Annotated in this window: 50 protein-coding genes (2 of these 50 running past the window's edge); 19 read left to right on the top strand and 31 right to left on the bottom strand. The window is 61.8% G+C overall.

Features of this window, described 5'->3' with window-relative positions; genetic code table 11:
• A protein-coding gene (locus tag ACJ8PE_RS21465; protein WP_033636386.1) for a 23S rRNA (adenine(2030)-N(6))-methyltransferase RlmJ crosses the window boundary here: on the bottom strand, nt 1-596 show its 5' portion. The gene continues 247 nt to the left of window position 1, outside the view; only the first 596 of its 843 coding nucleotides appear in the window; the start codon lies at nt 594-596; its stop codon lies off the left edge, out of view.
• Nucleotides 597-731: 135 nt separating this feature from the next.
• Between ACJ8PE_RS21465 and ACJ8PE_RS21460 the strand changes: the two genes are divergently transcribed.
• The 4 genes from ACJ8PE_RS21460 (at nt 732) to rsmJ (ending at nt 4530) form a co-directional block, all read left to right on the top strand.
• Nucleotides 732-1136, top strand: a complete 405-nt coding sequence (locus ACJ8PE_RS21460; RefSeq protein WP_025304616.1) for an ASCH domain-containing protein — start codon at nt 732-734, stop codon at nt 1134-1136.
• A 16-nt stretch (nt 1137-1152) separates the two neighbouring features.
• Nucleotides 1153-1614 (top strand): HIT family protein, encoded by a 462-nt coding sequence (locus ACJ8PE_RS21455; RefSeq protein WP_033651785.1) that lies wholly within the window; start codon nt 1153-1155, stop codon nt 1612-1614.
• 118 nt (nt 1615-1732) lie between these two features.
• Complete coding sequence (prlC, locus tag ACJ8PE_RS21450; RefSeq protein ID WP_197793235.1) at nt 1733-3775, top strand: oligopeptidase A; 2043 nt, start codon at nt 1733-1735, stop codon at nt 3773-3775.
• 8 nt (nt 3776-3783) lie between these two features.
• The gene (rsmJ, locus tag ACJ8PE_RS21445) at nt 3784-4530 is read left to right on the top strand and encodes a 16S rRNA (guanine(1516)-N(2))-methyltransferase RsmJ (RefSeq protein ID WP_033645355.1); all 747 of its coding nucleotides are present in this window, start codon (nt 3784-3786) and stop codon (nt 4528-4530) included.
• Nucleotides 4531-4558: 28 nt separating this feature from the next.
• Here the strand turns inward: rsmJ and ACJ8PE_RS21440 are convergent, their stop codons facing one another.
• The 10 genes from ACJ8PE_RS21440 to ACJ8PE_RS21395 all read right to left on the bottom strand — a co-directional run bounded on the left by ACJ8PE_RS21440 (nt 4559) and on the right by ACJ8PE_RS21395 (nt 15699).
• The gene (locus ACJ8PE_RS21440) at nt 4559-5158 is read right to left on the bottom strand and encodes a KpsF/GutQ family sugar-phosphate isomerase (protein ID WP_099784602.1); all 600 of its coding nucleotides are present in this window, start codon (nt 5156-5158) and stop codon (nt 4559-4561) included.
• On the bottom strand, nt 5158-6795 hold the full coding sequence (locus ACJ8PE_RS21435; RefSeq protein ID WP_042785537.1) for an FGGY-family carbohydrate kinase: 1638 nt from the start codon (nt 6793-6795) through the stop codon (nt 5158-5160). The genes ACJ8PE_RS21440 and ACJ8PE_RS21435 overlap by 1 nt, the downstream gene beginning before the upstream one ends.
• Before the next feature lie 10 nt (nt 6796-6805).
• On the bottom strand, nt 6806-7759 hold the full coding sequence (locus tag ACJ8PE_RS21430; protein WP_016930441.1) for an ABC transporter permease: 954 nt from the start codon (nt 7757-7759) through the stop codon (nt 6806-6808).
• A gap of 1 nt (nt 7760) precedes the next feature.
• Nucleotides 7761-8750, bottom strand: coding sequence for an ABC transporter permease (locus ACJ8PE_RS21425; protein WP_015379367.1), 990 nt, complete (start codon nt 8748-8750; stop codon nt 7761-7763).
• Nucleotides 8743-10242 (bottom strand): sugar ABC transporter ATP-binding protein, encoded by a 1500-nt coding sequence (locus tag ACJ8PE_RS21420; protein ID WP_028128101.1) that lies wholly within the window; start codon nt 10240-10242, stop codon nt 8743-8745. Before ACJ8PE_RS21420 ends, ACJ8PE_RS21425 begins: the two co-directional genes overlap by 8 nt.
• Nucleotides 10243-10347: 105 nt before the next feature.
• Nucleotides 10348-11334 (bottom strand): autoinducer 2 ABC transporter substrate-binding protein, encoded by a 987-nt coding sequence (locus ACJ8PE_RS21415; protein WP_033636379.1) that lies wholly within the window; start codon nt 11332-11334, stop codon nt 10348-10350.
• Nucleotides 11335-11663: 329 nt separating this feature from the next.
• On the bottom strand, nt 11664-13007 hold the full coding sequence (gdhA, locus tag ACJ8PE_RS21410; protein WP_016930438.1) for an NADP-specific glutamate dehydrogenase: 1344 nt from the start codon (nt 13005-13007) through the stop codon (nt 11664-11666).
• A 200-nt stretch (nt 13008-13207) separates the two neighbouring features.
• A complete protein-coding gene (gene uspA, locus ACJ8PE_RS21405) occupies nt 13208-13645 on the bottom strand; it encodes a universal stress protein UspA (protein ID WP_004930988.1) in 438 nt (145 codons plus the stop codon).
• Nucleotides 13646-13912: 267 nt separating this feature from the next.
• Complete coding sequence (locus tag ACJ8PE_RS21400; protein ID WP_197793237.1) at nt 13913-14821, bottom strand: LysR family transcriptional regulator; 909 nt, start codon at nt 14819-14821, stop codon at nt 13913-13915.
• 104 nt (nt 14822-14925) lie between these two features.
• Nucleotides 14926-15699, bottom strand: coding sequence for an SDR family oxidoreductase (locus tag ACJ8PE_RS21395; protein WP_033651782.1), 774 nt, complete (start codon nt 15697-15699; stop codon nt 14926-14928).
• A gap of 434 nt (nt 15700-16133) precedes the next feature.
• On the opposite strand from ACJ8PE_RS21395, the gene uspB reads away from it, so the two are divergent.
• Nucleotides 16134-16469 (top strand): universal stress protein UspB, encoded by a 336-nt coding sequence (uspB, locus tag ACJ8PE_RS21390; RefSeq protein WP_004930978.1) that lies wholly within the window; start codon nt 16134-16136, stop codon nt 16467-16469.
• Between the two features lie 73 nt (nt 16470-16542).
• On the opposite strand, the gene pitA is transcribed toward uspB, so the two are convergent.
• Entirely contained in the window at nt 16543-18045 is a 1503-nt protein-coding gene (pitA, locus tag ACJ8PE_RS21385) for an inorganic phosphate transporter PitA (RefSeq protein ID WP_033645348.1), read from the bottom strand.
• A gap of 300 nt (nt 18046-18345) precedes the next feature.
• On the opposite strand from pitA, the gene ACJ8PE_RS21380 reads away from it, so the two are divergent.
• Nucleotides 18346-19545: an NAD(P)/FAD-dependent oxidoreductase gene (locus tag ACJ8PE_RS21380; RefSeq protein WP_197793238.1), complete on the top strand. Its 1200-nt coding sequence runs from the start codon at nt 18346-18348 to the stop codon at nt 19543-19545.
• Between the two features lie 28 nt (nt 19546-19573).
• On the opposite strand, the gene add is transcribed toward ACJ8PE_RS21380, so the two are convergent.
• Together add and ACJ8PE_RS21370 are read right to left on the bottom strand one after the other, a co-directional pair.
• Nucleotides 19574-20566, bottom strand: a complete 993-nt coding sequence (add, locus tag ACJ8PE_RS21375; protein WP_197760692.1) for an adenosine deaminase — start codon at nt 20564-20566, stop codon at nt 19574-19576.
• A 9-nt stretch (nt 20567-20575) separates the two neighbouring features.
• Nucleotides 20576-21517, bottom strand: a complete 942-nt coding sequence (locus tag ACJ8PE_RS21370) for a nucleoside hydrolase (protein ID WP_197793239.1) — start codon at nt 21515-21517, stop codon at nt 20576-20578.
• 158 nt (nt 21518-21675) lie between these two features.
• Between ACJ8PE_RS21370 and ACJ8PE_RS21365 the strand changes: the two genes are divergently transcribed.
• Nucleotides 21676-22359 carry a Crp/Fnr family transcriptional regulator gene (locus ACJ8PE_RS21365; protein ID WP_047573382.1) on the top strand — a complete coding sequence of 228 codons (684 nt, stop codon included), beginning with the start codon at nt 21676-21678 and terminating at the stop codon, nt 22357-22359.
• On the opposite strand, the gene ACJ8PE_RS21360 is transcribed toward ACJ8PE_RS21365, so the two are convergent.
• From ACJ8PE_RS21360 to ACJ8PE_RS21345, 4 genes are all read right to left on the bottom strand, one after another.
• A complete protein-coding gene (locus ACJ8PE_RS21360; RefSeq protein ID WP_197793240.1) occupies nt 22356-22769 on the bottom strand; it encodes a VOC family protein in 414 nt (137 codons plus the stop codon). The two genes, ACJ8PE_RS21365 and ACJ8PE_RS21360, sit on opposite strands and share 4 nt — an antisense overlap.
• A gap of 94 nt (nt 22770-22863) precedes the next feature.
• The gene (locus ACJ8PE_RS21355) at nt 22864-25044 is read right to left on the bottom strand and encodes a virulence factor SrfC family protein (protein WP_404769139.1); all 2181 of its coding nucleotides are present in this window, start codon (nt 25042-25044) and stop codon (nt 22864-22866) included.
• Nucleotides 25041-27986, bottom strand: coding sequence for a virulence factor SrfB (locus ACJ8PE_RS21350; RefSeq protein ID WP_404769140.1), 2946 nt, complete (start codon nt 27984-27986; stop codon nt 25041-25043). The genes ACJ8PE_RS21355 and ACJ8PE_RS21350 overlap by 4 nt, the downstream gene beginning before the upstream one ends.
• Nucleotides 27986-29224 carry an SrfA family protein gene (locus tag ACJ8PE_RS21345; RefSeq protein WP_197793243.1) on the bottom strand — a complete coding sequence of 413 codons (1239 nt, stop codon included), beginning with the start codon at nt 29222-29224 and terminating at the stop codon, nt 27986-27988. Before ACJ8PE_RS21345 ends, ACJ8PE_RS21350 begins: the two co-directional genes overlap by 1 nt.
• A gap of 298 nt (nt 29225-29522) precedes the next feature.
• Here ACJ8PE_RS21345 and ACJ8PE_RS21340 point away from each other — a divergent pair, with 298 nt between their 5' ends.
• Nucleotides 29523-30437, top strand: a complete 915-nt coding sequence (locus ACJ8PE_RS21340) for a DMT family transporter (RefSeq protein ID WP_033645389.1) — start codon at nt 29523-29525, stop codon at nt 30435-30437.
• On the opposite strand, the gene pdxR is transcribed toward ACJ8PE_RS21340, so the two are convergent.
• The 9 genes from pdxR to ACJ8PE_RS21295 all read right to left on the bottom strand — a co-directional run bounded on the left by pdxR (nt 30434) and on the right by ACJ8PE_RS21295 (nt 39457).
• Entirely contained in the window at nt 30434-31927 is a 1494-nt protein-coding gene (gene pdxR / locus ACJ8PE_RS21335) for a MocR-like pyridoxine biosynthesis transcription factor PdxR (protein WP_197793244.1), read from the bottom strand. The two genes, ACJ8PE_RS21340 and pdxR, sit on opposite strands and share 4 nt — an antisense overlap.
• A 79-nt stretch (nt 31928-32006) precedes the next feature.
• Nucleotides 32007-32630 carry a LuxR C-terminal-related transcriptional regulator gene (locus ACJ8PE_RS21330; RefSeq protein ID WP_033645336.1) on the bottom strand — a complete coding sequence of 208 codons (624 nt, stop codon included), beginning with the start codon at nt 32628-32630 and terminating at the stop codon, nt 32007-32009.
• Nucleotides 32631-32739: 109 nt separating this feature from the next.
• Nucleotides 32740-33279, bottom strand: coding sequence for a fimbrial protein (locus tag ACJ8PE_RS21325; protein ID WP_033645335.1), 540 nt, complete (start codon nt 33277-33279; stop codon nt 32740-32742).
• Between the two features lie 18 nt (nt 33280-33297).
• On the bottom strand, nt 33298-34302 hold the full coding sequence (locus ACJ8PE_RS21320; RefSeq protein ID WP_033645334.1) for a fimbrial protein: 1005 nt from the start codon (nt 34300-34302) through the stop codon (nt 33298-33300).
• Between the two features lie 14 nt (nt 34303-34316).
• Entirely contained in the window at nt 34317-34928 is a 612-nt protein-coding gene (locus tag ACJ8PE_RS21315) for a fimbrial protein (RefSeq protein WP_197793245.1), read from the bottom strand.
• Between the two features lie 11 nt (nt 34929-34939).
• Complete coding sequence (locus tag ACJ8PE_RS21310; RefSeq protein ID WP_197793246.1) at nt 34940-35686, bottom strand: fimbrial biogenesis chaperone; 747 nt, start codon at nt 35684-35686, stop codon at nt 34940-34942.
• A gap of 24 nt (nt 35687-35710) precedes the next feature.
• Complete coding sequence (locus ACJ8PE_RS21305) at nt 35711-38212, bottom strand: fimbria/pilus outer membrane usher protein (protein WP_033645331.1); 2502 nt, start codon at nt 38210-38212, stop codon at nt 35711-35713.
• Nucleotides 38213-38283: 71 nt separating this feature from the next.
• Nucleotides 38284-38835 (bottom strand): fimbrial protein, encoded by a 552-nt coding sequence (locus tag ACJ8PE_RS21300; RefSeq protein ID WP_033651771.1) that lies wholly within the window; start codon nt 38833-38835, stop codon nt 38284-38286.
• Between the two features lie 91 nt (nt 38836-38926).
• Nucleotides 38927-39457, bottom strand: a complete 531-nt coding sequence (locus tag ACJ8PE_RS21295; RefSeq protein ID WP_019455211.1) for a fimbrial protein — start codon at nt 39455-39457, stop codon at nt 38927-38929.
• Nucleotides 39458-40214: 757 nt separating this feature from the next.
• Here ACJ8PE_RS21295 and ACJ8PE_RS21290 point away from each other — a divergent pair.
• The 5 genes from ACJ8PE_RS21290 (at nt 40215) to fetB (ending at nt 43719) form a co-directional block, all read left to right on the top strand.
• The gene (locus tag ACJ8PE_RS21290; protein WP_033651770.1) at nt 40215-40628 is read left to right on the top strand and encodes a hypothetical protein; all 414 of its coding nucleotides are present in this window, start codon (nt 40215-40217) and stop codon (nt 40626-40628) included.
• A 29-nt stretch (nt 40629-40657) separates the two neighbouring features.
• A complete protein-coding gene (locus ACJ8PE_RS21285; RefSeq protein WP_442536864.1) occupies nt 40658-41767 on the top strand; it encodes an FKBP-type peptidyl-prolyl cis-trans isomerase N-terminal domain-containing protein in 1110 nt (369 codons plus the stop codon).
• 37 nt (nt 41768-41804) lie between these two features.
• Nucleotides 41805-42092, top strand: a complete 288-nt coding sequence (locus ACJ8PE_RS21280; RefSeq protein WP_033645326.1) for a FaeA/PapI family transcriptional regulator — start codon at nt 41805-41807, stop codon at nt 42090-42092.
• Nucleotides 42093-42281: 189 nt separating this feature from the next.
• Nucleotides 42282-42959, top strand: coding sequence for an iron efflux ABC transporter ATP-binding subunit FetA (fetA, locus tag ACJ8PE_RS21275; protein WP_442536863.1), 678 nt, complete (start codon nt 42282-42284; stop codon nt 42957-42959).
• The gene (gene fetB / locus ACJ8PE_RS21270) at nt 42946-43719 is read left to right on the top strand and encodes an iron efflux ABC transporter permease subunit FetB (RefSeq protein ID WP_033645324.1); all 774 of its coding nucleotides are present in this window, start codon (nt 42946-42948) and stop codon (nt 43717-43719) included. The genes fetA and fetB overlap by 14 nt, the downstream gene beginning before the upstream one ends.
• Before the next feature lie 36 nt (nt 43720-43755).
• Here fetB and ACJ8PE_RS21265 read toward each other — a convergent pair whose 3' ends face one another.
• A complete protein-coding gene (locus tag ACJ8PE_RS21265) occupies nt 43756-44592 on the bottom strand; it encodes a TIM barrel protein (RefSeq protein WP_197760670.1) in 837 nt (278 codons plus the stop codon).
• A gap of 31 nt (nt 44593-44623) precedes the next feature.
• On the bottom strand, nt 44624-46066 hold the full coding sequence (locus ACJ8PE_RS21260; RefSeq protein WP_099784933.1) for a sugar porter family MFS transporter: 1443 nt from the start codon (nt 46064-46066) through the stop codon (nt 44624-44626).
• 556 nt (nt 46067-46622) lie between these two features.
• On the opposite strand from ACJ8PE_RS21260, the gene ACJ8PE_RS21255 reads away from it, so the two are divergent.
• Together ACJ8PE_RS21255 and iolB are read left to right on the top strand one after the other, a co-directional pair.
• A complete protein-coding gene (locus ACJ8PE_RS21255) occupies nt 46623-48128 on the top strand; it encodes a CoA-acylating methylmalonate-semialdehyde dehydrogenase (RefSeq protein ID WP_197795603.1) in 1506 nt (501 codons plus the stop codon).
• Nucleotides 48129-48205: 77 nt separating this feature from the next.
• The gene (iolB, locus tag ACJ8PE_RS21250; protein ID WP_033645320.1) at nt 48206-49027 is read left to right on the top strand and encodes a 5-deoxy-glucuronate isomerase; all 822 of its coding nucleotides are present in this window, start codon (nt 48206-48208) and stop codon (nt 49025-49027) included.
• Nucleotides 49028-49065: 38 nt separating this feature from the next.
• On the opposite strand, the gene ACJ8PE_RS21245 is transcribed toward iolB, so the two are convergent.
• Both ACJ8PE_RS21245 and ACJ8PE_RS21240 read right to left on the bottom strand, forming a co-directional pair.
• Nucleotides 49066-49902, bottom strand: a complete 837-nt coding sequence (locus tag ACJ8PE_RS21245) for a MurR/RpiR family transcriptional regulator (RefSeq protein WP_089192444.1) — start codon at nt 49900-49902, stop codon at nt 49066-49068.
• A gap of 203 nt (nt 49903-50105) precedes the next feature.
• Nucleotides 50106-52037, bottom strand: coding sequence for a bifunctional 5-dehydro-2-deoxygluconokinase/5-dehydro-2-deoxyphosphogluconate aldolase (locus tag ACJ8PE_RS21240; RefSeq protein WP_197760668.1), 1932 nt, complete (start codon nt 52035-52037; stop codon nt 50106-50108).
• A gap of 546 nt (nt 52038-52583) precedes the next feature.
• Here ACJ8PE_RS21240 and iolD point away from each other — a divergent pair.
• The 4 genes in view from iolD to iolE are tightly spaced (at most 59 nt apart) and all read left to right on the top strand, a layout consistent with a single transcriptional unit that may run on beyond the window.
• Nucleotides 52584-54524 (top strand): 3D-(3,5/4)-trihydroxycyclohexane-1,2-dione acylhydrolase (decyclizing), encoded by a 1941-nt coding sequence (gene iolD, locus ACJ8PE_RS21235; protein WP_197760665.1) that lies wholly within the window; start codon nt 52584-52586, stop codon nt 54522-54524.
• A 41-nt stretch (nt 54525-54565) separates the two neighbouring features.
• Nucleotides 54566-55588: a Gfo/Idh/MocA family protein gene (locus ACJ8PE_RS21230; RefSeq protein WP_042785519.1), complete on the top strand. Its 1023-nt coding sequence runs from the start codon at nt 54566-54568 to the stop codon at nt 55586-55588.
• A gap of 31 nt (nt 55589-55619) precedes the next feature.
• Nucleotides 55620-56504 carry a sugar phosphate isomerase/epimerase family protein gene (locus ACJ8PE_RS21225; protein ID WP_033645316.1) on the top strand — a complete coding sequence of 295 codons (885 nt, stop codon included), beginning with the start codon at nt 55620-55622 and terminating at the stop codon, nt 56502-56504.
• Between the two features lie 59 nt (nt 56505-56563).
• Nucleotides 56564-57006, top strand: the 5' end (the start) of a protein-coding gene (gene iolE / locus ACJ8PE_RS21220; protein WP_033645315.1) for a myo-inosose-2 dehydratase. It continues 454 nt past the right edge of the window; the window shows 443 of its 897 coding nt (coding positions 1-443); it begins with the start codon at nt 56564-56566; its stop codon lies beyond the right edge, outside the window.

Below are 57006 nucleotides of genomic sequence, written 5' to 3'. Positions count from 1 at the left end.
ACCACCGGGTACCACAGTGCGTAGGTGCCGGTGGCGAAACGCTTGTAGCCTTCCTGAATGCCTTTGACCACGTCCTGGTAATCGGTCTTCATTTCATACGGCGGGTCCATCAGGATCAGGCCGCGGCGCGACGGTGGCGGCAGCTGGGATTTCAGCTGCTGATAGCCGTCGGCGCGCTGCACTTTGGCGCGCTCGTCTTTCTGGAACTCGCTGCGCAGCAGCGGGTAATCGCTCGGGTGCAGCTCGGTCAGGTGAATTTTATCCTGAGGGCGCAGCAGCTGGCGGGCGATCAGCGGCGAACCGGGGTAGTAGCGCAGCGTGCCGGAACGGTTGAAGTTGTGCACCACGCTCATGTAGGCCGCCAGCTCCTCGGGCAGATCGTCGCGTTGCCACAGCAAGCCGATGCCTTCCAGGTATTCGCCGGTGCGCTCGGCGTGTTCGCCGCTGAGCTGATAACGGCCCGCGCCCGAGTGGGTATCCAGATACAGGAACGGCTTCTCTTTTTCCTTCAGCGACTCGATGATCAGGCTCTGAACGGTGTGTTTGAGCACGTCGGCGTGGTTGCCGGCGTGGAAACTGTGGCGATAACTTAACATGACGGGTGGCGGTTCCTTGTGCTCCGCAGACGGAGCATTCAATGCAATAAGGCTTATAATCTGCACAGTATAAACTGTCTGGCCGGGAAAAACCGGACTCCGTTGCCGCAGACGTTAACAGAAAGGGACAGGACGATGAGCAAACAGGCGATTTTGGCGAATTACCCCGACGCGGCGCGCTGGGCGTTCGGCGACGGCCCCGCGTTAGCCGACGAACTGCTGGGGTTGGTGCTGAGCGGGGATAAAACCGCCACCTGCAGTTCCTATGCGAGCTATCGTCGGGAACAAACCCCGAGGATCGGCGATTACAGCATCGTTCTCGATGGCCGCGGCGAACCGGCCTGCGTGATCAGGACCCTGGCGCTGCGCCTGGTGCGCTACGACCAGGTGACCGCCGAGATGGCGGCCAAAGAGGGCGAAGGCGACAAAAGCCTGGCATTTTGGCGCGAGGGGCATCAGGCATTCTTTACCCGCGAGGGGAGCTTTGCGCCGGACATGTGGCTGGTGTTCGAAGAATTCGAACGGGTTGAAACGCTGTGAATCACAAGGAGAAAGGATGAGCTGCATTTTTTGCGACATCGTGGCGGGCAAGGCGCCGTGCCATAAAATCTGGGAAGACGACGACCATCTGGCGTTCCTGTCCATCTTTCCCAACACCGACGGTTTCAGCGTGGTGATCCCCAAGGCGCACCACCCGAGCTACGCGTTTGACCTGCCGGACGAGGTGCTGAGTGCGTTGATGCTGGCGACCAAGCGGGTAGCAAAGCAGCTGGATCGCGCGTTCGACGACGTCGGCCGCTGCGGCATGGTGTTCGAGGGCTACGGCGTCGACCATGTGCATGCCAAACTGATCCCGCTGCACGGCACCGCGTCGCTGGAGCAGTGGCGGCCGATCGAATCGACCTCGCCGAAGTTTTTCACGCGTTACGAAGGCTACATTTCCTCCCACGATGCGGCGCGCGCCGACGACGAACAGCTGGCGGCGCTGGCCGCCCGCATTCGCCAATGCGCCGTTTAAGGCACGAACGATCAACGCCGGGCATTGATTTTCCTGTTGCCCGGCTCCATGTTAGAGATTCATACGCATTTTAAGGCTCGCCCTCGCGGCGGGCCCCAACGCTAATCAGGACTGCCCTATGACAAATCCGTTGCTGACCCCGTTTTCCCTGCCGCCGTTCTCGGCGATCCGCCCTGAAGATATCGTGCCTGCGGTGCAATCCGCGCTGGCGGACTGCCGCGCCGCGGTAGAGCGCGTGGTCGCGCAGCCGGGGCCGTTCACCTGGGACAATCTGTGTCAGCCGTTGGCGGAGTCGGACGATCGCCTGTCGCGCATCTGGTCGCCGATCGGGCACCTGAACGCGGTGAAAAACAGCCCGGAGCTGCGCGCCGCCTATGAGCAGGCGCTGCCGCTGCTGTCCGAGTACGGCACCTGGGTCGGCCAGCACGAAGGGCTGTACCAGGCCTACCGCAGCCTGAAAGAGGGCGCGGCGTTCGAGACGCTGAGCGTGCCGCAGCGCAAGGCGGTGGACAACGCGCTGCGCGATTTCGAACTCTCGGGCATCGGCCTGTCGGCGGACAAACAGCAGCGCTACGGCGAGATCGTCGCGCGCCTGTCCGAACTGGGCTCTACCTACAGTAACAACGTGCTCGACGCCACCATGGGCTGGAGCAAACTGATTACCGACGAAGCCGAGCTGAGCGGCCTGCCGGAGAGCGCTCTGGCGCAGGCACAGGCGATGGCGCAGGCTAAAGAGCAGGACGGCTGGCTGCTGACGCTGGACATGCCGAGCTACCTGCCGGTGCTGACCTACGCCGACAACCGCGCGCTGCGCGAAGAGATGTACCGCGCCTTCGCCACCCGCGCCTCCGATCAGGGGCCGAACGCCGGCAAATGGGATAACAGCGAAGTGATGGCGGAAACGCTGGCGCTGCGCCATGAGCTGGCTCAGCTGCTGGGCTTTGACACCTACGCCGACAAGTCGCTGGCGACCAAGATGGCGGAAAGCCCGGAGCAGGTGATCGGCTTCCTGAGCGATCTGGCCAAACGCGCCCGCCCGCAGGCCGAGCAAGAGCTGGCGCAGCTGCGCGCCTTCGCCAAACAGCACTATGGCGTGGACGAGCTCGACGCCTGGGACATCACCTATTACGGCGAAAAACAGAAGCAGCACCTGTTCTCCATCAGCGACGAGCAGCTGCGCCCGTACTTCCCGGAACAGCGTGTGGTGGAAGGGCTGTTCGAAGTGGTGAAACGCATCTACGGCATCACCGCCAAAGAGCGTAAAGACGTGGATACCTGGCATCCGGACGTGCGCTTCTTCGATCTGTTCGACGCCGACGGCGAGCTGCGCGGCAGCTTCTACCTCGATCTGTACGCCCGCGAAAACAAACGCGGCGGCGCCTGGATGGACGACTGCGTCGGCAGCCTGCGCAAGGCCGACGGCACGCTGCAAAAACCGGTCGCTTACCTGACCTGCAACTTCAACCGCCCGCTGGGCGACCAGCCGGCGCTGTTCACCCATAACGAAGTGACCACGCTGTTCCACGAGTTCGGCCACGGTCTGCACCACATGCTGACGCAGATCGATACCGCCGGCGTCTCCGGCATCAACGGGGTGCCGTGGGATGCGGTCGAGCTGCCGAGCCAGTTTATGGAAAACTGGTGCTGGGAGCCGGAAGCGCTGGCGTTTATCTCCGGCCACTACCAGAGCGGCGAGCCGCTGCCGAAGGCCATGCTCGACAAGCTGCTGGCGGCCAAGAATTACCAGGCGGCGCTGTTCATTCTGCGCCAGCTGGAGTTCGGTCTGTTCGATTTCCGCATGCACTTCGAATACAGCCCGGAGAAAGGGGCGCAGATCCTGCCGACGCTGGCGGAAGTGAAGAAAATGGTGGCGGTGGTGCCTTCGCCGAGCTGGGGCCGCTTCCCGCACGCCTTCAGCCACATCTTCGCCGGCGGCTACGCGGCGGGTTACTACAGCTACCTGTGGGCGGAAGTGCTGTCGGCCGACGCCTACTCGCGCTTCGAAGAAGAGGGGATTTTCAACGCCGAGACCGGCAAATCCTTCCTCGACAACATCCTGTCGCGCGGCGGTTCGGAAGAGCCGATGGCGCTGTTCAAACGCTTCCGTGGCCGCGAGCCGCAGCTGGATGCTATGCTGCGCCATTACGGCATTAAAGGATAACCCGACACGTGAGCGTGTGTTTATTGTGTGAAGCAGGCGCCGATCCCGGCGCCTTGTCTGTTTTGGCGCAGCGCTGGCGGCTGACGTCCGACGACGACGCGCCGATGGCGCTGGTACTGACCCCGCAGCGGCTGGAGCTGCGCAAGCGCGACGAGCCGAAGCTTGGCGGGATCTACGTCGATTTCGTCTCCGGCGCCATGGCGCACCGGCGCCGTTTCGGCGGCGGCCGCGGCGAGGCGGTGGCCAAGGCGGTCGGCATCAAGGGCAGCTACCTGCCGGACGTGGTGGACGCCACCGCTGGGCTGGGGCGCGACGCCTTCGTGCTGGCGGCGCTGGGCTGCCGGGTGCGGATGCTGGAGCGCAATCCGGTGGTGGCGGCGTTGCTGGACGACGGCCTGCAGCGCGGCTATCAGGATGCGGAAATCGGCCCGTGGCTGCGCGATCGTCTGACGCTGCTGCACGCCTCCAGCCTGACGGCGCTGGCGGATCTCAGCCCGCGCCCGGAGGTGGTGTATCTCGATCCGATGTTCCCGCACAAGCAGAAAAGCGCGCTGGTGAAGAAAGAGATGCGGGTGTTCCAATCGCTGGTGGGCAGCGACGATGACGCCGACGGCCTGCTGGAACCGGCGCGCCGTTTGGCGACCAAGCGCGTGGTGGTGAAACGCCCGGACTACGCGCCGCCGCTGGCCGACGTGCCGGCGCACGCCGCCACGCTGACCAAAAGCCACCGTTTCGACATCTACATGCCGCTGTAATGTCTGCCGGGCCCGCGGTGTCGGGCCCTCAGTTTTCCTCCCGCAAACTTTTCCCCACGCCGCCGCCCGGATGCACCGCCAGCAAGGTGTCCTTATCGTAACCGCTGCGCGTCATCAGGCAGGCGCAGGCGGCGTCGAAGATCGCCAACACCAGCACAATTGAGGTGGTGGCCAGCATGTTCAGCGGATCTATCTCCTTTTGCACCCCGGTGGCGATCGTCAGCTGCGCCGCCTGCGCGATGGCGGAATGCGGGTTTTCCGTCACCGCGATCAGCGTCACCCCCTTGGCCTGCAGCGTCGGCAGCAGGCGGGTCAGCTCGTCGGAATTGCCGCCGCGCGAGATCAGGATTAGCAGATCGTCGGCGCGCAGAAAACCCAGATCGCCGTGCGCCGCGCCGGTGGCGTCGAGGTAGACCGCCGGCCGCTCCACGCAGGCCAGCATATGGGCTATCTTGCGCGCCGCAATCCCCGAGGTGCCGACGCCGGTGACGGCGATTTTACCGCGGCAGTCGGCCAGCAGCGCCAGCAGCCGTTGCCAGGTGCGCGCGTCGAGGCGCTCGCTCAGCTGCGCCAACTCCTGGCTGTAGGTTTGCCAGCCCTGCACGGCCTGCCGCCACTCTTGCTGCATCACGCCTCCTCCTGCATCAACCGGCGGTATTTCATGTGGTCGTTGTACAGCTCGTGGAACACCCGGTATTTGCGATCGTAGTAGCTTTTTATCTGGTTGGTCTGCGGCGTCACCGTCTTGCCGATGCGGCTCATGGCGCTCATCGCCTCCGGCAAGGTGTCGAACACGCCGGCCGCCACGGTGCCCATCATCGCGCCGCCCAGCAGCATCGCTTCGCTCTCCTCCGGCAGCAGCATGGCGCAACCGGTGGCGTTGGCGTGCTCCTGCACGAAGATCGGGTTCTTGGTGCCGCCGCCGCTGGCCATGATAGTGTCGATACTGTAGCCGCTGTGGTTCATGGTTTCGATGATGTGGCGGGTGCCGAGCGCGATGGCCTGAATGGTGGCCAGGTAGTGCAGCGCCATGTCCTCCGGCGTGCGCGACAGCTTCAGCCCGGTCAGGATGCCGGTCAGCGTCGGGTTGGCGCGCGGCGAGCGGTTGCCGTGGAAGTACGGCAACATGTGAATGTCCTGCGTCAGGAAGGCGATGTTCTCCGGCTCGCCGGCCATGCGGCGCAGAATGGCGTTCAGCACCTCATAGATGGTCTGGCCCTGAGTTTTCGCCTGCGCCAGCAGATCCTGATAGCACGGGTGCGACTGGATGACGTGGTCGATCAGCGCGCCGGTGGCGGACTGGCCGCCTTCGTTCAACCAGTATTCCGGCAGGATCGCCGAGTAATACGGCCCCCAGACGCCGCCGATAAAGCGCGCGGTGCGCGACATCGCCATATGGCCGGTGGAGGTGCCGCCGATCAGCGCGACGCGGCGGTTGAAGTCGGCCACCTCGCCGGAGACGCCGGTGGCGCCCAGCGTGCCGAGGGTGCCGGCGTGGGCGTCGATGATTGACACGCTCACCGCCGTGCCGGCGATCAGCCCCATCTCGCTGGCGGCGCGCTGAGTCAGGCCGTGGCCCAGCGGCTCGCCCATCATTTTAACGTCGCTGCCGATCTTGGCGGCGTCGTGTTCCAGCACGTCTTCCAGCCCGATCTGCTGGAAGTAGCTCTTGTCCCAACGCTGCTCATGGCCGAGATAGGTCCATTTGCACACCGTCGAGCACAGCGAGCGGGTGGCGTCCTGGGTGGCGCGCCAGGTGAGGAAGTCCGGCAGATCGAACAGGTAACCGGCGTTGGCCCAGGTGGTGGGCATGTGTTGCTTCAGCCACAGCAGTTTCGGCGTCTGCATCTCCGGCGAAATGATGCCGCCAACGAAGTCCAGCACCCGGTGTTTGGTGGCGTTGATGCGCTCGGCCTGGGCGATCGCCCGGTGATCCATCCACACGATGATGTTCTGCTCGGTGCGGCCGGAGGGGCTGACGGTCAGCGGTTTGCCTTCTTTATCCAGCACCACCAGCGAACAGGTGGCGTCGAAGCCCAGCCCTTTGACCTGGATCGGGTTGATGTCGGCCTGGTTGACCGCGTCGCGCACCGCATTGCACACCGCCTGCCAGATGTTATCCGACGACTGCTCGACGAAATCCGCCTTCGGCCGGTACAGATCGATGGCCCGGCTGGCCTGGCCGACCATGCGGCCATTGAGATCGAATACGCCTGCGCGCGCGCTTCCGGTGCCCACATCTACGCCAATAAAATAGCTCGCCATTATTTTCTCCTCAGGCTTTTCGATTCTGTAACGCGATAAACAGGATCAGCACGCCGCCCCACAGGGCCATGGTCAGGTAGCTGCTGACCCCCAGCAAATTGAGGCCGCTTTCCAACATTTGCAGCACGATCAGCGCCAGCACCAGCCCCAGAATGCGGCCGAAGCCGCCGTCCGGGTTAATGCCGCCCAGCACCGAGGCCAGAATGGTCACCAGCAGATAAGATTCGCCGTAGCCGGCCTTGGCCGAGTTGAACTTGGCCATCATCAGCAGCGCGGCGCCCCAGCCGAGCAGCGCCGACAGGATATACACTGCGATCTGCACCCGCGCGGTGTTCACGCCGCTGAAGCGGGTGGCCTGCTCGTTGGAGCCGATCAGGTACAGGCTGCGCCCCAGCGTGGTGTGCTCCAGCAGCAGCCACAGACCCACCGCCACCAGCAGGAACAGGATCAGCGCCACCGGCACGCCGAGCACGGCGCCGTTGCCGAGAAATTGAATCGCCGCCGGGAAGCCGGAGATCACTGCGCCGTTGGACAGCAGAATATTCAGGCCGGTGATCAGGGTCATGGTGCCGAGCGAGGCGAGGATGGGCGAGACGCCTATCCAGGCTACCAGCGCGCCGTTGAGCGCGCCGATCGCCACCGCCACCAGCAGGCCGGCCAACAGCGCCAGCGCCAGGAACAGCGGCTGGTCGGGATGGCTGACGATGATCGCCGCCATCACCAGAGAACAGGCGTTGGCGCCGGCGATGATCGACAGGTTGATGCCGCCGGTTAGCATGGTGATGCCCATGCCGAGCGCCAGCAGGCCGAGGATCGGCAGCTGCGAGGCGATCGACTGGAAGTTGCCGAGGCTGAAGAAGCGCGATCCGAGCAGCCCGGCGAACAGCAGCGCCACCGCGATGATGATCGCGCCCTGCAGGCGAATGATCCGATCGTTTGGGATCAACCGAGTTAACTGCGTCATGTCAGATCTCCTTGAGCAGCTTGCGTTTTTCGTTCCAGGCGGTGGTGCTGATGCTGATCAAAATGATCGCGCCGCTGAACACCTGGTGCCAATAGGCCGAGACGCTGAGCAGCGTCAGCCCGTTTTGCAGGAAGGCCAGCAGCACCACGCCGAGCAGGGTGCCGGTCAACGATCCGCGGCCGCCGCTCATGCTGGTGCCGCCCAGCACCACCGCCGCCAATACCGTCAGCTCGAAGCCGAGCAGCGAGTTGGGCGCCACCGACTGGGTGATCTGCGCCTGCACCACCGCCGCGACGCCGGCCAGAATGCCCATATAGCCGTAGACGCAGAAGTGCAGCCGCAGCAGGTTCAACCCCAGGCGCGACGCCGCGTCGCGGTTGCCGCCCATGGCGTAGATCTGGCGCCCCAGCCGGGTGCGGTTCATCAGCACGCCGGTGACGACGATGGTCGCCAGCAGGCACAGCAGCGGCAGCGTCAGGCCGTAGTCGTAACCGTCGGCGCCCTGGAACGAGAACCAGTTGATGCCGTTCATGAACCAGTCCGGGAAGCCGTACAGCCAGGTGCCGTTGGTGGCGTACACCAGCAGGCCGTAGAACAGGTTAAGGGTGGCGATGGTGATGATGATCGCCGGCACCTTCAGCCAGTACACCAGGAAACCGTTCACCAGCCCGAGCAGCAGGCCGACGCCAATCGCCAGGGCGAACGCCAGCGGGAAGCTGCCGCCGTGCTGGATCACCCAGCTGGCCATCACATACTGCGCGATGGCGGTGACCGCCGGGAACGATATGTCGATGCCGCCGGCGATCAGCACCACGAACAGCCCGCAGGCCAGGATGCCGAGAATGGCGTAGCTGGTGGCGACGTCGGTCAGGTTGCCGAGCGTCAGAAACTCATCGGTGCCGGCGCTCAGGCCGATCGCCAGCAGCAGCACCAGCAGGCCGAGATAAAACTCGTGCCGCCCGGCCAGGCGGGCCAATAATGACTTATCCATTCACCACCTCGGCGATCTGTTGTTCGGTACTCTGGTGCGGCGCGAACTCGGCGATCAGCTCGCCTTTGCGCATCACCATCACCCGATGGCTGTTGTAATAGGCTTCCGGGATCTCGTCGCAGATCATCAGCACCGCCATGCCCAGCTGCGCCAGATCGCGGGCGATCTGATAGATCCCCTCTTTGTTGGCGATGTCCACGCCGACGGTGGGCGAGTCGAGGATCAGGATCTTCGGCTGGGTCGCGACCCATTTGGCGATGGCGATGCGCTGGGCGTTGCCGCCGGACAGGGTTTTCACCGGCAATGCGCTGTCGGACACCTTGATGTTCAAATCGCGGATCAGCCGGTTAACCAGCTCGGTCGCCTTGGCGTGATCCAGCAGCCCGAGCGAGGTATGCAGCCGATCGAAGACGGTGACGATGGTGTTGTCGTAGATCGATTGCTCCATGATCAATCCCTGCGTCAGACGATCCTCCGACACATAGCCGATGCCGTGGCGCACCGCTTCGCGGTTGTTGTGCAGCTGCACCGCCCGGCCCTCGATGCGGATCTCGCCGCTGTCCGGCCGCGTCATGCCGAACAGGCTGAGGCACAGTTCGGTGCGGCCGGCGCCGAGCAGGCCGACGATCGAGACGATCTCGCCGCCGCGCAGCGCCAGATTGACGTTGCGGTATTTTTCGCCGCGGCTGAGGTTGCGCACCTCGAGCAGCGGCGCCTGTTCGGCCGGCGGCAGCGGGGGCAGCGGGCTGTAATGGAAGCGTTGGCCGGTCATCAGGAACGCCAGTTCATGGCTGTCCAGTTCGCTGGCCGGCCAGGTGCCCACCAGCTTGCCGTCGCGCATCACGCTGATGCGATCGGCGACTTCCATCACTTCATCCAATCGGTGGCTGACGAACACCACGCAGATGCCGGCCGCCTTCAGCTCGTTGACCACCCGCAGCAGGCCGTCGACTTCCTGGCGGGTCAGCGAGGCGGTCGGTTCGTCCATGATAACCAACCGCGCTTCGGCGGCGATGGCGCGGCAAATCGCCACCAGCTGCCGATCGGCGATCGACAGTTTTTCCACTTTTTTATCGGGATCGATGTGTACGCCGACCCGCGCCATGGCGTCCAGCGCCGTCTGGCGCATCACACGCTTGCGCACCCAGAAGTGGCCGCCGGGCAGGTAACGGTGGATGGCGATGTTTTCCGCCACCGTCAGGTTAGGGAACAGCGACAGGTCCTGGTAGATCACCTGTATGCCGTAATAACCGGACAGCTGCGGCGTCAGGGCGTGGAAGAGTTTGCCTTCCAGCGAAATATTGGCGCCTTTTTCCGGCTGATAGACGCCGGAGATGATTTTAATGATGGTGCTTTTGCCGCAGCCGTTTTGTCCGGCCAGGCAGTGCACTTCGCCTTTATTCAGCGTCAGGTTGATCTGGTCTAATGCCAGCACGCCTGGGAATCGCTTGCTGATATTCTCCAGGGTGATAAATGCGGGGGAGGCTGTCATAACGTTAACCTGTGCTTGCGTAGCGGCCGAAGCCCTGGGCGCAGCAACGCTGCGCCCCTACGAGGGTTTAACTACTTTCCCGGTGTGGCGAAATTACGCGAAAAATCAGAATCCGAGCGATTGGGCGTTGTCTTTGGTCACTTCCAAAATCTTATTAAACCGAATCACTTTGTGTTCCATATCGACGTCGGCTTTGCCGAGGCCCTCGATCGACAGGTCCTTATTCACTTCTTTGCCCTGCAGCAGCTGGTCGGCCACCGTCACCAGCGCATAACCGGCGTCTTTCGGATCCCACAGCAGCGCTTTCTTGATGTCGCCGCGCATCAGGTAAGGAGCGGCCTGCGCCGGCATGGCGATGCCCACCACCGCGATTTTGTCCTTGGCGCGTTTCTTGGCCACCGCCTGGCCGGCGCCGATTGGGCCGAGCGAACCGAAGCCGATGATGCCCTTCATCTGCGGATAGGTTTTCATCAGATCCAGCGTGGTGGCGTAGGATTTGTCGATGCTTTCCGCCACCGGCAAGCGCGAGGTGACTTCAAACATGTCCGGGTATTTTTCTTTCTGGTATTTGATGGCGGAATCGGCCCAGGCGTTGTGCAGCGGCACAGTCAGCGAGCCGACGTAGATCGCGTAGCCGCCTTTGCCGCCCATGTCTTTCGCCAGCTCATCGACGTTGGCCTGCGCGTATTTCTCGCTGTCGATGGTTTCGATGTCCCACTGGCCGATCTGCTGGTCCGGGGATTCATGGGTCAGCACCACGATGCCTTTGTCGCGCGCTTTTTTCAGCACCGGCTCCAGCACCTTGGCGTCGTTCGGCACCACGATGATGGCGTTGACGTTCTTGGCGATCAGATCCTCAATCACCTTGACCTGCGCGGCCGGGTCCGGCGTAGAAGGGCCGGTCTGGTAAGCGTTGACGTCGAGTTTTTTCGCCGCTTCGTTGACGCCCACTTCCATGCGGTTGAACCACGGAATGCCGGTCACTTTGGCGACCACGGCAATCTCATATTTATCAGCGGCGAACACAGGTGTTGTCGATAACATGCACGCAGAAACCACACATGCATTTAATAATGCGAGGTTAAATTTCATTAGCTGTACCTTTTTTTATCTGTAGGGGTGGCGGTTTTTCCACCGCTGCAGATTACAAAGGAATGGAAGAGGGAGCGTAGCCGAAGTTAATGAAATGTGATCTGCGCACATTTAAGTAAAATACTGGCGTATTTAGTGTTAAATAAATGTTTAATTATTTGGCGGTGGTAAATTTACTACCAATTAAACAGCCATAAATAACTTTTTATTAACTTTTAATTAACGTTTTTGCATCATTTTGATGACTTGGACGCGGAAAAAAATGCCGGCGCAGAGGCCGGCATTGAAGCATTTAATCGATGTGTGAACAAGATCACCTTTGCGCCCGATTACAGCACGCCCTGGGCCAGCATCGCCTCCGCAACCTTAACGAAACCGGCGATATTCGCGCCGTGTACATAGTGGGTTTGCTTGCCCTCGCCGCCGTATTCCACGCAGGCATGATGAATATCCGCCATGATATGTTGTAAACGTACATCCACTTTTTCCGCCCGCCAGCCGATGCGCGCGGCGTTTTGCGCCATCTCCAGCCCCGAGGTGGCCACGCCGCCGGCGTTGGCCGCCTTGCCGGGCGCGAACAGCACCCCGGCGTCGAGGAAGGCGTCGGTGGCCTGGATGGTGGTCGGCATGTTGGCGCCTTCTGCCACCGCTTTCACCCCGTTGCGGATCAACGTCTGCGCCGCCTCGAGATCCAGTTCGTTCTGGGTGGCGCACGGCAGGGCGATATCCACCGGCACGCTCCACGGCTGCTGGCCCGCCAGGTAGGTCAGGCCACGTTCGCGGGCGTAGTCCGCCACCCGGCCGTAGCGCTGGTTTTTGATCTCCGCCAGGTGCGCCAGCTTCTCGGTGGTGAAGCCGTCTTCGTCCACCAGAGTGCCGCCGGAATCCGACACGGTGATCACGCGCGCGTCCAGCTCCAACGCTTTCTCGATGGTGTACTGCGCCACGTTGCCGGAGCCGGACACCGCCACCCGCATGCCCTCAAAGCCCAGGCCGTGGCGCTGCAGCATGGCGTCGGTAAAGTACACCAGGCCGTAGCCGGTCGCCTCGGGGCGGATCAGGCTGCCGCCGAAGGAGAGCCCTTTGCCGGTAAACACGCAGGCGGTGTTGTTGGACAGTTTCTTCATCATGCCAGCCATAAAGCCGACTTCACGGCCGCCGACGCCGATGTCGCCGGCCGGCACGTCGGTGTCCGGGCCCAAGTGGCGATACAGTTCGGTCATCAGCGCCTGGCAGAAACGCATGATCTCGCCCTGGCTTTTGCCCTTCGGATCGAAATCGGAGCCGCCTTTGCCGCCGCCCATCGGCAGGGTGGTCAGCGCATTCTTGAAGGTCTGCTCAAAGCCGAGGAACTTCAGGATCGACAGGTTCACCGACGGGTGGAAGCGCATGCCGCCCTTGTAGGGGCCGATGGCCGAGTTGAACTGGACGCGAAAGGCGCGATTGACCTGCACCTGGCCGCGATCGTCCACCCAGCTGACGCGGAACTGAATGATGCGCTCGGGCTCCACCAGGCGCTCCAGCAGCGCCTGTTCGCGATAGCGCGGGTTGCGCTCGATAAATGGCCACAGCGAGGTGAACACTTCGCGCACGGCCTGCAGATATTCCGGCTGGTGGGGGTTATGGCGTTGTAACGAGGACAGGAAAGACTCTACCGATACGGCATATTCCATGGATAACTCCTTTTAGCATTAAATTTTCCCCCGCTATTTCTTATAGATTTGGGTATAGGTGATGCTCGGGGGAGGATGTTGTGTCTTTAGCGACTATATCATCGGAGGGCGGTTGATTATCAAGCGATTAATCGGCGTGGCGGCATGAAAAACGCCCGCAGGGCGCGGGCGTTGGGCAGTTAAGTTAGCAAGCGCTTACTTTATTCGTCTTCTTCGTCGCGCAGCGGCACGATCAGCATATCGATGTGCACGGTATTGATCAGCTGGCGAGCGGAAGACATCAGTTTGCTCCAGAAATCCTGGTGGTGGCCGCACAGCACCAGGTCCATGTCGTATTTCTTGATGGCGTCCACCAGCACCTGCGCCAGATCGCCGCTGCCGCTCAGGGTCTCGGTGATCGGGTAGCCGGCGTTTTGCGACAGCTCGGTCAGCGCCTGGTGGGTTTCTTCAGAGATGCGCTTTTGCATGTCGCCGAGATTGACGTCGATAAGGCCAGTATAGAGATCGGAATAGTTGACATCGACGTGGATCAGAGAAACTTTGGCGTTATACGGCCGCGCCATAGAGACGGCTTTTTCTACCAGGATCTTGCTTTCCGGGGATAGGTCTACCGCGATCAATATGTGTTTGTAAGCCATAAGAATACTCCTTCCATAAACATGCCGATTAAAAAGGGTTAGCAGGCGTTCCGTGTACCCGCCTGGCGCTTTTGGTTCCATAGTATCATTCGGATAACGCAATGATATGTTGGGGCGATCACACTGCGCCGCATCGAAAATCTCTGCGCACGATACCTTTCGTTGTACACCCGCGCGGCGAAAAAGCCTAAGGGTTATGCGGGTTTTAACGGTCTGACCGCTTGAATTATAAGCGTTATTAAACAAAGTATAGCGCTAAATGTGCAATCAGCGCTCCAGATGCGGTTGCAGCAGGCTTTCAAACCACTCATGAAACACCGCCAAACGGCGGGAACGCTGGCGGCGATGGGGGTAGATCAGGGCGATCGGCATGGAGGCGGCGCGGTAACCGGGCAGGACTTCCACCAGTTCACCGGCGTCGAGTAGGTGTTGCACGTCGTAGCGCGGGATTTGCATCAATCCCAGCCCGGCGCGGCAGCAGGCGATATAGCTTTCGGCGTTGTTGACCACCACCCGGCTGGGCAAGTCGAGCCGCTGGGTGTGGCCGTCGCCGGTCAGGTATTCCCAGGGGGATTCGCGGCCGGTTTTGGGTGAGGCGTAGCCGATGCTCCAGTGCCCCTCGGCGAGATCGGCGGGATGAAGAGGATGGCCGAATTCGCTCAGGTAGGCGGGGCTGGCGCAGTTGATCAGCGCGATATGGCCGAGTGGGCGCATCACCAGGCTGCTGTCGTGCAGATCGCCGACGCGCACCGCGCAGTCGACCCCTTCCTGCACCAGATCGATGGCGCGATCGGCGGAGCTGAGCACCAGCTGCAGATGAGGGTGGCGCCGCAGCAGGCTGGGCAGCGCCGGCGCGATCAGCCGACGGGCGATGCGGCTCGGCACATCGACGCTGAGCCGCCCGGAGGCCTGCCGTTGGCTGGCCTGAAACGACTGATCGATATCTTCCACCTCGGCCAGCAGCGGGCGCAGCCGTTCGAGCAGCTGTTCGCCGTCGGCGGTCAGCCGCACTTGCCGTGTGGTGCGGTGCAGCAGGCGCACGCCCAACTGCGTTTCCAGTTGCTGAACGGCGGCGGACACCGAGGCGCGCGGCACCTCCAGCGCATGGGCCGCCCGGATAAAGCTGCCCATCTCCGCCACCTGCACGAATACGCGGTATTGATTGAATCTGTCCATCTCGTTGACCTGCTGTTCCTTGGCGCCGTTTCTGATAGAGAGTGTAGCCGCATGGCGCGGTTGCGCGCGAGCAGGTGCGGGGGCGATAGGTGCCCCCGCCGGGTTTATTTGGTGGTGTAGCCGCCGTTGATCAGGATGGTTTGGCCGGTTACCCACCAGCCGTCGCTGACCAGATGACGGATGAACGGCACCACGTCTTCGATATCGGTCAGGCCGGTTTGGCTGAATGGCGACAGCGCCGCCGCCGTCTTGTGGTAGGCCACGGCGTCCGCGCCTTCCGCCGGGTAGAAGAACGGGGTATCCATCGGGCCGGGGCCGACCGCCGTCACGGAGATGCCGCGCTCGCCGAACTCCTTGGCGGCGGCGCGGGTGAAATGCTCCACCGGCGCTTTGGTGCCGGCGTAAGCGGCGTAGAACGGCGTGAAGGCGCCGAGTAGCGAGGTGACCAGCGTGCAGATTTTGCCGTTGTCGTTAAGGTGCTTACCCGCTTCTTTCAGGAAGAAGAACGCGGTTTTGGCGTTGACCGCGGTCATCTCGTCGTACTCGGCTTCGCTGATGTCGATCAGCGGCTTTTTCAGCACCTTGCCGACGGTATTGATGGCGATATCCGGCTTGCCGACGGCGGCGACAGCATCGGCGAACAGCTTCTCGACCGCGCCTGCGGTGGTCAGATCGGCCTGCAGCGCGACGCCTTGCGCCCCGGCGGCCTGAATGGCGGCGACGGTTTTCTCCGCCTCGGTTTTGGAGGCGGCGCTGTTGTAGTGGATCACCACCGCTTTGGCGCCTTGCTCAGCCAAATCGCGCGCGATCAGCCCGCCGAGGTTCTTGGCGCCGCCGGCGATCAGGACGGTTTTTCCCTTGATTGAATGGTTTGCCATAACAGTTTCCTTGGATAAGCGTAACGGAAACCTGAGTCTAGCCAGCGTGGGGGGAAAGATCAGCGGCGTGGCGCGGGATAGACTATCCATAAAAACAGCCTAATCGAAAACGGGCGGTTATCACTTATAACGCCTCGGCAGGTGACTTTTCGGCACAGGGCGGTAAATTTTATCCACTGCTCAGGCCAGTTTGCGTTTCATTAACCTACAATGATGGATATGGGCCTCATCATTTCTCCTCTGAGTAGAACCATGCCGTGCAAATCTCATCGTGCGGTGCGGCAACGTCTTCGGAGGCGGTGGGTTATGGGCGTGGCCCGTGCAGGCAAAAAAAGGGGATGAGAGCGGTAAGCTCCAGCAGAGTATCGGGTAATGAGGTAGGGCGGTTGGACCCGGCGGATGGCCGCGGATAACAACGCCTTGAGGGGGCAATCATGATCAGTACCGTCGCGCTGTTTTGGGCCTTGTGTGTGGTGTGTGTGGTTAACATGGTGCGGTATTACTCTTCTCTGCGCGCGCTGCTGGTGGTATTGCGCGGCTGTGACCCGCTGCTGTACCAATATGTCGACGGCGGCGGCTTCTTTACCGCCCACGGCCAACCCAGCAAGCAGCTGAGGCTGGTACGTTATATTTTCGCGCAGCGCTATGTCGAGCACCACGATCCGGAGTTTATTCGCCGCTGCGAGCGGGTGCGCGGGCAGTTTATGCTGACTTCGGCCCTGTGCGGCCTGGTGGTCATCTGCCTGATAGCGATGATGATTTGGTATTAATGCCTTTCTGTTTCCCTTGATGCAGGCAAAAAAAAGGCGGCCATGCGGCCGCCTTCCTCATGATGCTTGTCGCTTAGATCAGCTTCAACGCGACCCAATACAGCGCACCGGAGAGCAGAATCGAGATTGGCAGGGTGAGCACCCAGGCCAACAGGATGTTCTTCACGGTTTTGCTCTGCACGCCGCCGCCGTCCACGATCATCGTCCCGGCAACCGCCGAAGAGAGAACGTGGGTGGTGGAGACCGGCATGCCGGTATAACTCGCCACGCCGATCGACAGCGCCGCGGTCATCTGGGCCGATACGCCCTGGGCGTAGGTCATGCCTTTCTTGCCGATCTTCTCGCCGATGGTGGTGGCTACGCGTTTCCAGCCCACCATGGTGCCGAGCGACAGCGCCAGCGCGACGGCGACGATGATCCACATCGGCGCGTACTCGACGGTCTGCAGCAGATCCTGACGCAGGTTCTTCAGGAAGCGCTGGTCGGCGGATGAGGTTTCCGGCAGCTTGGCGACTTTATCCGCCGTGTCGGTCACGCACATCAGCAGGCGGCGCAAATGGCTGCGCTGCTCAACCGTCAACTGATCGTAGCTTTGCAGGTTGGTCAGCATGCCCTGAGCCAGCTCGATCGCCGGCATGGCGCGCGAACTGTCGCAGTGGAACTCGGCCGGTTTGCCAGGCGTGGCTTCGTCATCCGGGCTTGGCACCAGCGGCGTCAACGACACCGCATGCGACAGCGCGTCGCCGTGCTGCTGGTAATATTGCTGCAGGTGGGTCACGGCGTCACGCGTACGGGTGATGTCATAACCGGTTGCATTCATATTGACCACGAAGCCGGCCGGGGCAACGCCGATCAGCACCAGCATGATAAGGCCGATGCCTTTCTGACCGTCGTTGGCGCCGTGCGAGAAGCTGACGCCAATCGCCGACAGGATCAGCGCGATACGGGTCCAGAACGGCGGCTTGCGTTTGCCGTCGACCTTTTCACGTTCCGCTGGGGTCATGTGGATACGCTGGCGTTTCTTGGTGCCACTCCAATAGCGGCGCAAGGCGAACACCATCACTCCCGCCACCATCATGCCGACCAGCGGCGAGAACAGCAGAGAAAGGAAAATGCCAATCATTTTCGGGACGTTAAGCGCATCCACGACCGAAGTGTGGGTCATCAGGGCGTTGGTTAAACCGACACCGATGATTGCGCCTATCAGCGTATGGGAACTGGACGCCGGCAGACCAAAATACCAGGTGCCGAGGTTCCAGATGATTGCCGCCAACAGCATGGAGAAGACCATGGCTAATCCGTGTGCTGAACTGACGTTCAACAACAGATCGGTAGGCAACAAGTGGACGATGGCGTAAGCAACACTCAAACCGCCGAGCATTACGCCAAGAAAGTTGAACAAACCTGCCATCACGACCGCAAGTTGCGAGCGCATGGCGCGGGTATAAATAACTGTAGCGACCGCATTGGCCGTATCATGAAAACCGTTGATGGCTTCATAAAACAACACGAACAACAATGCGAGAATTAACATCAGGCCGGTATGGAAATCCAGGCCAGCGAACAAATGCAGCATAAGCGTTACGCCAGTTTGTGGACATGAACGCCGCGCATTATCAGTGACAACCGGTGCCGGGGAAAAGGAAAATATGACGTTTTTTTGATTTGGACATGACGAAATGGTGGCGTGTCTATAACAAAAATATGGAATATCAACGCGTTAATCTGCTCTGACCTCTGTAATATTTTCTTACTATGGCGTTGGCGGCGCGGGGGCTTTACAATCTGCCGCCGTGAATTTGGCGGTGACCGGCGGCGAAACGGCGTAATATGGCGCTCTTTTGTCGCGATTGTGGTTTTGATAAGTGAGGCTCAGGTGGAACAGTTTGATGTCGTAGTGATTGGGGCGGGCGCCGCCGGCATGTTTTGCGCCGCGCAGGCGGGGCAACTCGGTTGCCGCGTGTTGCTGCTCGACAACGGCAAAAAACCGGGCCGCAAGATCCTGATGTCCGGCGGCGGGCGCTGCAACTTCACCAACATGTACGCCGAACCGGCGGCCTATCTGTCGAACAACCCGCATTTTTGCAAGTCGGCGCTGGCGCGCTACACCCAGTGGGACTTCATCGATCTGATCAACCGTTACGGCATCGCCTACCATGAAAAAACGCTGGGGCAGCTGTTCTGCGACGATTCGGCGCAGCAGGTGGTGGATCTGCTGGTCAAAGAGTGCGAGCTGGGCCAGGTGACGATGCGCCTGCGCAGCGAAGTGCTGGGCGTGGAGAAAACTGAGAACGGCTACGCGCTGGCGCTGAATGGCGAAAAAGTAAGTGCTCGCTCACTTGTGGTGGCCAGCGGCGGATTATCCATGCCGGGGCTGGGCGCCTCGCCGTTCGGTTACAAGCTGGCGGAGCAGTTCGGCCTCAGGGTGCTGCCGACGCGCGCCGGGCTGGTGCCGTTTACCCTGCATAAGCCGCTGCTGGAGCATGTGCAAACGCTGTCCGGCGTGTCGGTGCCGGCGGTGATCACCGCCGAGAACGGCGTCAGCTTCCGTGAAAGCATCCTGTTCACCCATCGCGGCCTGTCCGGCCCGGCGGTATTGCAGCTGTCCAGCTACTGGCAACCGGGTGAGTATGTGAGCATTAACTTACTTCCTGAGATGGATCTGGCGGGCTTCCTTGATGAACAGCGCCTGCAGCACCCTAACCAAAGCCTGAAAAACACCCTGGCGCTGCACTTGCCGAAGCGGCTGGTAGAATGCTTGCAGACCCTGGGACAACTGCCGGAGGCGACGCTGAAGCAGCTGAATGCGCCGCAGCAGGCGGCGCTGGTGGATCTGTTGCAGAACTGGCGCGTGCAGCCGAACGGCACCGAGGGTTATCGCACGGCGGAGGTGACGCTCGGCGGCGTCGACACCAACGAACTTTCTTCCAAGACGATGGAAGCCCACAAGGCGCCGGGGCTCTATTTTATCGGCGAAGTGGTGGACGTGACCGGGTGGTTGGGCGGCTACAACTTCCAGTGGGCCTGGAGCTCGGCCTGGGCCTGCGCCCAGGCGCTGGCGGCGCAGGGGCGTTAAAACCCGCTCAGCCTTGAAACGTACCGGGTCACATTGGCCCGGCCTTGAGCTGATTCATTAATTTAATTTTAGTATCGTCGTCGAGAAAACTCGCTTCCAACGCCTGTCGGTTGCTGCGGTTAAAATCTTCATCCTGCCAGCCGAAGGCGTTATGCAACAGCCGGTACTCCTTGTTCAGCGTGGTATCGGCGACGGTGCGCGCATCGGTATTCACGTTCAGCCGCACTCCCATCCTTTTCAGCCGGTCTATCGGGTGACTGTCGATGCTGTCGAACAGATTGCAGACGAGATTGCAGCTGGGGCAGATCTCGAGCAGGACGCCGGTGGCTACCAAGCGCTCGATAAGCGCAGCATCCTCGATGCTCCTGACGCCGTGGCCGATGCGCGACACCTGCAGCCTATCCAGCGTTTCCCGTACGCTGTCGGCGCCCTTCGCCTCGCCGGCGTGGGCGATGACGTTGCCGCCGGCTTCGCGCACCGCCCGAAAGGCCGCTATGTGATTGGCCAGCGGGTAACGCGCTTCGTCGGCGGCCAAATCCAGCGCCACCACGCCGCTTCCCTGATAATCGATAACCAGCTTCGCCGTTTGCAGGCTGGCGGCCGCGTCGAAATGCCGCAGCGTGCATAGGATAAGCCCGGCGGCGATGCCGTAAGCCCGCGAGGCGTTATGCATGGCCGCCAGCACCGTCTCGACCACCGCTTTGCCGGTTAACCCCAGCCGGGTATGCAGCAGCGGCGCGAAGCGCAGCTCGGCATAGATGACATTATCCGCCGCCAACTGCGCGAATAAGTCCTCGACGGCCAGCGCTATCGCCTGGCTTGTCTGCAATAGATCTATTTGCGGCGCTATCTTGCTTAGAAAGTCCCCCAGATCGGCGCATCGTTTCGGCGCGACAAATTGCCGATTAAATGCCGTTCTGGTTATTTGCGGGTCGACCTTTTTTAAATAGTGGTAGCTTAAACAGGTATCCAAATGGACGTGTAATTCCACTTTCTTCAATTTTCTTGGATCGAATTTCATGCGGGTCACTTATTTCATTAACGGCTGAGATAACAACGAGAACAGTTTTTCTTTAAACAGGCCGGGCTTAATGCGGGTAATCACGCGCGCATTGGCCGGTTCGCCGGTAAGCTGAGTGGAATCGATGACGTAATGGCCGTAAGACCTCTCACTTTTATATTCTACCCATGAATACGCCTCCAGACTGGTCTCGACGATATCCGGATAGAGCGCCACCGCCATGGTGGTCGGATCGGGCAAATCAAACCCTTTGCGTTCGTTGCGCCGTGCGTTGAACGCCATCAGCGTGCGATTGCAGCGCACGGCAAAGCGTCCCAGTTCGCCGAGGTTATTCAATCGTTCTATATCGCGTTCGTCGATAAATGCTTCCCCCATGCCGATCTCCCAGCCGACGAGAGTGAGCGGCAGCCCGGCAGTGAGCACCAGATGCGCAGCTTCGGCGTCGGCGTAAAAATTAAATTCGGCCAGCGGGGTGATATTGCCGGGCGTCAGTCCGGAACCGCCCATGACATACACGCGCTTCACTTTTTCGGCCAGCGCGGGCGCTTTCAGCACCGCCATCGCGAGATTGGTCAGCGGCCCCAGGGTGACGATTTCCAGCTCGCCCTTGAGCCGTGCGGCGCAGTCGATGATGGCGTCCACGGCATGAACGGGTTCTACGGCCAAGCGTGGGGTCGGCAAGGCCATGTCGCCCATGCCGTCTTCACCGTGAATATGGTGCGAGTGATAGCGCGTGCGAAACAGTGGTTTCGCCATGCCGGCGTAAACCGGAGGGGCATAGGTTCCCGCTTTTTCCACGCAAATGAGCGCATTTTTGACGCAGTGTTCTAGCGGGCAGTTTCCGGCGACCGCGGTGATCGCTTCCACTTTCACGCCAGGTTCGCGCAACGCCATCAGCAGCGCAACGGCATCGTCGGAAGCGGTATCGGTGTCTATCAGAATGTGTCGCATGGCAATCTCCTCGTAGGGGGTACGGAGAAAATACCCAGGCGGCCCAAGGCAAAAAAGGTCAGATGTCCTTTTTCGTTCTGAAGCGCGTCGGCTATGCTGAACGCAGTCGAAAGCGAGGAGGCAAGACGTTTAAGGATGAGCCTTGGGAGTGAATCGCCTTGAAAACGGTCGGTGACAGCAAGCTAAAAGAAGCGTTCATTGAGGTTCACGATCTGCAAACGGCGCTTTCGCCCACGCTGCTCGCCGCACTGCGCCTGGTGAGCGTCGAAGCCGGCGAATACCTGGTGACGCAAAGCGATCGTTTGACCCACCTGTTTTTTCTCGTGCAGGGAAAATTGCAGGTTGAGAATTTTGATGTGAATGGCGCGCACATTGTCTTTTCCTTCGAAACGGATTTCTCGGTAATTGGCGATCTGGAGCTGTTCTCCCAGGCGCAGCGCACGCTGTTCAGCACCGTGCAGGCGGTGACCGACGCGCTGCTCCTCGCGGCACCGATAGAGGTCATCAACAATCACGCCCTGAGCGACCCGGCGTTTCTCACCTTTATCTGCCGGCAATTGAGCAATAAGCTGCTGAATTCCTCCTTGCTGCATGCGAACGGCGTTTTGACGGCGGAATATAAACTGCGAAAATTTTTATTATTCAAGATAAAGAGCGAAGGGGAGTTGATTGAGCTGGAAAACCGGGAGGCGCTGGCGGCGAGATTGGGCATCTCCGTCAGACAGCTAAGCCGCGCGTTGGCGCAGCTCGCGGCGGAAGGCATCATTCAGTTTAAAAACAAATCACTGCGGGTGACGGATCGCCAACGGCTGTCTGCTATCGAAGGTAACCAAAGCGGTTAATCGAGCGCCGGCCCTTTCAATTCCACGCGATTGCCGTCCGGATCGCTGAAATAGATGGACGGCCCGTCGCCTTCCGCGCCGTAGCGCGATTCGGCGGGATCAGCGTCGATCCCCTGCGATCGCAGATAGGTCAACAGCTCATCTTCATTGAAAGGATCGATGCGCAGGCAGAGGTGATCGACATTTTGCCGGTGAGGATCGGGCGCGTCGCCGCCTTTTTTTCCAAGCTGACCGTTAACGTCGACCAGATCAATCATGGCCGCTCCGGCGCGCAGGTGCACCAGCCCCAAATCCGGCCGCTGTTTGGCGATATCACAGCCGACGATCTGGGTATAAAAATGCAGGCTTTTCTGCATATCGCGCACGCGCAGAACCACATGGTCGATAGTCTTCAGGCTGAAAGGGGGCATGATTTTCTCCCAGAATCGCGGCGTTACTCATCAGCATAATCGGCAATGCCCGATTTATCCTGTTTTCTCCCCCTATTGCTGCCAGAGCCGCCGCTTATCGCAGAGTCGCCACGATCTCCTCCAGCTCAGCACGCTGTGCCTCACCAAGTGCGCTGTCCATCGCGGCATTCTCCGCCAGCAGGGTTTGCAGGCCGATCAGCCAATCATAAATATAAAACGCGGTACTTTTGGTCGGCGTCGGCGCCAGCCGGGTGAGCCGCTGCTGGCCGCTCCAGTCCACCGCCGGCTGCGGCGGCGGGGTAAAGATCGGTTGGCCGGGATTGACGCGGCTCTCGGGGCGCGTGGCCGCGTCGCGCCGCTGGAAGCCGAGCCAGGCGACGAAGTCGCCCAGTAGCGCCAGCGCCTGGCTGATCTGCCGATCTTCACCCTGTTCCGGCAAGCTCCCGGCGCACAGCGCGCGCTCCAGTTCGTCGTCGAGCCGCAGGCGGCAGGCGGCGCCGATCAGCGCATCGATCAGCAGTTCGAGGTGCGGCCTGTCGACGCCGAGCAGATCCAGCAATCGGCGGCTGTCAGGCAGCGCGCGCAGATGGTTGACCCAGTCGGCGAAGATCCGCGCGGCGAAAGGCGATGCGGGCTGTTCGCCGGACGCCGCAGGGTCTTGCGCACCGAACAGATCGATATCCAGCCCAAACGGCGAAGGCGGCGTCGTCTGGGACGGCGTCGTATGCTGCTGTTGCTGATAAAGCTGGCGCAGCGTATCGCGCTGCGGCAGCAACCGTTCCAGCAGTTCGCCGTGGCGGCCGGCCTGCGCCTGCAACGCGCGCAGCAGCTGCTGGGCGCGTTGCTGCGCCGCGTGTGGATCGGCGACGGAGAGCCAGTTGCCGAGCAGGCTTTCCGTCAGTTCTCGCTGCAACTCTTCGCGCTGTTCGAGCAGGCGCGCTTGCTTCTGGGCCGGGCGCGCCTGGGCGGTCAGGTAGCTCACCATGCGGCGGCAGTCCTGTTCATCCAGCGCCAGCAGCGTGGCCCAGCTGTCGCCGGGCTCGCCGACCTGACGCTGGACGGCATCGTCGGGCCGCGCTTTGCCTTCCTGACGCAGGTCGAACGGTGTGATCGCCCAGATTAAACCGGGCTTGCGGCGCTGGCGCAGCGCCGGGGTTTCCCCCTGGGTGTGGTTGACCCAATCGGCGAGCGCCTGGCCGACGCGCGCGGCGTCCTGCGGCGTGGCGGCAGCATCGGTCACCAGCAGCAGGCTGGCGTGCAGGCCGTCGGCGCAACGGGCCAGTAAATGGGCGCGCTTCGCCTGCTGCAGACGCTGCGCCGGCTCCGCCTGCGGACAGATGCGGCTGCCGGGCAGGTCGATCAGCGCCACGTCGGCGGGCAGGCCTGCCTGCGTCGTCTGCGGCAGTAGGGTGGTCACTTCTGCGGTCAGCCAGGCCAGATCGCTCAGTGCGATCTCCCGTTCATTGCCGTTTTCGGTCATGACGGCGATCGTGGCGTTTTCCGGTGCGGCGCTTGCGGTCAGCAGCGCCAACGCGCGGCGCGGGGCATTAACCCGTCTGCTGCCGTCGAGCGCCTGCAACGCGTGCGCCAGCTGGCGGTAACGCGCCGTCAGCGTCGCTTCCTCTCCCCACAGCGGCGCAAACAGGCGCGCGCGGTCATCGATGCTCAACAGCGGCGCCAGCGTCACCGCCTGCGGCCAGAAGTGCCTGTCGAGCGTGGATTGCTCTTTGTCGCCGTGGCGGCGCAGGCTGTCCCACAGCGCCAGTACGGCATTGCCGTCGAGGCCATCGATGGCGACCGCCTGTCGGTGGCGCGTCAGCGCTTGCAGGTGCTCGGCGATGGCGCGGGCGTCCCAGTCCGGGCGGAAGCCGCTCATCGCGGCGGCGTCAATCGTCATGGCCAACCACTGCGCTTCATCGAGCAAGGCGAGGACGATCGGATAATCGGCGGGCCCCGCCTCGGCCGCCGTGCAGTAGCGCACTGCGAGCGAAAGGTCCGCGTCGAAGCGTTTTGCGCCGGGCGCCAGCGCCGCCAACAGATGGGCTTTGGCGGCGGCGTTGTGGCCATATAAACCGATGGCGACCTGCGCAGGCCGTGTGTTTTCCAACAGTGCGGCGCGGTTATGGCAACGCCGCAAACGCTGTATCAGCCGATCGGCTTCCCGCTCCAGGCGGGCGGAGTGACGGCGTGCGGCGTCCACCCAGTCGATCGCCTGCAGAATGCCGGCGCTGAGCGCGTTATTCGGAGCCGCTGGGGCGAGGGTTTGCGTGTTCATCGTGGGTAAATGCTCCCGCTGTCTATCCAGTAGTGGGTCGCACCGGAGGCGCTGGCAGCCAGGGTATTGAGTTTCAGTTGCAGGTGGTGCGCCGGGACGGGGCTGCCGTCGGCCAGCAGCGCCTGGGCGATCTTGACGCTCTCGGCGCCCTGCTCGGCGCTGGCGGTGATGGCCAGCCGCAGGCCGATCACCGCGTCGCCGGCCAGCTTGCGCGCCAGCTGGGCGTCATTGATGGTCAGCGTATAGAGCGGCGAGGCCGGCCAGCGTTCGTTGTCCAGCTGGCGGAAGCCCAGACGCAGTGGGCCGCGCAGCTGGAAGCTGCCGGCGGGATCGAGCGCGAAATCGGCGCGATCCAGATCGATGTCGCGGTAATAGACGTTATCGTCCGCCAGCATGTTGTTGCCGTCCAGCATGCCCAGATAGCGAATAGTGGAGTAGGGCTGGAAATCGCCGACGTTGAAGTAAAAGCTCTCCAGCCGCAGATCGATCGCCAGCAGGCACAGCATGGCGCCCACGGCAGCGGTGGATTTCGGGTTATCGATGCGGCCGCGTTTGTTGAACGGGTACCAGCTGCGAGTGTGGTAGCCCTCGAGCGGCAGAATGCGGCTGGCGGGCAGCGGCTGCAGGTGGCGCAGCAGCGCCTGCACGCCGGGGAAGCGTGCCGGGCGGCCGGTCAGCAGCAACACGTCGCAGGTGTACAGCGCCACCACTTCGGCCAGCAGACGCAGGCAGCGGCCGATGCCGATGCGATCGGACAAGAAAGCGGCGTGCAGGTCGGCCAAACGGATCACCAGCGGGGTATGCAGGATATCGAAGGCATCGCTGTCGGCTTCGCGCTGCACTTCGCCGTTGATAAACGCCAGCACCTGCGGCGTCGGCCGCTGCGGCAGCAGATCGCCGAGGCCGGCGGCGATTTCCGCGCGGCTGTCCAGCGGATCGTACTGCTCATAGGCGGCGAGCAGCGCGCGTCCGGCGGGCATGAAGATCTGCAGCGCGGCCTGTTGACGCAGGGTGGAAAGCCCGTCCATGCGCCCTTCGTTGCCGAACAGTTTGTCCATCAGCGCCGCAGCGGCGCTCACGCCGGCGGCCTCGAACGCCTGTTGCACGGCGGGCAGGACAAACTGCTGGATGATGTCCAGCAAGATATCGTCGCCGGCGACCTTAAAGCCCTCGCGGAACAGCAGGCGCGGGTTGATTTTGATGTTGTTGCCTACGCCGTCATCGAGCGAGTAGTGCGTGATCGCCAGATCGGTGGTGCCGCCGCCGATGTCGATGGAGGCGATGCGCAGCGTCTTGCCGGGCTGTTCACCCGGCGCCAGCGGCCGATCGGGCCGAGCCATGGCGGCGAAGAAGGCGTCGGTGCGGCCGGCGAAGTTCACCTGGGTTTCGTTGTACAGATAGACCATCTGGCCGCAGGTGGCTTCGTCCCACTCGATCTGCACCTGCGGCGCCGGGAAGCGAGTGCGCGCGCCGTCGAACGGCGCATCCTGCGGGTGCCAGCCGAGGGCTTTCCACACCAGCCCGATCGCTTCCTGCATGCGGCGGCGGAAGATCTCGCGCTCCGGCTTCGGCATCGCCGACGGCAGCGTCAGGATGATGGCGCGTAAACGGCGCGGGGCGGCGGCGTTCGGCATGCGGCTGCGCTGGGCGATGCTGTTGATCTGCATCAGCGCCTGCGCCAACAGCTCGCTCAGCATCAGGCTCATCACCGCGCTGCGGCTGTAATGGGCGGCGAACACCGGCAGCCGTTCGGCCGTCGGCAGGGCGGACAGCGGCACGCCCTCGTCGTTGATCAAGGTGGTCAACGGCGCGGCGGCGGCCATCGGCTCGTGCCGCTCGTTGAAGCGCCAGCCGGGCGCATAGCGCTCTTCGTCCCACAGATAGCGGCGCGGGCTGGAGATGCCGGTGGTGCCTTCATGCCCTTCGCGTCGCTGCGCCAATTGCGCGGCTTCACGGCCGACGCGGGTGATGGACGGCCATTGGAAGGCGTCGTCGCGTCCGCTCTGGAAGGACAGATGCGGCTTGCCGAACGCGGCCCGAGAAAACTCCACCCGGCTCTCGAACAGTTCGTTGTAGACGTGATGCGGTTCGGACAGCGAACGCAGCTGCAGCTCATAGGTTTGCTTCAGGCCGTTGCTCTCTTCCGGATGGTCTTCGACCACCACGCCGCAGGTGTGAGAATTGCCGACGTCCAGCACCAGATCGACGTCGATCGCCGGCTGTTGCAGCGTCGCCGCCGCCATTTTTATCTGCGGCACCGTCAGCTGATGGCCGAGCATGTGCAACAGGTTGAGGTAGTGCGCCTGATACTCGAAGGTTTTCAGCCCGGCGTTGATCTCCGCCTCGGCGCGCTGTTCCCGCTCGGCGGCGCGCTGGCTGAACGCCTCGCGCAGCCAGCCATCCACCCAGGTCAGATCGAGGAACTCGCCCAGCTCGTGGTTACGGTGCGCCAGCGCGAAGCTCAGATCGGCGCCGAGATCGCTCTCGCCCGGCGCCAGCGCTTCCTGGCCGGGCGCGGCGGCGCGGGTATCGAAGGCCAGCACCACCCGCAGCAGGTTGCCGTCCTGATCCGGTTCATCCAACTGCACCACCTGCAGGCGAGCCCAGTTATCCGGGCCCGACAAAAACAGGCCCGCCGGGGTGTGGCGCAAGAAGGGCAGCGGCAGCCAGAGCTTATCCAGCAGGCGCAGCGACTGCTGCAGCGGGTAGCTGAACTCCGGCCGCACCACTTCGGCGGCTTGCCCGCCCTCGGCCGGCAACTGATATTTGCCGCTCTCGGCCTCCCATTGCAGGCGCAGCAGCGGGCCGCTGGCGGTCTTGCGCACGAATTTGCCGGGAAACTCGGCGTCCAGCCGCGGGGTCAGGGCAAAGTCCATAAACTGAATGCCGCTGTCCTGAATCAGCGTAATGCCGTGTTTGTAGTCCGTAAGGGGTGCCAGCATCATTTACTCTCGCGCTTGAACGTCATGGGATAGGTGGTGTCCGCATCGTAGCGGCCGGTGCATTCCGCGGCCCCGGTCTCGCCCTGGCGGCAGACGATTTCCGGGATCTGGTAGCGGCTGCCGTCGCTGCAGCGCGCTTTGGTGCGGCTGTTGATCACCAGATTGCCGGACTGCATCAGCCCGGCCTCGACCGCCACCCGGCAGGTGACGCCGTCGCCGTAGGCGATGACGGCGCTGCCTTTGCCCGCGTTCAGGCGGTATTGCAGGCTGGGGCGCTTGCCGGTGATCGGATCTTTCAGCGCCACCGTGGCGCGCCATTTGCCGTTAAGGAAACGGGTGGAGCCGGCCTTCACCGCCTCGGGCGGCAGCACCAGCGCATTTTTGTCCGCCGGCTGCGGGATGACCGGCGCCGGGGGCGGCGGCATCAGCGTGGCGTGCGCCAGCGGCAAGCGCAGCTTAGGCAACGGCGCGGCGGTTTTTTCCGCCGCTGCCGGATGGCGCACCTCAGCCGGCATCGCCGGTTGCGGCGGCGGTGAGCGGTGCAGCCAGGCGGCCAACGCCGCGCTGCCTAGCAGCAGTACCGGCAACAACCACAGCGCGTGGCGTCGACGCGGGCGGACAACGGCGGGGGATTCGGCGGGCGCCGTCGGGGCGGGCACCGGTTCAGGCTCGGCGGCCGGGGCCGGTTTTACCGGTTCGACAACGGCCGGTTTGCGCGGCGCGGCGGCGATCGGCGCCGGTTTTTCCACTTCCGATTCGAGTGGGCGCAGGCAGGCTAACGGATCGTCCGGGCTCTGCGCCTGCGGTTTGATAAAGCCCCAAAAGGTCAGCACCGGCCGATCGTCCACCAGGTAGACGTGGTTGGGGTCGGGAATGTGCATCGCTTTGGCCAGCAGCGCGCCGAACAGGCGGTGGCTGGGGTGATCGGTCGCCCGGGTCTGTTCGGTCAGGCTGCGGAAGGTCGCCAGACAGTGTTCCAGGTGGCGCACCGCCTGCGCGCGCTGGGCATCGCTTGCCGCCAGCCAGGAGGTCACCTTGCCCGGAAAGGGCGCATACCAGTCGATGCGCGTGCCGCTTTCGTTCGGCTGGGGGATCGCCAGACAGTCGGCGGCCTGCTGCTGTCGGCGAAGACGCAGGGTTTCCCGCAGCTGCTGCGCGCAGGCGTAGATCGGTTGCCCGTTTTCGCCTAAAGCCAGCACATCATCCAAACTGCCACTGCGTAAGAAGGGTTTCACCACGGCGCCGCACCTTGTCCTGTTCTGCAAAAACGCATAAAAGTCCATGGTACCCCGCCGGCGATGCCGCCAAACGGCCAAGGACAGCCCGAAAAACGCCCTTCTTTGGCGTTAGCGGCGCACTTTGGCAACCGGCACAGTGAAAATCTCGCTATCTGGACCTGTCTGTGAACCGCTTTATCTGAAAAATAGAACGCAGCCCCGGCAAGCGACGCCGGGGGAACGATGTTCTCTTTCACTATGACCTCGCCTCGCGGGTTGCCGATTTCGGTATGCCTCAGGCGTGCGGAGCATTCGCATGATGGACAGTCAGTCTGAAAAAACGCTTGTTGTTACCCCTGCTCATCCCGCCGTCGGGCATTCGGCTCAGGGCTGGATGAACGGTTTCCTCGGCATGATTATCTTCAGCGGCTCGTTGCCCGCCACCCGGGTGGCGGTGCTGGAGCTCGATCCGCTGTTTCTGACGGCGATCAGGGCGGCGATCGCCGCTTTGCTGGCCCTGTGCGCGCTGCGGATCACTCGCCAGGCGCGGCCGACGCGGGCCGATTTGCCGCCGCTGCTGTTTGTGGCGCTCGGCGTGGTCATCGGTTTTCCGCTGCTGACGGCGCTGGCGCTGCAGCACACCACCTCGGCGCATTCGCTGGTGTATATCGGCCTGCTGCCGCTGGCGACCGCCGGTTTTGGCGTCTTGCGCGGCGGTGAGCGCCCCAAGCCCGCTTTTTGGGCTTTTTCGGGCATTGGCGCCGCGCTGGTGGGGGCGTTCGCGCTGAGCCAGGGGAGCGGCGGCGCCTGGCAGGGAGATGCGCTGATGGTCGGCGCGGTGCTGCTGTGCGGTTTGGGTTATGCCGAAGGCGCGGTGCTGTCGCGCCGGATCGGCGGCTGGCAGGTGATCTCCTGGGCGCTGGTGGCGGCGTTGCCGTTGACGCTGGCGGCCGCATGGTGGGCGGCGCCGGCCGCTTGGCCCGTCGTCAGCGGCGCCGCCTGGCTGTCGCTGGCTTACGTCTCGGTGTTCAGCATGTGGATCGGCTTTATCTTCTGGTATCGCGGCCTGGCGCAGGGCGGCATCGCCGCCGTCGGGCAATTGCAGCTGCTGCAGCCGTTCTTCGGCCTGGCGCTGGCGGGCTGGCTGCTGCAGGAAACCGTCCAGCCGATGATGATCGCCGTGATGGCCGGCGTGGTGGTTTGCGTGTTCGGCGCCAAGCGCTTTTCTCGCTAGGCCCCGTTGCGGGCGCAGGCGCGGATCACCTCGCCGAGCCGTTCCACCGCCTGCTGCACCTGGCGGTCATCGTAACCGCCCAACCCCAGCACCAGACCCGGCTCACCGTGGCCGGGCGCATACATCGGCGATACCGCCCGCAGCGCCAATCCGGCTTCGTTGGCCTGCTGGGCGACCTGCACGTCGTCGAGATCTTTCCTCAGCCACAGCACCATGTGCATGCCCTGATCGCAGGGCTGCACCCTCCCCAATTCGGCCGGGATGCGCGCGTTGATCGCCTCGATCAGCACCCGGCGTTTCTCGGCGTAGACGCCGCGCATTTTGCGGATATGCCGGTCGAGATACCCTTCGGCGATAAAGGCGGCCAGTACGTGTTGATCCGCGCTGGGCGGGTGACGATCCATCAGGATCCGGGCGCCGCAAAAGGCGTCGACCAGCGGCGGCGGCACGATGGCGTAACCCAACCGCAGCGAAGGGAACAACACCTTGCTGAAGGTGCCGAGATAGAGCGTCCGCTCGGGCGCCAACCCTTGCAGCGAAGGGAACGGGTGGCCGGCGTAGCGCATCTCGCTGTCGTAATCGTCTTCCACGATCCAGGCCTGTTGTTCTCTGGCCCAGGCCAGCAGGGCGCTTCTTTTCGTCATGCTCATCGGCATGCCCAGCGGATATTGATGCGACGGCGTGACAAAGGCGGCGCGGGCGTCGGCGGCCAGACGCACGCCGGCGGCAACGTCGATGCCGTCGTCGGCGACGGGTACCCTAATCATGTGCCGATCGCGAAACAGGCTGTCGAAAATGGCGGTGATGCCGGCGTAGGCGGGATCTTCGACCCAGGCGCTGTCGCCGGCGTCCAACAGGATCTGCGCGGCCAGATACAGTCCCTGCTGGGTGCCGGCGGTGATGAGGATTTGCTGCGGCGTGCAGTTTACCGAGCGGGAACGGCGCACATAATCGCAGATGGCTTCGCGCAGCGGCAGGGCGCCCAACGGATCGCCATAGCCGGACGGGGCGCCGGGGCCGCGCGCCCGGATGCGGTTGCCGAGCCGCCGCCAGATATCGTCGGGCGCGGTATCGCCGATCGGGACCGACACGGTGAATGGCACCGACGGCAGCGCCCGCGCCTGGGCGGCAAAACGCGCCAGATGCTGCGCCTGTGAAGAAAGCGGCACGGTTGTGGCCGGAGCGGTTTGCACCGTGGCGTGTGGCGTGCGGCGCGGCGCCTGATAGTGGGCGACCCGGGTGCCGGAGCCGGGCTGCGGTTCAAGAAAGCCTTCCGCCGTCAGCTGAGCAAACGCCTCCAATACCGTGCCGCGCGCCAGATTCAGAGCCGCCGACAGCCGGCGCGTCGAAGGCAGCAGATCGCCCGCTTTCAGATCGCCTTTGTGGATGGCCCGGCGCAGGGCCTGCGCCAGTTGGTGGCTTAGCTGCCCCGCCTGGCGGTCAATCTCGCCGAGGGCGGGGACGTCAACGACTTGGGCTGTTCTGGGCATGCATTCCGGCTCGCTGTGCAGTGCAAAAATGAGTATTCAGAGTAAACCACTCTGTCGGCACTCGCGAGTCCGTTGTCAGTCAACTCAGCCCGCGCTGATTCAGCAGCACCTTATTCAGCTCGCTGTTTTTACGCACGTTGAGCTTGCGCATCGCCGAACGCTTATGGGCGCTGATGGTTTTCTGGCTGCGCTGCAGCAGGCCGGCGATGCTGCAGGCGGACATGCCGCTGCTCATCAAACCCAGCACCTTTTTCTCGCAGTGGCTGAGCGCGGCGATGCGGCAAGCCTGGCATTTCCACTGGCCGGCGGCGTGCAGCGCCACCCACGGATGCAGGATGAACTTTTCCAACGCCATCTGCAGCTTGAGGCGAATGGCGTAGGCCGAATCGCGCCGATGGATGCTGAACAGCGGCGGCAGGTTTTTCACCTGTTGCTGGGTCGCGTCGTCGAGGATCAGCAGGGTCAGCTGCCGCTGGCGCGGAACGCCGTGAGGGCTTTGATAACAACAGGCGCAGCCCCAGCGCTCTTCCGGCGTGCGGAACACGATTTCGATGTTATCCAACGCCTGCAGCGCCAGCGGCGAGAACTGCGGGTACCGGCGGTGGCATTCGTTCAGGGAGTGCAGATAGTCCTGCAGCAGCAGACGCAGCCCCTGCTGGTAGAAGTTATCGCTGTCGAACAGCGTGAAGCGAATATCTGGCATGGGTGACTCCTTAAAAAGCCGTGGCGCCGCGCCGGAGCAAACGGTGACGGCCCATCGCCGGCGTTCGCGCGCCGGTCGTTTTCCTGATTTCCCTGGGATGGTGCGGGGCTTATTGGTACGCCAGCACAAAATTGGCGATGGACGTGAATTCGCCTTCGGTAATGCTTTGGTTTTGAATCGCGCTGGGCCGCCCTTGCACATAGGCGGTGAAGTTCAGGCTGTTGGGGCCGTTTTGCAGCGCGACGGCGCTGGTGGCCTTATTCAAATCGATGTCTGCGCCCTGATGATCGAACAGGGCGATGGCGGCGCCGTTCGCGCCGTTGTTGATCGCCAGCTTGCCCGGCATCTCTCCGTCTTCGGTGCCGCTGAAGGTCACGCTGACGGATTTGAACACCGTGGTCTTGCAGTCGGTCAGCTTGATGCTGAACGGCACCGGCGTGGTATGGCCGTAGCGGTACAGGGTTTTGACGATCACCGTGCCCATCTCCACCAGCTGATCGGCGGACTGCGGTTCGATATTGCACGGCCGGCTCACCACGGTACCGTGGAACTGCACCGGCGCGCCGATAAGCTCGGTGTTCGCCGCCGCCGGCATGGCGGCAAACCACCAGGACGCGCAGCTGAGCAGCGCTAAAGCGCGTAGACGCATTTTCCGTTCCTCCCTCGGTTACTGGAATGCCGCCACGATGGTGGCCGACGCGTTGAATTCCCCTTCGCCGATCTCCGCGCCGCCGTTGGCGAACGGCGCCGCCACCAGGTTCCAGGAGCCGCCGTTGCCGATGTTTGGCACCGGGTAAAACTCGTTCGGAATGACCAGCTGGCCGTTGTGCGTCAGCCGGATGCCGAGATCGTTCTTGTCGGTTTTGAACACCTCGTTGCTGAAGGAAGCGGCCGTGCCCGACACCGCCAGCTTGATGTTCAGCGTGCCATCTTCGAAGCTGCCGCCCTCGCACTGGAAGCGCACCGGAATGCTTTGCGGGTAGTTCGAACCGTTGAGATCGCTGCCGCCGATTTCGCCGAACTCCACGTTGATCAGCTGGCCTTCGTTCACTACGCATTTATCCGGCACGTAAAGGATCGCGGACTGGATAAACACCTGCGCCATCGGATTGGGGCCGAAACCGCCGTCGGTTGAGCCGAGGCGGCCGAACATCTCGATGATCTGCCGATCGTTAATCTCGACGCCGTTGATGATCTTTTTGCGCACCCGGAAGGTGATGCGGCCTTTTGAACCGCTTTCATAGTTGTTGACCTGCACATAGGGCGGTGAGCAACTGTGATTGGGATACTCGTTGGATTCGTTGTAAAAAGGCACCGTGACATAGGCCTTCTTATTACCTGCAATCCACACTTCGGCTTTTAAATCCAGGAAGTCGTTCAACTGCAAGAAGCCGTTGCCGTAGTCAGAGGGGGGCAGCGCCGAATCCGACTTGTAAAAGTGCGGGCTTCGGGGGATCGGCGTATCGCAGTAGGCCTTGCCGGTATAGGTACCGCCTAATGAATAGGGAAACTGTTTGGTGAACCCCACCTGGTTGGTGATGTTGCTTTGATTCAGATCGATATAGAACTGTTTGGGGCCGCCGTCCGGCGTGACGTAGCCGTTGGCCCAGGCGGCGGGAGCCGCCAGCGCGATCGCCAGCGGCAGGCAGAGTTTGGTCAGTTGTGTTTTCATCGCGTTCTTGAGCCTCACAGGTAAATCACCTGAATGTGCGCCACGGCAGCGAACCCGGCCGCCATCACCGCCCGCTGGGTGGATTCCACGCTGGCGCTGAACCACAGGGTGTTGCTGCCGGGTTGCAGAATGTAAGGGCGGCTGCGTTGATTCAGCGCCAGCGCCTGGCCTTGTTGGTCTTGCAGCCGCAGGCCGATGCCTTGCACGCCGCCGTTCAGCTTCAGCAGCGAGGGGTTGTCGACATCGCTTTCGCCGAGAAACACCAGCGTGGCGGCCTGCTCTCCCTGCAGGTAGAGGCGGCCGGCGTCGCCGTTGCGCGGGCCGGCCGGATTATCCGCCAGCGCGCGCGCGCCCAGCAGGCAGTTGCGGAATGAGAGGCGAAAACGCACCGGCGCGCTGCGATCGCCGGCGTTGCGGAAGTCGCGTGCGCTGACGTCGCCCAGATCGATGGACTGATCCCGGCTGTCCGGCGTCAGGCTGCAGGGAGAGCTGAGCAGGCCGCCGTGAAAGCTGACGGTGCCGGTGGTGCCTTCGATCACGCCCAGCGGCGTTGCCGCCATCGCGCCGCCGCCGCACAGCAGTGCGCCGAGCAGCAGCGGGCGCAGTCGATCGGTGAATTCAGCCATGCTGGACCTCCTTATTTTTTCTCGGGCACGGCGGTGCAAACGCCGCCATTGCAGACGAAGCGCAGCTCCGGATGGCCGCCGTAGTCGTTGATGTAGGTGATGACGAAGCTGTTCATGCCGGTCTCTTGCAGCTTGAGGCTTTCGCTGGATTTCGGCTTCAGCATCAGCGGCTGAAAACCGCCGATCGCGCCGCCGCCCTGTTTTTGCGTCTGCCGCGTCATGCCGGTCAGGGTGATGTAAAACGGCGTCGGGTTGTCGACGGTCATGGTGCCGCCGCTTTTACGGAACACCAGCTTTTCCTGCCACACCTGGCCCTTGGGCGCGACGATGGCTTTCGGCCGATAGAACAGCTTGATCTGCGTTTGCAGCGCCAGCTGCATCACGTTGGTTTTGGTGCTTTTCGGCGGAATTTCGCGCAGGTTGAAGTAGAACACCGACTCGCGATCCTGCGGCAGGCGATCCGCCTCCGGCGTCTTGGTGATGCGCACCACGCTGCGTTCGCTTGGTTCCACGCGCTGCAGCGGCGGCAGCACCACCAGCGGCGAGGTGATTTTCTGGTGCTGCTCGTTCTCCAGCCAGGACTGCGCCAGGAAGGGCAGCTCTTTGTTTTCGTTGACGATATTCAGGCTGATCGATTTGGCGTCGCTCACATAAACGGCGCGCGTGCGATCCAGCGATATCGCCGCGTCGGCGGTGGGCAGTACGGCGCTCAGAGCCAGGCCGGCGGCGGTCAGTAGCGTTATCGGGTGTTTGTTCATGTCATCATTTCTCAGCGTTACGGATTACAGGGTGGCGCACGGCAGCAGCAGCTGGTCCAGCGGCTTGGCGGCGCCCGGGATCACGATGCGGCAGCGGCGTTGGCCTTCCCAGGCGACGTCCAGTTTTTCCTCCGGCTGCACGCCGGTCAGGTAGACCGAGCCGCCATCGTTGACCACCGCGACCTCGCGGCCTTTCTCGCTCAGTACCGCGGCGCCGAACGGCGGTTCGCTGCCGTCCGCGAGGCGAATGGTGGCCAGCAGCTTGCTGCCTTTCACCACCTCGAAGTGGCGGTAGCCGATGGCGCCTTCGGTCAGCGTGCCTTGCACCACGGCGCGAGTGGCCTCGACGTCGTCCGCCAGCTTGTTGACGTCGATGCGGGTGTCGGTGTTGTAGTAGCTGGTGATGTCGGAAATCACCGCCAGCCCGAAACGGTTGCTGTAGGCGCGGCCGTTGTTGATCGGCACGCCGGCGATGCCGTCGGTGTCGAGCATCATGCGGCTGCCGCCGTTGCTCGAGTTCTGATGCGCCGCGATACCGTGCCGGGTCGCGGTGAGGCCGCCGCGGAACGAGCCGCCGATCGACGAGTAGCTGTCCTGCTGGTAAGAGGCGCTGGCGTTCAGCGAACCGAACGAGGCGTTATGGGTGTAGTACCCGCGCGCCAGCGATTTGCCGGACTGATTAAAGCCGCCGCTGACCTGCCAGGTATTGTCCGGATCGCTGTAGTCGTTGTACGACGCGGTCTGCGTGACATCGCCGTTGTTGGTTTGCAGCGCATAACCGACGCGCCGACGGTCGCCGATCGGCACGGTGAAGTTGAGCATCACACTGTCGTCGGTGCGGCCCTGGTAATAGGTGCGGTAAGCCGACAGCGAGGCGGTGATGTTGCTGATATCGCCGACGCTGAACAGCTTGCTGGCCGACAGCCCGTAACGATCCTGAGTTCGCGCATCCCAATAGGTCTGGTGCGAGTAGGTCAGGTAGGCGGTGATCGCCTTGGCGCTGTCTTCCGCCATAAAGGTTTTGCTGGCGGTGATGGTGTACAGCTCTTTCTGGCGGCCGTTGTAATTCTTGTCGTAATCGCCGTAACGCTCCTGCAGGTACTGCGACATGTTCATGAACTTGCGCTGCGAGAAGCGGTAGCCGGCGAAGGTGATCTGGCTGTTCAGTTCGTCGAAGCGTTTGGCGTAGTTGAGCTTGAACGACATGCCGCTGGCGGTCGGCTCGCCGGGCAGACGGGCGATCGACTGGGTGACGTCCAGCGACATGGCGCCGAACACGTTCAGATCGCGGCCGAGGCCGAGCGCCCAGGCGTTATAGTCGCCGCCGAGCAGCGCGCCGCCGTACAGCGACCAGGCGTTGCTCAGGCCCCAGGAGAAGTCGCTGGCGGAAAACAGCGGCCCCTGGGTGCGGTGGTCGTAGGCCGAGGTTTTGCCCAGCGCCACGTTGTAGCGCACGTAGCCCGGTCGGGTCAGGTACGGAATGGTGGCGGTATCCACCTGGAAGGTCGAGACGGTGCCGTCCTGCTCTTCCACCTTGACGTCCAGCTTGCCGCGCACCGAGCTGTTGAGATCCTGAATGGCGAACGGCCCGGCGGGCACGGTGGTTTCGTACAGCGTGCGGCCTTCCTGCGAGACGGTGATCTTGGCGTTGCTCTTGGCGATGCCGCGCACTTCCGGCGCGTAGCCCTGCAGGTTCGGCGGCAGCATGCGCTCGTCGCTGGCCAGATTGAGGCCGGTGAAGCGATAGGCGTCGAACACCCCGGAGTCGAGATAAATCTCACCCAGTGTCAGCTTGGCGGCCTGCATCGGCAGCGCGCGGTAGGCGTAGATCTGATTCCAGTCGAAGCCGGTGCTGCGATCGCCGGCCTGCTGATTGTAATTGGCCTGGTAGTCCGCGCGCAGGCGCCAGGGGCCCAGGTTGGCGCCCAGCGTGCCGTAGCTGCTGAGGTTCTGGGCGGTGTTGTTGTTGTGATTCTGCTTGCCTAACTGGCCGCTCAGGTTGTAGTCCAGCAGCAGGCCGGGAATGCCGTCGTCCCACTGCTCGGGCGGCGTCCAGTCGGGATCGGAGTATTTCATCCACGCCTGCGGGATGGTGATCGCCAGCACGCCGCCGCCGATGCGATCGGAGACGGTCGCGCCTTTGATGCCGCGAATGTCGGCGCACTGGTTGTCGTGCCACAGGGTGACTTTTTTGGCCGCTTCTTCTTTCAGCGCCATTTTTTCCACCAGATCAGGCGGCAGGCACACCTGGCTACCGCTTTTGTTATCCGGCGACGGGAAATACTGAATGCTGCGCTGGGGCAGCGTTTTCTGGTTGATCTTGATGTCCAGCAAATAAGCGCCGGGCATGACGTAGTCGGCATCGGAGAAACGCGAAAGATCCACTTTGCTGCGCTCGCCGATATCCAGGACGTCGGTATTGAATTCCGTGGCGGAAAATGCCGGACGCACCCAGAGGAAAGATAGAATGACGAGAAGAGGTAGGTGTTTCCGTGTCAGTAATGACGTCATAGCATAATCACTCATGGCAAGTCCGCGCCCAATAGCAGGTCATCCGTGCGACCTGAATACGTAATGCTGTGCAGCGCCCGCCGGCGCTAGAGATAAGACAGGGTGAATTTGGCCAGAGAGCTGAAGCCGCCCGCCCGCGCCTTATCGGGATGCAGGCGCAACTGCGCGCCAAAGCGCAGCGTGTTGTCGCCGGCGACGATCTGGTAATCCGCCGTCGTGCTGCCGAGCGGGATCGGGGTGCCGGCATCGGTCAACAGCTCGATAGCCACGCCCTGCGCCTCGCCGTAAACGCCCAGCAGGGAAGGATCCCGGCTGTCGGCGGTGCCGTCGAAGGTGACGTTGGCCGCGCGATAGATGAAGTCAGGCTTCACCTGGCTGGCCAGTTCGCAGTTCACCAGTTTGATCGTGAAATGACGGCGGCTGCCGATCAGCACCGATTGCCCGTCCTGCGAGGCATCGGTCATGGCGATCAGACCGAAATCGACGGTTTGATCCAGGCTGTCGCTGGCGATGCCGCACGGCGTTTCAACGATGGTGCCGCCCAGGCTGACTTTGCCGTGGCCCTGATTTTTCACTGCCGCCGCCGCGCTGCCTACGCTGAGCGCGATGAGCAACAGGCCGCAAAGGCGGATAGTCATGCTGGCGTCTCCCTGTCTTGCCCTGTTCCCTTGCCGCTCTCGTCGGCATGCAATCAAGCGGGGGATGCCCTGAGACATCCCCTGTGGGGTATTACAGGTAAGCCAGGGTGAAGTTGGCCACGCTGGTGAAGTCGCCCGGCACCACGGCGGCGGAGGCGCTGCTGCCCTGCAGGTAAGCGGCGAATTTCAGCGAGTTGTCGCCGTCGTTCAGGCCCTGACCGTCGGTCGCCGTGCCCAGTTCCACTTCCTTGGAGTGCAGGTTGTCGTAGATCACGATGCCGGCGCCGGTTGCCGTGCCGCTCAGAGCCAGCAGTTTGTTGTTGACCGGATCAGGCGTGCCGGTAAAGGTCACCTTGACGTTTTTCATGGTGGAGATGGAGCAATCTTTCAGTTCGATGTTGAAAGGTTGCATGCTGGATTTACCCTGGTTAGCCAGGATGCGGCTGCTGATTTGGCCCATTGGTACGGTTTGGTCAACGGATTCCGGCGCGACGCTGCATGGCGCATCGATAATTTCGCCGGTAAAGGTGACTTTACCGCTGCCCTGATTAGATGCGGCGTGAGCAACAGATGCAGAAGCGAAAGCAATCACGGTTGCCAGCATTAATTTATTCAGTTTCATTTCTCAGGTTCCTGTAGAGAGTTTTTAAATAAAAAGAACAGCACATCTAAATCCCCCGCAGCGGTGGCAACGTCATGTCGCCGGCCGTACGGTTGGAGCCAGATCCTTTTGCTCTGGGCAATACGCCAACATCCGTTATTTATGAGAAATAACGAGATTGGGAAAATCGACAATGGATTTTCTGGTAAATAAAATACGAGTTTTACGTGTGGCGTGTTGCTGGGAATATTCTTGCAAATAATAGTATTGCTTGGAAATAGATTTTATTAAATTAAGTCAAATTCAGAATATAAAACCAAAAGGAAAAAGAAATATATTTGCTTTAAAACCAATAGATCGTATACGAATATTATCCAGTATAAATCACTATATAAATAACGATATGCGAGATATTAGATCGGGGGAAATAGGCTGATACCTACAATTCGCCATATTGTTTTGCTAATATCGCCCTGAGGCAGCAGATGATGAATTTCCCTTTAGAAACAAAATATAAAACATAATCTATTGTTTTTATTGTTGTTTAGTGGTTTTCTTCCCCTAAGGGATTGGCTTTTTTATTCGTGTTTAGCCCGCGTTTAGGTCTAATTCATTAACAATTAAATAACAATGTCATCGGTAGTGAATTATTCTATCGCACTGCGGTATAGGGATTTTTCACCGCCTAACCCATTTTGATTAATCAAATTAAGGCATGTGCTGTTGCCGTTCGCCACATAATGATGACCTAAGTGACAATTAAAGGATTATAAACGGAATGATAACGATGATTAATGCTTGCGGCGGCCGCCGCACGGTAGTTTCTGCTATATTTTTACTGTCTGTCATGTCGCTGTCAGGCTGCGTGGGCGGTAGCAAGACAAACCTGAATTCCGTGAAAAAACTTTCACAGAACAATCCTAATGATAAATCCGATGAACAACGTATCGCGCTTTGCCAGCAACGGGTTAACTCATTAAAAAATATTAATCCGCAGAGTTACCAAAAACGCATTGCCTATTTTAACGGTCTGCTTTCCAACGCTTCCGGATATGCCGGCGTGCGCGGCAATGTGGATGAAAGCACCCGTAAAGCGATTGATGCTCTTTATCAATATAAAACCGAGAAATTCTGCGCCGACGTCGAACATGAGCTGATGTCCGATCTGTCCAACCGGGTCGAGAATCTGTAGCCATGAAGCGATGCGCGCAAAGATGGGCGATGGGGCTTTGGCTGTTGGCGCTGAGCGGCGCCGTTTGCGCCGCTGACGACGGCATTCCCGCCCTGTTGAAGTTTGCCGAACAGCGGCAGGCTCCGCCGGCTGCGCTCAAGGAGGAAACCGCGCGTAAACCGGCGCCCGCACCGGCCGCCAAACCGGCCGCCGTCGCGGGGGCAGACAGCGCTCGTTTAACTTCACTGAAGCACTCTGTGCAACAGCAGGCGGAGAAAATCCGTCAGCTGGAGCGCCAGTTGGCGGCGGCTCAGGCCGCCGCGGCGCCGAAAAGCGAGCGGATCGATGTCGATATTCGGCCGTTGGCCGATGCCCTGAAGGCGTTGCGGCAGGCCGTTGCGCCGTTGCCTGAGGTCACCGCGCTGGCCGCTTCGCTCACGCGGGCCGAACAGCGCAGCGCAAGCTTGACGGCGCAGTTGGCACAGCAACGGCAGCGGGTAGACGCCTTGCTGGCTGAGCGGCGTCAGGCGGCTGAGGCCCCGGTGCTAGCCAGCGAGGCGGACAAGCAGGCGTATGCCGCCGGCGTATCGCTGGGGCGCGATATTTTGCATCTGCAGCAGGAGAACCGGCGCGCGGGACTGGAGGCGGATCGGCGGCTTTTGCTGGCGGGCATCGCCGATACCCTGGCCGGGCGCTTGCGGCTGGATGAGGCCGCCATCGACAGCGCGCTGCGCACGGCGCAGCAACGTTTGCAGCAGACGCAACAGACACAGGCTCCCCCTCCGGACGGCAAGGCCTATCTGGCCGATTTCGCCCGCCAGGAGGGAGTCAAGCAAGATGCGCTCGGTTTCTACTACCGGGTGGACTATGCCGGCAGCGGTGCGATCGGCGCCGACGATCGGGTGGATATCGTGGTGCGCGAAAGCCTGACCGACGGCCGGGTGATCAAAGACATGGAGCTGGCGGGAACGGTGATCTCGCAGCCATTGACGCGCTATCCGCCGCTGTTTCGCGCGGCTATCGAGAAGCTGCAGCGCCACGGCTCGATCACGCTGGTGGTGCCGCCAGCGCTGGCGTACGGCAAGCAGGGCAGCCCGCCGGCGATCCCTCCGGACGCCACCATGATTTATACCCTGCGCATCGCTGACGTGCAGTCGTGAGCGGGGAGCTCAGCAGTAACCACTCAGGAGGAATGCTATGGCCAAGGCGCCGAAAACGTTTGAAAGCAGAAAATCGCTGATGCTGAATGTGTTGCAAGGATTGTGCAGGGATCGTGTGGAAGGCTCCGGCGGCCATCATCCCCCGCCGGAGCAGTGGCCGAAGACCCGCGAGCTGGCGGATAAATGCGGTGAAAACATTTATACCACCCGCACTCTGCTGCTGGCGCTGGAAAAGGAGGGCAAGGTCCGCTGCACCCACCGCAGCATCAACAATTCTCTACGCTGGTACAGCTGCGACGAACAGGCAGCGATAAAAAAAGAGTGATTCGACCCTGACGGTCGCTTTTGACTATCTTACAGCTAAACATTAATTAATCTTATTATTTGGCGGGGCGTTTCGCTCCGCCAATCCTCCTCTCCGCTTTCCGCCCTCCGCGCAGGCATTGCTAAGATGTTTTTTGCGACCATATACTTATCGCTCAGACGGGAACAGGTGTAGGGAGCTGGCATCGTAATGAAGGAAAAGAAAGACATACTGAGATTGGATGATATTCATTATCAAATAGACCGCCAGGTGATCCTGGACTCCGTCTCTTTCACGTTGGGTGAGGGCGAGTTCAAACTGATCACCGGGCCTTCCGGCTGCGGAAAAAGCACGCTGCTGAAAATCATCTCTTCCTTAATGAATCCGACCAGCGGAAGCCTCTATTTCGACGGCCAGGCGATCGACGAGATGTCGCCGGAGGCGTATCGCAAGCAGGTCTCTTATTGCTTCCAGACGCCGGCGCTGTTCGGCAATACGGTTTACGACAATCTGGCGCTGCCGTATCAGATCCGCCAGGAACCGCCGGCCGAGCGAAAAATGAAGGCCGATCTGGCGCGTTTCGGCCTGCCGGAGGCGATGCTGACGAAAAGCATCAATGAACTGTCCGGCGGGGAGAAGCAGCGCGTGTCCCTGATCCGCAACCTGCAGTTTATGCCACGGGTGCTGTTGCTCGATGAGATCACCAGCGCGTTGGACGAGGAAAATAAGCGCAACCTCAACGAAATCGTGCATCAGCTGGTGGCGGAACACCGGCTGGCGGTGCTGTGGGTGACGCACGATACCGAAGAGATAGCGCATGCGGACGAGGTGATCACCCTGCGCGCGCACGGCGCCGAGCCACAGGAGCAACAGCATGAATCAGCATAATATCACCAACGAATCCTTGGGCTTGTCGATGGTGCTGGTGGTGGTCGCCATCCTGATCAGCCACCGGGAAAAGCTGGCGCTGGAAAAGGACATCATCTGGAGCATCTGCCGCGCGGTGGTGCAGCTGATCATCGTCGGCTACGTGCTGAAGTATATTTTCGACCTGGATAATGCCGTTCTCACCGTGTTGATGGTGCTGTTCATCTGCTTTAACGCGGCCTACAACGCCAAGAAACGCAGCAAGTATGTCGAACACGCGTTCGTGACGTCGTTTATCGCCATCACCACCGGCGCGGTGCTGACGCTGGCGGTGCTGGTATTGACCGGCTCCATCGAATTTACGCCGATGCAGGTGATCCCCATCTCCGGGATGATCGCCGGCAACGCCATGGTGGCGGTGGGGCTGTGCTATACCAACCTCGGCCAGCGTTTCAAAAGCGAGCAGCAGAAGATTCAGGAGATGCTCAGCCTGGGGGCGACGCCCAAGTTCGCGTCGGCGGCGCTGATCCGCGACAGCATCCGCGCTTCGCTGATCCCGACCGTCGACTCGGCGAAAACCGTCGGGCTGGTCAGCCTGCCGGGCATGATGTCCGGGCTGATCTTCGCCGGCATCGATCCGGTGAAAGCGATCAAATATCAGATTATGGTGACCTTCATGCTGCTTTCCACCGCCAGCCTGTCGACCATCATCGCCTGCTATCTGGCCTACCGTAAGTTTTACAACGAGCGCCATCAGCTGGTGGTCGGCAACCTGAAGTAACGCCATGAAAAACGGCCTCCGCGGAGGCCGTTTTGTTTACCCTTGCAGCAGGGCGATGCTCTGGCGGATTTCCCGTTCGATATCCGCCTCGCTCCAGCGGTCCAGCTGTGAAGAGAACGGTTCGAAGGCATAGACGCCGGTGTAGCCCAGGTGTTCCAGGTTCTGCACCTGGCGGCGGCTCTCCAGCCGATCGCCCTCGCTCAGCATGATGCGCTCTTCGTCGCTCAGCGCGCTTTTATCCCGCCCGTCCTCCACGCCGGACAGATGCACCAGGCCGATCTGCGCCACCTGGATCTGCGCGTCGAAGTCGGCCTGCGTCACGCCGCTCAGATAGTGGTGGAACGTATCGAGCACGATGCGGTACGGCGCGCCCGAGTCGCGGATGAGCGCCTGGGTCAGCAGCGACGATCGCAGCGAGCTGATGCCGAAGCCCAGCGGTTCGACGTATCCCTGTACGCCATAGCGGGCAAACAGCGGCGCCAGCAGCCGCAACGCCGCGAGGGTGTCGTCCCGTTTTTGCTGCTCGCTGCGCGTGTCGTCGGCGCTGCAGTGCGGGCATAGCACCAGCGCCCGGCTGCGGATGGCCTGCGCCTGCGCCAGCATCGCTTCGGCGCGCTGTTGCAGCGCCGCCGGGTCATCCATCAGATTGAACCTGCCGAGGGCGTTGATCGTGACGATCTTGATGCCGTATTGCGCGGCGAGCGCGTTGAGCTGCGCGTCGCTCAGATCGTCAGTTACCTTGCCGCTGGGCATGTCGTTGCGTAGCTCAACTTTGCTGAGCCCGCAGCGTTTCACCAGGCGGAAAAAACTGTCCAGATCGAGATTCGGCGCGATCTTGCGGTTAATGCAGAAGCGGTCCAGCGCAATGTTCATGGGCATGACTCCAGCGGTCAGGGTTGAGAGATCAGGATTTGCCGTTTTCCAGCGGCAGCGGCTTGCCGTCGGGCAGGGGGTGACGGTGGCGTTTGGCCAACACCACCTGCTCCATTTTTTCCAGCGAGACGCCTTTGGTTTCCGGGATATAGCGGCCGATAAACCAGTAGCTGAACAGGCAGCAGGCGGCGAAGATCCACATCGGGAAGGCGCCGTGGAAATGCGAGAACAGGTAAGGGTGATCGTTGATCATCGGGAACGACTGCGACACCGCGAAGTTGGCGACCCACATGCAGCCGACGGCGATGCTCATCCCCTGCGCGCGCATGCGGTTCGGGAAGATTTCCGACACCAGCACCCAGGCGCCGACGCCCCAGGAGAGCGCATAAAACACCATGAAGAACAGCATGCCGAACAGCGCGAAATAGCCGGTGGCCTGGGTGTAGAGCGCGTACGAGGTGAGCAGCAGGCCGGCGATGGCGCCCAGCGTGCCGTAACGCATCAGCGGAATGCGGCCCATGCGATCCATCAGCATGGCGCCGATGACCGAACCGACCAGCTGCAGCACGCCGATCCAGATGGTCTGGAACAGCGCTTCCTGTGCGTTTTCGGTGACGGTTTTCAGCACCACCGGCGCGTAGTACATCATCACGTTGACGCCGGTGACCTGCTGCAACATGGCGATCATACAGCCGACGAACAGGATGAACCGCACCCGCACATCGCCGTAGTTCAGCTTCCGGTGCTGCTGCTGTTGATCCTGCTGCAGCGAGTCTTTGATTTCTTTCAGCAGATTCTGCGCGTGGGCGGCGTTGGAGACTTTGGTCAACATCGCCAGCGCCTGATCGTCGCGCCCCATCATCACGTTCCAGCGCGGCGATTCAGGAATGACGAACACCAGGATGCAGAACAGAATGCAGGGGATCACGCCCGAGGCGAACATCCAGCGCCAGCCCATTTCCACCAGCCAGGCTTCGCTGGCGAGGCTGGCGATTTTGAAGTTGACGTAGAAAATCACGATCTGACCGAAGACGATGGCGAACTGCTGCATGCTGAGCGCCCGCCCGCGCATGTCTTTCGGCGACACTTCCGACATGTACATCGGCGACACGGTGGCGGCGATGCCGACCGCCAGCCCGCCAATGATGCGGTAAATGACGAACCAGGTGAAGGTCGGGGCCAATGCGGCGCCGACGGCGGAAACGGTGAACAGCAGCGCCGCCAGCATCAGCGCTTTTTTACGGCCCCAGCGCGCCGCCAGCGGCCCGGCGGCGAAGGCGCCGACCACGCAGCCAATCACCACGTTGGAGACGGCCCAGCCGGTTTCGGCCGGGCTGAGATCGAAATAGGTTTTCAACGCTTCGATCGCGCCGGAGATCACGGCGGTGTCGTAGCCGAACAGAATGCCGCCCAGGGCGGCGATGCCGCAAATTCGCAATATGTAACCGGTATTGTGCTTACGCTGATATGACATGTGTTGCTCCGATTTTTATCCTGGCTTCCGTCCGCACGGTTAGGGTGTCGGGAAGAGGGCGAGCGGAAGGGTGTGAACCGTGCCTGTCATCAAGGCGATGTCGTTGATAAATGCTGGAACAAACAAGAACATTTATTTCATAATTAGTGAATAATGGAATATTGATTTTTAGATCCAGTTCAAAAAAAACCGTCGCGAGCGATCCGGGCGCCTTGGGCGCTCGGAGGGAGGCGGTAACGGCCGCAGGTCAGGCGCAGTGCGGATTTTCTGTAGCAAAGTCAGTATGCATTAGCGATGGACTCTCCTGCGAAACCGCGCCTTGATTGGCGCGGTAATGAAAGCGCCAACCCGATCGACACCGAAAAATTGCGACCTCACGCACTAAAAACAAATTTTTCAAAACAATTTATTTGAAACTTTTTTTTCAATGAAATAGAGTTTTCTGCATCCGGTCAGGATGTAGCCGGCTTGCCGACGGGGTTTGGCGAGCGGGACGATTAACGCCGCGCCGCCTGGGTGTGGCCAGGCGACAGCGGACTTGAAAAGAGGGCGTGACATGAAAACCGTGGGTAACTTTATTGACGGGCAGGTGTGCCTGAGCAGCAGCAATCAAACCGTCGACGTGCACAACCCGGCCAGCGGACAGGTTGAGCGGCGCGTCACGCAGAGCACCGCCGCCGAAGTCAAACAGGCCATCGACGTGGCCCACCGGGCGTTCGCCGACTGGTCGCGCACCACGCCGCTGCGCCGCGCGCGCATCATGTTCAATTTCAAGGCGCTGCTGGAACAGCACCGCGACGAGCTGGCCGAGCTTATCGTCAGCGAGCACGGCAAAGTGTATTCGGATGCGCTGGGCGAACTGACGCGCGGCATGGAAGTGGTCGAATTCGCCTGCGGCATCCCGCATCTGATCAAAGGCGAGTACTCGCCGGACGTCGGCAGCGGCGTCGACAGCTTCTCGCTGATGCAGCCGCTGGGCGTGGTGGCGGGCATTACCCCGTTCAACTTCCCGGCGATGGTGCCGATGTGGATGTTCCCCATCGCGTTGGCCTGCGGCAACACCTTCGTCCTCAAGCCGCCGGCGCTGGTGCCTTCGGCCTCGGTGCGCCTGGCGGAACTGTTGAAGGAAGCCGGTTTGCCGGACGGCGTGTTCAACGTGGTGCACTGCGCCAATGAAGATGCGGCGCAGCTGTGCACCGATCCGCGCATTCAGGCGGTGAGCTTCGTCGGCTCCTCCACCGTGGCGGAACATATCTATACCACCGCCAGCGCGCACGGCAAGCGGGTGCAGGCCTTCGGCGCGGCGAAGAACCAGGCGATCGTCATGCCGGACGCCGATCTGGACGCCACGGTCAACGCGCTGATGGGCGGCGCGTTCGGCTCTGCCGGCGAGCGCTGCATGGCGTTGCCGATCGCCGTGGTGGTCGGTGACGACACTGCCGATAAACTGATCGCCAAACTGAAGCCGCTGATCGCGCAGCTGCGCGTCGGGCCGGGCTTGCAGCAGGGCGGCGAAGAGAATGAAATGGGGCCGCTGGTGTCGTCCGCTCACCAGAAAAAGGTGCTGGGCTACATCGATTTGGGCGTGGAAGAAGGCGCCACCCTGGTGGCCGACGGCCGCAACTATCAGGTGCCGGGCTATGCTGAAGGCTACTACGTCGGCGGCACGCTGTTCGACCATGTGACGCCGAACATGCGCATCTACCGCGAAGAGATTTTTGGGCCGGTGCTGGGCATCGTACGGGTGCCGGACTACCGCACCGCCATCGACACGGTGAACGGCCACGAATTCGGCAACGGCAGCGCCATCTTCACCGGCAGCGGCCACTATGCGCGCCAGTTCGTGCAAGACGTGCAGGCCGGAATGGTCGGCGTCAACGTGCCGGTGCCGGTGCCGATGGCGTTCCACAGCTTCGGCGGCTGGAAGCGCTCGGTGTTCGGCGCGTTGAACGTGCACGGCACCGACGGCGTGCGCTTCTACACGCGCATGAAGACCGCCACCGCGCGCTGGCCGGCCGGGCAGCAGACGGTGTCCGAATTCAGCATGCCGACGCTGGGCTAAGCGCTTTCACACTCAGGCCAGGCCGTTGCTCCTTCGGGGCAACGGCCTTTGCACTGCGAGTTAACAGGAGAATCGAAATGTCTTCACTGCTTGCCAAATGTCAGACGCCGAACGCCGAGGGGCGTATCCAACACGTGACGCCGGAAAATGCCGGTTGGCGCTATGTCGGCTTTGACGTTTACCGCCTGGCCGCCGGGCAGTCGCTGCAGCTGGAATGCGGCGACAAGGAACTGTGTCTGGTGCTGGTGGCCGGTATCGCCTCCGTCGCCACGCGGCGCGCCGAATACCCGCATATCGGCAAACGCATGAGCCCGTTCGAACGTACGCCGCCGTATGCGGTGTATGTGCCGCACCACGATCGCATCGACGTGCGGGCGGAAACCGATCTGGAGCTGGCGGTGTGCAGCGCGCCCGGCGGCGGCCACCTGCCTTCACGGCTGATCACGCCGGCGGATATCGGCGTGGAGCGGCGCGGCAAGGGGCGCAACCAGCGGCTGGTGCACAACATTCTGCCGGACAGCGAGCCGGCCGACAGTCTGCTGGTGGTGGAGGTTTACACCGACGAGGGCAACACCAGCTCCTACCCGAGCCACAAGCACGATCAAGAAGACTCGCCGGACGAAACCTATCTGGAAGAGACGTACTATCACCGCATTCAGCCGGAGCAAGGGTTCTGCATGCAGCGCGTCTATACCGACGACCGCACGCTCGACGAGTGCATGCCGGTCTACAATCGCGACGTGGTGAAAGTGCCGCGCGGTTATCACCCGGTGGCGACCCTGGCGGGTTACGACAACTATTACCTCAACGTGATGGCCGGGCCGGTGCGGCAGTGGAAGTTCACCTGGGAAAAAGACCACGCCTGGATTAACGGCGACGGCTACCCCGCCGCGCAATAGGCGCTTGAAGCCCGGCTTGCCGGGCTTTTTTGTCAGCTTTACTCGTCCCGGGCGTTATTCAGCGCCAGCGAGACCGCCAGCGTCTGCGCCAGGCACATCGAAGCCACCTGCGAGCGGAACCCGTCCACCTGCGCTTCGCGCACCACGAAACAGACGTCGCTGAAGGCGGCCAGCGGGCTGACCTGGCTGTCGGTGATGGCGATCTGCTGCGCGCCGCGCTTGGCGCCCAATTCCACCAGTTCCACCGCCTCGCGGGCGTACGGCGAATAGCTGATGGCGATCACCACGTCCTTCGGTTTCACCATGCTCAGCTGTTCGGTGAACATCCCGCCCAGCCCGTCGATCAGAAACGCGCGGCGCTCCAGATGGCGCAGCGCATAGGTGAGGTAGGAAGCGACGCTGAACGAGCGGCGCAGGCCGATCACGTAGATGTTTTCGGCGTTATTGAGCAGCTCGACGGCGCGTTCCAGCTGCTCGGGGGCGATCTGCATCGCCAGCTGCTGCAGCGCCTGCGCGTTGACCATGGTGAACACGTTGAGAATCTCCGCCGGTTTCTCCGGCGCGACGTTGTCGTCGGTGGAGGTTTGGCGGAACAGGCGCGCGCGCTCGGTATAGTTCACCGTCTCTTCCATCAGATGCTGACGGAACACCTGCTTCATTTCGTTGAAGCCGCTGAAGCCGAAGGCGTTGGCGAAACGGATCAGCGTGGAGGGCGGCACGCTGGCCTGTGCGGCGATGGAGGCAACGGTATCGAAAGCGATGCTGTTACTGTTATCCAAAATGTAGCGCGCCACCTGCTTCAAACGCTTGCTCAGCGTTTCATAACGGTGGCGGATCTCGTCCTGTAACAGCGAAAGTTGAGTTGGGTTGTTCATCCATTCGGCTCGCAGTGGGGTGAAGGCGCATTGGCCTGACGCCTGAAATATTGACAGGGTATTTTAACAGACGGAGCGGAAATTTCATTTCCTCAAAAAGCGATTTATTCGATCGCACATTGCGCGACTTCACAGAAAATGGGCAAAAAAATCCCCTTAAAGCGGCGAAATGGCCTTAAGGGGACGTGAACCTGCTGTTGCTGTCAGTGCGCGCCGCCCGCCTGCGGACGGTACTGGCGCCAGAAACCGATCAGCGTCAGGTATTTTTGTTTCACCTGCTCGATCAGGGCCGCGTCGTCGATTTCCCCCTGTAGCCAGCGGCGCGAAGGTTGGCCGAAAATGGTGCGGCCGACGGCGAAACCTTTCACCCAGCGCGCATCTGCGGCGGCGGCAAAGCCCGCCTTCAGCACCGCCTCCGGGGAATCGAGCCCCAGGATCAGCACGCCGCGGCAGTCGGGATCGCAGGCGTCGATCAGCGCGCCGACCCGCTGCCAGTTTTCCGCGCTCAGCGGCGGCAGTTTCCACCAGTCCGGCTGAATGCCCAACTGGTAGAAGTGTTCAATCATCTCCAGGTAATAGCGCTCGTCCTTGTCGGCGTTGCTGTCCGGCAGGATCACCTCCAGCAGCAGTTCGTGACCGGATTTGCAGCAGCCGCGGTAGACGTCGGCGATCAGCGCATCCTGTTCGCGGCGCAGTTCCGCCGCGTCGTGTGGGTGATAAAACACCAGGCACTTCACCACGTGCTCCTGCGGCCAGTCGATCAATTGCGAGCCAATATTGCCGTGCTCCAGGCGCAGCGGGCGCGAGCTGGGCAGCTCCACCGGCCGGCCGATCCACCATCCCTGGCCGGTGATCTCGTTCAGCGCCGCCTGCCCGTAGGTGGTGTCGGCCAGAATGCCGCTGTTGCCGTCGAGGCCGGCCTGAGCGGCAGCTTGTTGCGCCGCGGTGAGCAGCAGGGTCTTCAGACGCGGGATGCGTTCCTCGTCGACGCCGGCTTCGCGCGCCATGTCCGCCAGCTGCTTGCGGTGATCGAAGGCGAACACGCACAGTTCCGGCCACTGTTGCTTGCGGGTAGTGACCCGGTGCAGGTGGTTCAGGCGCGCGTCGCGGTCCGGGCGCGTGACCTGTTGTTCACGCTGCAGGTAGTCGTCCAGCTCCCGTTTGGTCGGCATGGCTGGCGCGCAGCCGTGGCGCGAGACCACCAATGCGCCGCAGGCGTTGGCGTAGCGGCAGGCCTGATCCCAACCCTCATCGTTCAGATAGCCGCGCAGCAGACCGGACATAAAAGCGTCGCCGGCCCCCAGCACGTTCAGCACCTCCACCCGCACGCCGGCGTGCAGCTTCACCTGCGCCCAGTCGTCGGCGATGTCATCTTCGAACACCGAGCAGCCCTGCGCGCCGCGCTTGCACACCAGCGTGGCCGCGGTCGTCCGGCGCACGTTTTTCAGCGCCGTCAGCGTATCGGTGCTGCCGCCGGCGATATGAAATTCCTCTTCGGTGCCGACGATCAGATCGAATTGGTGCAGCACTTCCTGCAGCTCGCGGGTCACCTGTGCCGATTCCACAAAGCGGGTTTCGCCGTCGCCCAGCGACGTCAGCCCCCACAGCACCGGGCGATAATCGATGTCGAGCGCGGTGCGCAAACCGTGGCGGCGCGCGTATTCCAGCGCCTTCAACACGGCGGCGCGGGTGTTCGGGTGCGACAGGTGCGTGCCGGTGATGGCCAGCGCGCGTGCGCTGGCGATGTAGGTTTCGTCGATGTCGTCCGGCGTCAGCGCCATGTCCGCGCAGTTTTCGCGGTAGAAGATCAGCGGGAAGGTTTCCTGATCCTTGATGCCGAGGATCACCAGGCCAGTTAACCGATGTTTGTCGGTGATCAGACAGCGGGTATCGGCCCCGACGCGCTGCAGCTCTTCACGCAGAAAGCGGCCCATGTGTTCATCGCCGACGCGGGCCAGCATGCCGGATTTCAACCCCTGAATGGCGGTGCCGTAGGCCACGTTGCCGGAAGAGCCGCCGAGGTATTTGGCGAATGTGCCGGCGTCTTCCAGACGCGCGCCGATCTGCTGAGCATAGAAATCGACGGCGATGCGCCCGAGACAAATGACATCAAGCTGTTTTTCTTGTGTAGCCATACCCGTTTCCTTCTGTTTAAGCAAAACTCCGGCGGCGGCCCGAGCGTGGCGCCTTGCAGGAAGCATGGGAACAGTATGGGGAATGAAAATTTCAATTTCAATACAGAATGAAATTTACACCCCAAAAATGTGATGCGTTTAAAACATCGACGGAGGAGCGGAAAAAGCGGATTAAGTCGCCATGAGAGGGTGGAGGAGGGCGTGCGGCAAAGAGGCGCCGGGGCAGGATGAAAGACGGTCGCCCTGCGTGCTGATGGCATTCCCCGGCTGGTGCGCGGCGCTAAGCCGGAAAAGGCCAAACCACGAGATGAAACGGGCTTTTCATCTAATATGCGATCTTTATCGCAAAATGAAATGTTTCTTCTGTAATGTGATTTTATGAAAAATATATTTGTTTATAATCGCTTCACGTTTCAGGTTGTCGACTTCGTGAGCAGCGGGCATCGCCTGCTCAAGATAATAGCTGCCGCCGCGTAACACAAACACGGGATTGTCGGCTCGGCGCGAGCCCTTTCCGGGGCGGCCCTCAATCTAAAGGGTGAGTAAATGGGCAAGATCAGGCTAACCATGGCGCAGGCGCTCGTCAGATTTCTCGATAACCAGTATCTGCTGGCCGACGGGGTGGAAACCAAATTCGTCGCGGGCATTTTCGCGATTTTCGGCCACGGCAACGTACTGGGGCTGGGGCAAGCGCTGGAACAGGATAGTGGCGATCTGCGGGTGCACCAGGGCCGTAACGAACAGGGGATGGCCCACGCGGCGATCGGCTTCGCCAAGCAGAAATTGCGCCGGCAGATTTACGCCTGCACCTCCTCGGTCGGCCCCGGCGCCGCCAATATGATCACCGCCGCGGCTACCGCCACCGCCAACCGCATCCCTTTATTGCTGCTGCCGGGCGACGTTTACGCTTCCCGCCAGCCGGATCCGGTGCTGCAGCAAATCGAACAGTCTTACGATCTCAGCATCAGCACCAACGACGCGTTCCGCGCGGTGAGCAAGTACTGGGACCGCATCGTGCGGCCGGAACAGCTGATGAGCGCCTGCATCAACGCGATGCGCGTGCTGACCGATCCGGCGGAAACCGGCGCGGTGACGCTGTGTCTGCCGCAGGACGTGCAGGGGGAAGCCTACGACTACCCCGACTATTTCTTCCAAAAACGCGTGCACCGGCTCGATCGCCGCCCGGCGACCGATGGCATGTTGGCGGACGCCTTGGCGCTGCTGACGGCCAAACGCAAACCGCTGCTGGTGTGCGGCGGCGGCGTGAAGTACTCGCGGGCCGGGCGGGCGCTGCGCGAATTCGCCGAGCGCTTCGGCATTCCGTTCGCCGAGACCCAGGCCGGCAAAGGCGCGGTGCCGAGCGATCATGAATTCAACCTCGGCGGCATCGGCGAAACCGGCTGCCTGGCGGCCAACACGCTGGCTCGACAGGCCGATCTGGTGATTGGCGTCGGCACCCGTTACACCGATTTCACCACCTCGTCCAAATGGCTGTTTCAACATCCGGACGTCAGCTTCCTCAATATCAACGTCAGCGCCTTTGACGCCGGCAAGCTCGACGGCGTGCAGGTGCTGGCGGACGCCCGCGAGGGCCTGAGCGAACTGAGCGCGCTGCTGGCGCAGGCTGATTATCGCGCCGGCTGGGGCGACGCCATCGCCGCGGCGCGCGGCGCCCAGCGTGAAGAGACCGAGCGGGTTTACGCGGTGGAATACAGCGGCGCAGGCTTTGTGCCGGAAATAGACGATCACCTCGATCGCGAACGGGTGTTCGCCGAATTTATCGCTCAGACCGACTCGGCGATGACGCAAAGCCGGGTGCTGGGGGTGCTGAACCGCGAGCTGCCGCCGGACAGCGTGATTGTCGCCGCCGCCGGCAGCCTGCCGGGCGACCTGCAGCGGGTGTGGCACAACCATGGCGAGCACGGTTACCACGTGGAATACGGCTACTCCTGCATGGGGTACGAGGTGAACGCCGCATTGGGGGTCAAGCTGGCCGAGCCGCAGCGCGAGGTGTACGCGATGGTGGGCGACGGCGCCTTCATGATGCTCCATTCCGAGCTGGTCACTTCGATTCAGGAAGGCTGCAAGATCAACGTGGTGCTGTTTGACAACATGACCAACGGCTGCATCAACAACCTGCAGATGGAACACGGCATGGACAGTTACACCACCGAATTCCGCTTCCGCAATCCAGAGGGCGGCAAGCTCGACGGCAAACTGGTGCCGGTCGATTTCGCCATGCTGGCGGCGGCTTACGGGTGCAAAACCTATCGCGTCACCACCGAGCAGCAGCTGCTCGACGCGCTGGCCGACGCCCGCAGGCAAACCGTGTCCACGCTGCTCGACATCAAAGTGCTGCCGAAGACCATGGTGCACAAGTACCTCAGCTGGTGGCGCGTGGGCGGCGCTCAGGTGGCCGACAGCGAGAAAATCGTCGCAGTGGCGCGCAAGCTGCAGGAAAACATCGATAAGGCGCGCGATTACTGATTCGTTTTCGAACACAACACACTTTCCAGAGGGTAGCGAAAATGACTTTGAACATTGGGGTTATCGGCACCGGCGCCATCGGCCGCGATCATATCCGTCGCTGCAGTAAAGTTTTGCAGGGCGCCCGCGTCGTGGCGGTGAACGACATCAATCGCGACAACGCCGCCAAGGCGGTGAACGATCTGCAGCTGGATGCGCGGGTGTATGACAGCGGCCACGATCTGATCAAGGCCGCCGACGTGCAGGCGGTGCTGGTCACCTCCTGGGGGCCGAGCCACGAAGAATTCGTGCTGGCGGCGATCGCCGCCGGCAAACCGGTGTTCTGCGAGAAACCGCTGGCGGTGACCGCGCAGGGCTGCAAAAACATCGTCGATGCCGAAGCGAAGCACGGCAAGCGGCTGGTGCAGGTCGGCTTTATGCGCCCCTATGACCAGGGCTATCGCGCGCTGAAACAGGTGCTGACCAGCGGCCAGATCGGCGAACCGCTGATGTTGCACTGCGCGCACCGCAACCCGACGGTCGGCGAGGCTTACACCACCGATATGGCGATCACCGACACCCTGATCCACGAAATCGACGTGCTGCGCTGGCTGCTCGACGACGACTATGTGTCGGTGCAGGTGGTGTTCCCGCGCAAGAGCCCGAAGGCGTTCCCGCATCTGAAAGATCCGCAGATTGTGCTGTTCGAAACCGCCAAAGGCACCCGCATCGACGTCGAGATTTTCGTCAACTGCCAGTACGGCTACGACATTCAGTGTGAAGTGGTGGGGGAAACCGGCATCGCTAAACTGCCGGAGCCGTCCTCGGTGCAGTTGCGCAGCGGCGCCCGCCTGTCGACCGAAATTCTGACCGACTGGAAGGATCGCTTTATCGACGCCTATGATGTCGAGCTGCAGGGGTTCATAAACGATGTGGCCGCGGGCCAACTGACCGGGCCTTCTGCCTGGGACGGCTACGCCGCCGCCGTGACCGCCGACGCCTGCGTGGCGGCCCAGCTCAGCGGCGAGATCGTACCGGTGACCCTGCCGGCGCGCCCGGCGTTTTACAACAAGCCATCGGCTTGAATCCCGAACCCACGATTACAGAGGAGTGACCATGAAGATCGCTTTTGATGTCGACGTTATCCGGGATTTGGGCGTGACCAAAATGGTTCAGCAGGTGGCGGACTGGGGCTATAAGTACATCGAGCAGTCGCCGCACCCGCAGATCAACCCGTTTTACAAGCATCCGAAGGCCAGCCGCGAAATCATGGCGGAGTATAAAAACGCCCTGAAAGCGACCGGCGTGGAAATATCCTCATTTATCGTGGTGTATCGCTGGTCCGGGCCGGGGGAAGATCGCCGCCAGGCGGCGGTCAAAAACTGGCGACGGATGATAGAAATCGCGGTGGAGATGGGCGTGCAGGTGATCAACACCGAGTTGGCCGGTAACCCCAACGAGCCGGAGATCTGCGAGGAGCTGTGGTATCGCTCGATGGAGGAGTTGCTGCCGATCGTCGAGCGTGAGGGCATCCGTATGGAGATCCAGTCGCATCCGTGGGACTTCTGTGAGCTGAGCAACGAAACCGCCGATCTGGTGAAATCGCTGCGCAGCGACCACGTCAAATACCTCTACAGCGTGCCGCACACCTTCTACTACGACAAGGGGCAGGGCGACGTGGCCGGCATGCTGAAGTACGCCGGGGACGATCTTTCCCACGTGCTGATCGCCGACACCATGAATCACACCAAGCACTGCCGCTATATCGTCAACCCGCCGGGCGTTGACGCCGCGGTGCACCAGCACGTCGGCATCGGCGAAGGTGAGGTGAATTTCGACGCCCTGTTCCAGACGCTGCGCGACATGGAATTCGCCAACCGCAGCTTCAAGGTCGGCGGCGAATCGATCATCTGCACCTCGCTGTTCGGCTATCCGGAAAAGATGCCGAGCCAGGCGGTGGCGACCAGAGAGCGCATCGAAAGAGAGCTGTTGGGCAACTAATCTTATTCGGCTCGCCGGCGGCGTTTACACCGGCGGCCCTCCAAGGACCGAGGCAGACCATGAATAAAGACAACGTGAAATTGGCCATTGCGCCGATCGGCTGGACCAACGACGACATGCCCGATCTGGGCAAGGAAAACACCTTTCAGCAGTGCGTCAGCGAAATGGCGCTGGCCGGCTTCACCGGCAGCGAAGTGGGCAGCAAATATCCGCGCGATCCGGCGGTGCTGAAGCCGATGCTGGATATTCGCGGCATCCAGATCTGCAACGCCTGGTTCAGCACCTTTTTCGCCGATGGTCAGAAAGACAAAACCATCGATGAATTTATCAACCACATGAATTTCCTGCATGCCATGGGCGCCAGGGTGATCGGCTGTTCTGAACAGAGCAAGAGCATTCAGGGCACCACCAAAGGGGTGTTCGAAGAGAAGCCGTACTTCAGCGATGAAGAGTGGCGGCGGGTGGCCGACGGTTACAACGAGCTGGCGAAGATCGCCGCCGG

Source organism: Serratia sp. CY74737, assembly GCF_052166775.1.
Taxonomy (GTDB): domain Bacteria; phylum Pseudomonadota; class Gammaproteobacteria; order Enterobacterales; family Enterobacteriaceae; genus Serratia; species Serratia ureilytica.
The sequence above is the reverse complement of the archived record's forward strand: the minus strand, read 5'-3'. Positions and strand labels throughout refer to the sequence as shown.

Coding starts and splice junctions, on each gene's coding strand:
- ACJ8PE_RS21330 (WP_033645336.1), bottom strand. CDS start 32,630: ATGCCAGATATTCGCTTCACGCTGTTCGACAGCGATAACTTCTACCAG.
- ACJ8PE_RS21355 (WP_404769139.1), bottom strand. CDS start 25,044: ATGAACACGCAAACCCTCGCCCCAGCGGCTCCGAATAACGCGCTCAGC.
- add (WP_197760692.1), bottom strand. CDS start 20,566: ATGAAATTCGATCCAAGAAAATTGAAGAAAGTGGAATTACACGTCCAT.
- ACJ8PE_RS21420 (WP_028128101.1), bottom strand. CDS start 10,242: ATGACAGCCTCCCCCGCATTTATCACCCTGGAGAATATCAGCAAGCGA.
- ACJ8PE_RS21245 (WP_089192444.1), bottom strand. CDS start 49,902: ATGAACAACCCAACTCAACTTTCGCTGTTACAGGACGAGATCCGCCAC.
- ACJ8PE_RS21455 (WP_033651785.1), top strand. CDS start 1,153: ATGAGCTGCATTTTTTGCGACATCGTGGCGGGCAAGGCGCCGTGCCAT.
- ACJ8PE_RS21460 (WP_025304616.1), top strand. CDS start 732: ATGAGCAAACAGGCGATTTTGGCGAATTACCCCGACGCGGCGCGCTGG.
- ACJ8PE_RS21315 (WP_197793245.1), bottom strand. CDS start 34,928: ATGGCTGAATTCACCGATCGACTGCGCCCGCTGCTGCTCGGCGCACTG.
- ACJ8PE_RS21400 (WP_197793237.1), bottom strand. CDS start 14,821: ATGGACAGATTCAATCAATACCGCGTATTCGTGCAGGTGGCGGAGATG.
- ACJ8PE_RS21255 (WP_197795603.1), top strand. CDS start 46,623: ATGAAAACCGTGGGTAACTTTATTGACGGGCAGGTGTGCCTGAGCAGC.
- ACJ8PE_RS21265 (WP_197760670.1), bottom strand. CDS start 44,592: ATGAACATTGCGCTGGACCGCTTCTGCATTAACCGCAAGATCGCGCCG.
- gdhA (WP_016930438.1), bottom strand. CDS start 13,007: ATGGAATATGCCGTATCGGTAGAGTCTTTCCTGTCCTCGTTACAACGC.
- ACJ8PE_RS21305 (WP_033645331.1), bottom strand. CDS start 38,212: ATGAGTGATTATGCTATGACGTCATTACTGACACGGAAACACCTACCT.
- ACJ8PE_RS21425 (WP_015379367.1), bottom strand. CDS start 8,750: ATGGATAAGTCATTATTGGCCCGCCTGGCCGGGCGGCACGAGTTTTAT.
- ACJ8PE_RS21415 (WP_033636379.1), bottom strand. CDS start 11,334: ATGAAATTTAACCTCGCATTATTAAATGCATGTGTGGTTTCTGCGTGC.
- iolD (WP_197760665.1), top strand. CDS start 52,584: ATGGGCAAGATCAGGCTAACCATGGCGCAGGCGCTCGTCAGATTTCTC.
- uspB (WP_004930978.1), top strand. CDS start 16,134: ATGATCAGTACCGTCGCGCTGTTTTGGGCCTTGTGTGTGGTGTGTGTG.
- ACJ8PE_RS21340 (WP_033645389.1), top strand. CDS start 29,523: ATGGACAGTCAGTCTGAAAAAACGCTTGTTGTTACCCCTGCTCATCCC.
- ACJ8PE_RS21260 (WP_099784933.1), bottom strand. CDS start 46,066: ATGTCATATCAGCGTAAGCACAATACCGGTTACATATTGCGAATTTGC.
- fetB (WP_033645324.1), top strand. CDS start 42,946: ATGAATCAGCATAATATCACCAACGAATCCTTGGGCTTGTCGATGGTG.
- fetA (WP_442536863.1), top strand. CDS start 42,282: ATGAAGGAAAAGAAAGACATACTGAGATTGGATGATATTCATTATCAA.
- ACJ8PE_RS21430 (WP_016930441.1), bottom strand. CDS start 7,759: ATGACGCAGTTAACTCGGTTGATCCCAAACGATCGGATCATTCGCCTG.
- ACJ8PE_RS21320 (WP_033645334.1), bottom strand. CDS start 34,302: ATGAAAACACAACTGACCAAACTCTGCCTGCCGCTGGCGATCGCGCTG.
- ACJ8PE_RS21440 (WP_099784602.1), bottom strand. CDS start 5,158: ATGCAGCAAGAGTGGCGGCAGGCCGTGCAGGGCTGGCAAACCTACAGC.
- ACJ8PE_RS21290 (WP_033651770.1), top strand. CDS start 40,215: ATGATAACGATGATTAATGCTTGCGGCGGCCGCCGCACGGTAGTTTCT.
- ACJ8PE_RS21300 (WP_033651771.1), bottom strand. CDS start 38,835: ATGACTATCCGCCTTTGCGGCCTGTTGCTCATCGCGCTCAGCGTAGGC.
- prlC (WP_197793235.1), top strand. CDS start 1,733: ATGACAAATCCGTTGCTGACCCCGTTTTCCCTGCCGCCGTTCTCGGCG.
- ACJ8PE_RS21325 (WP_033645335.1), bottom strand. CDS start 33,279: ATGCGTCTACGCGCTTTAGCGCTGCTCAGCTGCGCGTCCTGGTGGTTT.
- ACJ8PE_RS21280 (WP_033645326.1), top strand. CDS start 41,805: ATGGCCAAGGCGCCGAAAACGTTTGAAAGCAGAAAATCGCTGATGCTG.
- ACJ8PE_RS21395 (WP_033651782.1), bottom strand. CDS start 15,699: ATGGCAAACCATTCAATCAAGGGAAAAACCGTCCTGATCGCCGGCGGC.
- uspA (WP_004930988.1), bottom strand. CDS start 13,645: ATGGCTTACAAACACATATTGATCGCGGTAGACCTATCCCCGGAAAGC.
- iolB (WP_033645320.1), top strand. CDS start 48,206: ATGTCTTCACTGCTTGCCAAATGTCAGACGCCGAACGCCGAGGGGCGT.
- ACJ8PE_RS21240 (WP_197760668.1), bottom strand. CDS start 52,037: ATGGCTACACAAGAAAAACAGCTTGATGTCATTTGTCTCGGGCGCATC.
- ACJ8PE_RS21350 (WP_404769140.1), bottom strand. CDS start 27,986: ATGCTGGCACCCCTTACGGACTACAAACACGGCATTACGCTGATTCAG.
- pdxR (WP_197793244.1), bottom strand. CDS start 31,927: ATGCCCAGAACAGCCCAAGTCGTTGACGTCCCCGCCCTCGGCGAGATT.
- ACJ8PE_RS21285 (WP_442536864.1), top strand. CDS start 40,658: ATGGGGCTTTGGCTGTTGGCGCTGAGCGGCGCCGTTTGCGCCGCTGAC.
- ACJ8PE_RS21370 (WP_197793239.1), bottom strand. CDS start 21,517: ATGCGACACATTCTGATAGACACCGATACCGCTTCCGACGATGCCGTT.
- ACJ8PE_RS21310 (WP_197793246.1), bottom strand. CDS start 35,686: ATGAACAAACACCCGATAACGCTACTGACCGCCGCCGGCCTGGCTCTG.
- pitA (WP_033645348.1), bottom strand. CDS start 18,045: ATGCTGCATTTGTTCGCTGGCCTGGATTTCCATACCGGCCTGATGTTA.
- ACJ8PE_RS21295 (WP_019455211.1), bottom strand. CDS start 39,457: ATGAAACTGAATAAATTAATGCTGGCAACCGTGATTGCTTTCGCTTCT.
- ACJ8PE_RS21360 (WP_197793240.1), bottom strand. CDS start 22,769: ATGCCCCCTTTCAGCCTGAAGACTATCGACCATGTGGTTCTGCGCGTG.
- ACJ8PE_RS21435 (WP_042785537.1), bottom strand. CDS start 6,795: ATGGCGAGCTATTTTATTGGCGTAGATGTGGGCACCGGAAGCGCGCGC.
- ACJ8PE_RS21230 (WP_042785519.1), top strand. CDS start 54,566: ATGACTTTGAACATTGGGGTTATCGGCACCGGCGCCATCGGCCGCGAT.
- ACJ8PE_RS21225 (WP_033645316.1), top strand. CDS start 55,620: ATGAAGATCGCTTTTGATGTCGACGTTATCCGGGATTTGGGCGTGACC.